General features: G+C 64.6%; 46 protein-coding genes, 3 tRNA genes, 1 rRNA gene and 2 riboswitches. Of the genes, 17 read left to right on the top strand and 33 right to left on the bottom strand.

The genetic code is table 11. The features are described from left to right. Together ACFWB0_RS05655 and ACFWB0_RS05650 are read right to left on the bottom strand one after the other, a co-directional pair. Nucleotides 1-89 (bottom strand): 16S ribosomal RNA (locus ACFWB0_RS05655); the annotation flags it as partial. A gap of 475 nt (nucleotides 90-564) precedes the next feature. Beyond that, nucleotides 565-1,131: a hypothetical protein gene (locus ACFWB0_RS05650; RefSeq protein ID WP_378489450.1), complete on the bottom strand. Its 567-nt coding sequence runs from the start codon at nucleotides 1,129-1,131 to the stop codon at nucleotides 565-567. A gap of 153 nt (nucleotides 1,132-1,284) precedes the next feature. On the opposite strand from ACFWB0_RS05650, the gene ACFWB0_RS05645 reads away from it, so the two are divergent. Both ACFWB0_RS05645 and ACFWB0_RS05640 read left to right on the top strand, forming a co-directional pair. After that, nucleotides 1,285-2,430 carry a DNA cytosine methyltransferase gene (locus tag ACFWB0_RS05645; protein ID WP_378489462.1) on the top strand — a complete coding sequence of 382 codons (1,146 nt, stop codon included), beginning with the start codon at nucleotides 1,285-1,287 and terminating at the stop codon, nucleotides 2,428-2,430. A gap of 22 nt (nucleotides 2,431-2,452) precedes the next feature. Then, the gene (locus tag ACFWB0_RS05640; protein WP_378489449.1) at nucleotides 2,453-2,866 is read left to right on the top strand and encodes a very short patch repair endonuclease; all 414 of its coding nucleotides are present in this window, start codon (nucleotides 2,453-2,455) and stop codon (nucleotides 2,864-2,866) included. Nucleotides 2,867-2,900: 34 nt separating this feature from the next. Here ACFWB0_RS05640 and ACFWB0_RS05635 read toward each other — a convergent pair whose 3' ends face one another. Together ACFWB0_RS05635 and ACFWB0_RS05630 are read right to left on the bottom strand one after the other, a co-directional pair. Then, on the bottom strand, nucleotides 2,901-4,049 hold the full coding sequence (locus tag ACFWB0_RS05635; protein WP_378489448.1) for an acyl-CoA dehydrogenase family protein: 1,149 nt from the start codon (nucleotides 4,047-4,049) through the stop codon (nucleotides 2,901-2,903). Next, entirely contained in the window at nucleotides 4,049-5,281 is a 1,233-nt protein-coding gene (locus tag ACFWB0_RS05630) for an acyl-CoA dehydrogenase family protein (RefSeq protein ID WP_378489447.1), read from the bottom strand. The genes ACFWB0_RS05635 and ACFWB0_RS05630 overlap by 1 nt, the downstream gene beginning before the upstream one ends. 284 nt (nucleotides 5,282-5,565) lie before the next feature. Here ACFWB0_RS05630 and ACFWB0_RS05625 point away from each other — a divergent pair, with 284 nt between their 5' ends. Then, the gene (locus ACFWB0_RS05625; RefSeq protein WP_378489446.1) at nucleotides 5,566-6,462 is read left to right on the top strand and encodes a TIGR03619 family F420-dependent LLM class oxidoreductase; all 897 of its coding nucleotides are present in this window, start codon (nucleotides 5,566-5,568) and stop codon (nucleotides 6,460-6,462) included. A gap of 61 nt (nucleotides 6,463-6,523) precedes the next feature. On the opposite strand, the gene ACFWB0_RS05620 is transcribed toward ACFWB0_RS05625, so the two are convergent. The 3 genes from ACFWB0_RS05620 to ACFWB0_RS05610 form a co-directional block, all read right to left on the bottom strand. Then, nucleotides 6,524-6,596, bottom strand: a tRNA-Arg gene (locus tag ACFWB0_RS05620). 42 nt (nucleotides 6,597-6,638) lie between these two features. Beyond that, nucleotides 6,639-6,730, bottom strand: a tRNA-Ser gene (locus ACFWB0_RS05615). Nucleotides 6,731-6,806: 76 nt separating this feature from the next. Then, nucleotides 6,807-7,553 (bottom strand): dienelactone hydrolase family protein, encoded by a 747-nt coding sequence (locus ACFWB0_RS05610; protein WP_378489445.1) that lies wholly within the window; start codon nucleotides 7,551-7,553, stop codon nucleotides 6,807-6,809. Nucleotides 7,554-7,579: 26 nt separating this feature from the next. On the opposite strand from ACFWB0_RS05610, the gene hisC reads away from it, so the two are divergent. Together hisC and ACFWB0_RS05600 are read left to right on the top strand one after the other, a co-directional pair. After that, nucleotides 7,580-8,659 carry a histidinol-phosphate transaminase gene (hisC, locus tag ACFWB0_RS05605; protein WP_378489444.1) on the top strand — a complete coding sequence of 360 codons (1,080 nt, stop codon included), beginning with the start codon at nucleotides 7,580-7,582 and terminating at the stop codon, nucleotides 8,657-8,659. Between the two features lie 99 nt (nucleotides 8,660-8,758). Next, the gene (locus ACFWB0_RS05600) at nucleotides 8,759-10,444 is read left to right on the top strand and encodes a bifunctional metallophosphatase/5'-nucleotidase (protein WP_378489443.1); all 1,686 of its coding nucleotides are present in this window, start codon (nucleotides 8,759-8,761) and stop codon (nucleotides 10,442-10,444) included. 19 nt (nucleotides 10,445-10,463) lie between these two features. Here the strand turns inward: ACFWB0_RS05600 and ACFWB0_RS05595 are convergent, their stop codons facing one another. The 3 genes from ACFWB0_RS05595 to ACFWB0_RS05585 form a co-directional block, all read right to left on the bottom strand. Continuing rightward, nucleotides 10,464-11,435 (bottom strand): alpha/beta hydrolase, encoded by a 972-nt coding sequence (locus ACFWB0_RS05595; RefSeq protein WP_378489442.1) that lies wholly within the window; start codon nucleotides 11,433-11,435, stop codon nucleotides 10,464-10,466. 146 nt (nucleotides 11,436-11,581) lie between these two features. Then, a complete protein-coding gene (locus ACFWB0_RS05590) occupies nucleotides 11,582-12,253 on the bottom strand; it encodes a response regulator (protein ID WP_378489441.1) in 672 nt (223 codons plus the stop codon). Continuing rightward, entirely contained in the window at nucleotides 12,238-13,572 is a 1,335-nt protein-coding gene (locus ACFWB0_RS05585) for a sensor histidine kinase (RefSeq protein WP_378489440.1), read from the bottom strand. The genes ACFWB0_RS05590 and ACFWB0_RS05585 overlap by 16 nt, the downstream gene beginning before the upstream one ends. 133 nt (nucleotides 13,573-13,705) lie before the next feature. Here ACFWB0_RS05585 and ACFWB0_RS05580 point away from each other — a divergent pair, with 133 nt between their 5' ends. The 3 genes from ACFWB0_RS05580 to ACFWB0_RS05570 are packed head-to-tail and all read left to right on the top strand — an operon-like array spanning nucleotide 13,706 to nucleotide 16,759. Continuing rightward, entirely contained in the window at nucleotides 13,706-14,593 is an 888-nt protein-coding gene (locus ACFWB0_RS05580; RefSeq protein ID WP_378489439.1) for an ABC transporter ATP-binding protein, read from the top strand. Next, nucleotides 14,590-16,128 carry a hypothetical protein gene (locus ACFWB0_RS05575; RefSeq protein ID WP_378489438.1) on the top strand — a complete coding sequence of 513 codons (1,539 nt, stop codon included), beginning with the start codon at nucleotides 14,590-14,592 and terminating at the stop codon, nucleotides 16,126-16,128. Before ACFWB0_RS05580 ends, ACFWB0_RS05575 begins: the two co-directional genes overlap by 4 nt. Then, complete coding sequence (locus ACFWB0_RS05570) at nucleotides 16,115-16,759, top strand: hypothetical protein (protein ID WP_378489437.1); 645 nt, start codon at nucleotides 16,115-16,117, stop codon at nucleotides 16,757-16,759. Before ACFWB0_RS05575 ends, ACFWB0_RS05570 begins: the two co-directional genes overlap by 14 nt. On the opposite strand, the gene ACFWB0_RS05565 is transcribed toward ACFWB0_RS05570, so the two are convergent. Genes ACFWB0_RS05565 through ACFWB0_RS05530 form a run of 8 tightly spaced genes read right to left on the bottom strand, consistent with a single transcriptional unit; the run spans nucleotide 16,760 to nucleotide 26,238 of the window. Next, nucleotides 16,760-17,902 carry an LLM class flavin-dependent oxidoreductase gene (locus ACFWB0_RS05565; RefSeq protein WP_378489436.1) on the bottom strand — a complete coding sequence of 381 codons (1,143 nt, stop codon included), beginning with the start codon at nucleotides 17,900-17,902 and terminating at the stop codon, nucleotides 16,760-16,762. After that, nucleotides 17,899-18,669, bottom strand: a complete 771-nt coding sequence (locus ACFWB0_RS05560; RefSeq protein WP_378489435.1) for a DUF1684 domain-containing protein — start codon at nucleotides 18,667-18,669, stop codon at nucleotides 17,899-17,901. Before ACFWB0_RS05560 ends, ACFWB0_RS05565 begins: the two co-directional genes overlap by 4 nt. Beyond that, nucleotides 18,666-20,042: an NtaA/DmoA family FMN-dependent monooxygenase gene (locus ACFWB0_RS05555; protein WP_378489434.1), complete on the bottom strand. Its 1,377-nt coding sequence runs from the start codon at nucleotides 20,040-20,042 to the stop codon at nucleotides 18,666-18,668. Before ACFWB0_RS05555 ends, ACFWB0_RS05560 begins: the two co-directional genes overlap by 4 nt. Before the next feature lie 7 nt (nucleotides 20,043-20,049). Next, entirely contained in the window at nucleotides 20,050-21,159 is a 1,110-nt protein-coding gene (locus ACFWB0_RS05550) for an LLM class flavin-dependent oxidoreductase (protein ID WP_378489433.1), read from the bottom strand. Continuing rightward, nucleotides 21,149-22,756: a dipeptide ABC transporter ATP-binding protein gene (locus ACFWB0_RS05545; RefSeq protein ID WP_378489432.1), complete on the bottom strand. Its 1,608-nt coding sequence runs from the start codon at nucleotides 22,754-22,756 to the stop codon at nucleotides 21,149-21,151. The genes ACFWB0_RS05550 and ACFWB0_RS05545 overlap by 11 nt, the downstream gene beginning before the upstream one ends. After that, nucleotides 22,753-23,649 (bottom strand): ABC transporter permease, encoded by an 897-nt coding sequence (locus ACFWB0_RS05540; RefSeq protein ID WP_378489431.1) that lies wholly within the window; start codon nucleotides 23,647-23,649, stop codon nucleotides 22,753-22,755. Before ACFWB0_RS05540 ends, ACFWB0_RS05545 begins: the two co-directional genes overlap by 4 nt. Beyond that, nucleotides 23,642-24,667 carry an ABC transporter permease gene (locus ACFWB0_RS05535; protein ID WP_378489430.1) on the bottom strand — a complete coding sequence of 342 codons (1,026 nt, stop codon included), beginning with the start codon at nucleotides 24,665-24,667 and terminating at the stop codon, nucleotides 23,642-23,644. Before ACFWB0_RS05535 ends, ACFWB0_RS05540 begins: the two co-directional genes overlap by 8 nt. Nucleotides 24,668-24,669: 2 nt before the next feature. Beyond that, nucleotides 24,670-26,238, bottom strand: coding sequence for an ABC transporter substrate-binding protein (locus ACFWB0_RS05530; RefSeq protein ID WP_378489461.1), 1,569 nt, complete (start codon nucleotides 26,236-26,238; stop codon nucleotides 24,670-24,672). A 277-nt stretch (nucleotides 26,239-26,515) separates the two neighbouring features. Beyond that, nucleotides 26,516-26,610, bottom strand: a riboswitch (SAM riboswitch). A gap of 137 nt (nucleotides 26,611-26,747) precedes the next feature. On the opposite strand from ACFWB0_RS05530, the gene ACFWB0_RS05525 reads away from it, so the two are divergent. After that, entirely contained in the window at nucleotides 26,748-27,863 is a 1,116-nt protein-coding gene (locus ACFWB0_RS05525; protein ID WP_378489429.1) for an NADH:flavin oxidoreductase/NADH oxidase, read from the top strand. Between the two features lie 35 nt (nucleotides 27,864-27,898). Here ACFWB0_RS05525 and ACFWB0_RS05520 read toward each other — a convergent pair whose 3' ends face one another. From ACFWB0_RS05520 to ACFWB0_RS05490, 7 genes are all read right to left on the bottom strand, one after another. Beyond that, entirely contained in the window at nucleotides 27,899-29,254 is a 1,356-nt protein-coding gene (locus tag ACFWB0_RS05520; protein ID WP_378489428.1) for an NtaA/DmoA family FMN-dependent monooxygenase, read from the bottom strand. Between the two features lie 10 nt (nucleotides 29,255-29,264). Further along, the gene (locus ACFWB0_RS05515) at nucleotides 29,265-30,374 is read right to left on the bottom strand and encodes an LLM class flavin-dependent oxidoreductase (RefSeq protein WP_378489427.1); all 1,110 of its coding nucleotides are present in this window, start codon (nucleotides 30,372-30,374) and stop codon (nucleotides 29,265-29,267) included. Nucleotides 30,375-30,536: 162 nt separating this feature from the next. Beyond that, nucleotides 30,537-31,586 (bottom strand): LLM class flavin-dependent oxidoreductase, encoded by a 1,050-nt coding sequence (locus ACFWB0_RS05510; protein WP_378489426.1) that lies wholly within the window; start codon nucleotides 31,584-31,586, stop codon nucleotides 30,537-30,539. Beyond that, nucleotides 31,583-32,089, bottom strand: coding sequence for a GNAT family N-acetyltransferase (locus ACFWB0_RS05505; protein ID WP_378489425.1), 507 nt, complete (start codon nucleotides 32,087-32,089; stop codon nucleotides 31,583-31,585). Before ACFWB0_RS05505 ends, ACFWB0_RS05510 begins: the two co-directional genes overlap by 4 nt. 5 nt (nucleotides 32,090-32,094) lie before the next feature. Continuing rightward, the gene (locus tag ACFWB0_RS05500) at nucleotides 32,095-33,060 is read right to left on the bottom strand and encodes an ABC transporter substrate-binding protein (RefSeq protein ID WP_378489424.1); all 966 of its coding nucleotides are present in this window, start codon (nucleotides 33,058-33,060) and stop codon (nucleotides 32,095-32,097) included. Nucleotides 33,061-33,110: 50 nt separating this feature from the next. Beyond that, nucleotides 33,111-33,893 carry an amino acid ABC transporter ATP-binding protein gene (locus ACFWB0_RS05495; RefSeq protein ID WP_378489423.1) on the bottom strand — a complete coding sequence of 261 codons (783 nt, stop codon included), beginning with the start codon at nucleotides 33,891-33,893 and terminating at the stop codon, nucleotides 33,111-33,113. Further along, the gene (locus ACFWB0_RS05490; RefSeq protein WP_378489422.1) at nucleotides 33,890-34,861 is read right to left on the bottom strand and encodes an amino acid ABC transporter permease; all 972 of its coding nucleotides are present in this window, start codon (nucleotides 34,859-34,861) and stop codon (nucleotides 33,890-33,892) included. The genes ACFWB0_RS05495 and ACFWB0_RS05490 overlap by 4 nt, the downstream gene beginning before the upstream one ends. Before the next feature lie 200 nt (nucleotides 34,862-35,061). Next, nucleotides 35,062-35,154: riboswitch (SAM riboswitch) on the bottom strand. A gap of 220 nt (nucleotides 35,155-35,374) precedes the next feature. Between ACFWB0_RS05490 and ACFWB0_RS05485 the strand changes: the two genes are divergently transcribed. Then, entirely contained in the window at nucleotides 35,375-36,607 is a 1,233-nt protein-coding gene (locus tag ACFWB0_RS05485; RefSeq protein ID WP_378489421.1) for a DUF222 domain-containing protein, read from the top strand. A 76-nt stretch (nucleotides 36,608-36,683) separates the two neighbouring features. Here the strand turns inward: ACFWB0_RS05485 and ACFWB0_RS05480 are convergent, their stop codons facing one another. From ACFWB0_RS05480 to ACFWB0_RS05470, 3 genes are all read right to left on the bottom strand, one after another. Further along, entirely contained in the window at nucleotides 36,684-37,517 is an 834-nt protein-coding gene (locus ACFWB0_RS05480) for an SDR family NAD(P)-dependent oxidoreductase (RefSeq protein ID WP_378489420.1), read from the bottom strand. Nucleotides 37,518-37,643: 126 nt separating this feature from the next. Then, nucleotides 37,644-37,731 (bottom strand) — tRNA-Ser (locus ACFWB0_RS05475). A 27-nt stretch (nucleotides 37,732-37,758) separates the two neighbouring features. Then, the gene (locus tag ACFWB0_RS05470) at nucleotides 37,759-38,229 is read right to left on the bottom strand and encodes a MarR family winged helix-turn-helix transcriptional regulator (protein ID WP_378489419.1); all 471 of its coding nucleotides are present in this window, start codon (nucleotides 38,227-38,229) and stop codon (nucleotides 37,759-37,761) included. Between the two features lie 110 nt (nucleotides 38,230-38,339). On the opposite strand from ACFWB0_RS05470, the gene ACFWB0_RS05465 reads away from it, so the two are divergent. Next, entirely contained in the window at nucleotides 38,340-39,326 is a 987-nt protein-coding gene (locus ACFWB0_RS05465; protein ID WP_378489418.1) for an NAD(P)H-quinone oxidoreductase, read from the top strand. A 13-nt stretch (nucleotides 39,327-39,339) separates the two neighbouring features. On the opposite strand, the gene ACFWB0_RS05460 is transcribed toward ACFWB0_RS05465, so the two are convergent. After that, a complete protein-coding gene (locus tag ACFWB0_RS05460) occupies nucleotides 39,340-40,539 on the bottom strand; it encodes a cysteine desulfurase-like protein (protein WP_378489417.1) in 1,200 nt (399 codons plus the stop codon). Between the two features lie 153 nt (nucleotides 40,540-40,692). Between ACFWB0_RS05460 and ACFWB0_RS05455 the strand changes: the two genes are divergently transcribed. From ACFWB0_RS05455 to ACFWB0_RS05430, 6 genes are all read left to right on the top strand, one after another. Further along, entirely contained in the window at nucleotides 40,693-41,274 is a 582-nt protein-coding gene (locus ACFWB0_RS05455; RefSeq protein WP_378489416.1) for a bacterial proteasome activator family protein, read from the top strand. 59 nt (nucleotides 41,275-41,333) lie between these two features. Continuing rightward, the gene (locus ACFWB0_RS05450; protein WP_378489460.1) at nucleotides 41,334-42,167 is read left to right on the top strand and encodes an ABC transporter ATP-binding protein; all 834 of its coding nucleotides are present in this window, start codon (nucleotides 41,334-41,336) and stop codon (nucleotides 42,165-42,167) included. Further along, nucleotides 42,160-43,050 (top strand): glycosyltransferase, encoded by an 891-nt coding sequence (locus ACFWB0_RS05445; protein WP_378489415.1) that lies wholly within the window; start codon nucleotides 42,160-42,162, stop codon nucleotides 43,048-43,050. The genes ACFWB0_RS05450 and ACFWB0_RS05445 overlap by 8 nt, the downstream gene beginning before the upstream one ends. A 303-nt stretch (nucleotides 43,051-43,353) precedes the next feature. Beyond that, nucleotides 43,354-45,138: an AMP-dependent synthetase/ligase gene (locus ACFWB0_RS05440; protein ID WP_378489414.1), complete on the top strand. Its 1,785-nt coding sequence runs from the start codon at nucleotides 43,354-43,356 to the stop codon at nucleotides 45,136-45,138. Between the two features lie 174 nt (nucleotides 45,139-45,312). Continuing rightward, on the top strand, nucleotides 45,313-46,602 hold the full coding sequence (nhaA, locus tag ACFWB0_RS05435) for a Na+/H+ antiporter NhaA (protein WP_378489413.1): 1,290 nt from the start codon (nucleotides 45,313-45,315) through the stop codon (nucleotides 46,600-46,602). A gap of 49 nt (nucleotides 46,603-46,651) precedes the next feature. Beyond that, nucleotides 46,652-47,350: a universal stress protein gene (locus tag ACFWB0_RS05430; RefSeq protein ID WP_378489412.1), complete on the top strand. Its 699-nt coding sequence runs from the start codon at nucleotides 46,652-46,654 to the stop codon at nucleotides 47,348-47,350. A gap of 112 nt (nucleotides 47,351-47,462) precedes the next feature. Here ACFWB0_RS05430 and ACFWB0_RS05425 read toward each other — a convergent pair whose 3' ends face one another. The 4 genes from ACFWB0_RS05425 to ACFWB0_RS05410 all read right to left on the bottom strand — a co-directional run bounded on the left by ACFWB0_RS05425 (nucleotide 47,463) and on the right by ACFWB0_RS05410 (nucleotide 51,887). Further along, nucleotides 47,463-47,669 carry a hypothetical protein gene (locus tag ACFWB0_RS05425; protein WP_378489411.1) on the bottom strand — a complete coding sequence of 69 codons (207 nt, stop codon included), beginning with the start codon at nucleotides 47,667-47,669 and terminating at the stop codon, nucleotides 47,463-47,465. A gap of 717 nt (nucleotides 47,670-48,386) precedes the next feature. After that, nucleotides 48,387-48,983, bottom strand: a complete 597-nt coding sequence (locus ACFWB0_RS05420) for a hypothetical protein (protein WP_378489410.1) — start codon at nucleotides 48,981-48,983, stop codon at nucleotides 48,387-48,389. A gap of 129 nt (nucleotides 48,984-49,112) precedes the next feature. Next, nucleotides 49,113-51,356, bottom strand: coding sequence for a choline BCCT transporter BetT (gene betT / locus ACFWB0_RS05415; protein WP_378489409.1), 2,244 nt, complete (start codon nucleotides 51,354-51,356; stop codon nucleotides 49,113-49,115). 102 nt (nucleotides 51,357-51,458) lie between these two features. Beyond that, nucleotides 51,459-51,887: a MarR family winged helix-turn-helix transcriptional regulator gene (locus ACFWB0_RS05410; protein ID WP_378489408.1), complete on the bottom strand. Its 429-nt coding sequence runs from the start codon at nucleotides 51,885-51,887 to the stop codon at nucleotides 51,459-51,461. Nucleotides 51,888-51,953 lie beyond the last annotated feature (66 nt).

Here is a 51,953-nt window from a genome sequence, read left to right as displayed (position 1 = left end):
ACCCAGCAAGCTGGGCATCATCGTTCGACTTGCATGTGTTAAGCACGCCGCCAGCGTTCGTCCTGAGCCAGGATCAAACTCTCCGTTGAAGACTCATAATCAAAACCCCGAAGGGCTGATCAGTCAAAGACATCGAGCCAAATCACTAGCATACAAAACTCAAACTAGCTTGAACCGATCACCACAGACGGAAGAATGTGATGATCAGCAAAATGATCATCCACCAAAAGCGGATGATCGCACCAAAATAATTGGCACTGACATTCATCGGCACACTGTTGAGTTCTCAAAGAACACGCACACACCATCACCGACCGGATTTTCACATCCGGCCCGTTCCGGGGCAACTGTTCCAGCCTAGTTCGTTTCACTCACGGACGCAAATCCGTGTGCTGTTCGGAACCAGGGGCGGTGCAAAACCTTACCAGAAGGTTTCGTACCAGTGAAATTCAGGCGCCTGCGTCCAACCTCGTTGTCCCTGACCTTGCGGTCCGGGTCGGTGTCCGTGTCGCTCTGACCTGGATTAAGTTACGCGACGGTTCGTGGGAACACCAAATCGCCAGGTCAAAGGAGTTTTCTCCCGGAAGCGCGGCCGTCATCGGCACCGAATCGGCCGATGGTGGACCGCAGGTCGTCGTAGATACGGCCCACCACCGCTTCCACAGACCAGGACACGTCGAACACGGTCTCCGCGGCGAAAGGCAGCGGCTGGTGCTCTCGATACCAGGTGCGCATGTCCTTAGGACCGAACTCGGCCGCCTCCGGACGCGTGGCATGCCGGTCGAGGGTCTGCGCGAACGACAGGTCGAAGGCATAGAAGAAGGGCTGGCCGGTCGACGTCATGAGTCGCTCGAGCATCTCGCCGTACCGGTCGGTGTCGAGAATCCCCTCGATGATGGTCAGCCGCCCCCTCTTCATGCATTCCATCGCGATCATCTCGATGAGGTCGATGTTGAAACCTCCCGGCACATCGCGCTCACGCAGAATTGTGCGACGGACGTTGTCTTGGGCGACGACCGCGCACTCCGCCTTACCGAAGCGGTGCCGTAGCGCCTTGGTCACCGTGCTCTTACCCGACCCCGAAGCACCACGGATCACCACGAGTGGGGGTTCGGCGTGTTGTGCAACCACGGAATCACCGTAAGCGAAGGACATGAGCGCCGGGAGGGACTTCATCGCTGTACAGCACCGTGTTCATGCGTCGACTCACGGATCACTACAACTCTCGAGTAACGTTCTCCGTTGAGCCGATCGAGGAAGGGTGCCGTGACGTCGACGGGGAACATGGTCGGGTTGTTCGCCGGTATCGGCGGCCTCGAACTGGGGCTGGCGGAGCACGGCTGGAACACCCAACTTTTGTGCGAGGTGGACCCCGGAGCTCAAGCCGTCCTCGGTGCCCGGTTTCCCGAGATTCCTCTACATCCCGATGTGACACGCCTCCGCTCTCTCCCTCGGAACACTGAACTGGTCGCGGCCGGATTCCCCTGCCAAGACCTGTCCCAGGCCGGGCGGACGGCGGGCATCACCGGGTCGAAGTCGAGCCTCGTCGACGAGGTCTTCCGCCTCGTGAAGAGAAAGAACGGTCCCCGCTGGCTGGTCATCGAGAATGTGCCCTTCATGCTGCAGCTCGGACGAGGCGCTGCGATGCGACACATCACGGACGCGTTGGGTGAGCTCGGCTACGCGTGGGCCTACCGGGTCGTCGATGCTCGCGCCTTCGGTCTACCCCAGCGCCGTCAGCGCGTTCTGATGGTTGCCTCCCGTACCGACGACCCCCGCACCGTGCTGTTCGGCGAGGACGCCGGCATGCCCAGCGAAGGCAATCCCGACCTCTATCCATGCGGTTTCTACTGGACCGAGGGTGTTCGCGGCCTGGGCTGGGCGGTCAATGCAGTCCCCACGTTGAAGGGCGGCTCGACCCTGGGTATCGCGAGCCCTCCGGCGGTGCGGTTGCCGTCAGGAGAGATCGTCACCCCCGGGCTGATCGACTCCGAACGACTCCAGGGCTTCGATCCCGACTGGACGGCACCGGCCGTTCAGGCCGCAGGCGTCCGGCCCGGGCACCGGTGGCGGCTCGTCGGCAACGCAGTGAGCGTGCGGATGGCGTCGTGGGTGGGCCATCGGCTCAGCCACCAGGTCGAGTACTCCGCCGATCACGAGACGCCCATGGCACCGGGCGATTCCTGGCCGAGCGCGGCCTGGGGTGTGCAGGATAAGACGTTCCGCGTCCACGAATCGCTGTGGCCGGTCAACGCTCCGTACGAGGACCTGGGCGGATTCCTCGAAGAATCACGGTTGCTGTCGGCCAGAGCCACCGCAGGGTTCCTGCGCCGGGCACGCTCTGGCACGTTGCGTTTTCCTCCCGGATTCCTCGACGACGTGGAGAACCATCTCGACCGCATGGGCGGGTTCCCGATCGTCGCGGCATAGACAACGAGCACAGGGAATCCGTATGGCGTCGTCCGACCGACCCTCCACCGATCCGCGCACCCGCGCACGGATGAGCCGGCAGCGTCGGCGCGACACGGCACCCGAAATGGCCCTGCGCCGGGAACTGCATCGACGGGGGCTGCGGTTCTTTGTCGATCGCGCTCCGATTACCGGCATGCGACGACGTGCCGATCTGGTCTTCCCCCGGCGACGCGTCGCGGTCTATGTGGACGGATGCTTCTGGCATCGGTGTCCTCTGCACGCGACCGCACCGAAGAACAACGCACAGTGGTGGGACGAGAAACTGGCAGCGAATGTTCGACGCGACCGCGATACGGACGCGCGACTGACCGACGCCGGATGGACCGTCGTGCGGGTATGGGAACACGAAGACGCGACGACGGCGGCCGACCGCGTCCAACTTTTCCTCGAGTGAGGAAGCGCCGTCGCGGTCGGCCGCCGTTCCGTACCTATGCCCTGGTCAGTTCTGCGTATCGAGCGATGTGCTGTTCTGCGCTGCCGAACTCGTACTCGATAGCCGTCAAGCGCTTGAAGTAGTGCCCGACTGCGAGTTCCTCGGTCATGCCCATACCGCCGTGCAGCTGGACGGCGTTCTGGCCGATGAACCGGGCGGCGCGACTGATCGTCGCCTTCGCTGCCGAGACGGCACGTGCCCGGTCGGCGTCGTCGGAGTCGAGGTGCAGTACCGCCAGGTACACCGCGGAAACGGCCTGCTCGAGCTCCATGTACATGTCGACCATGCGGTGCTGGAGGACCTGGAAGCTACCGATGGCCTGGCCGAACTGCTGACGTTGTTTGCAGTACTCGACGGTGTCGGCGAGCACCTTGCGCATGAGCCCGACGGATTCGGACGCGACGGCGGTGATCGCCTCGTCGACCGTCCGGGAGATCGCACTCCAGGCCCGACCCTGCTCGCCCAGCAACGAATCGGCGGGCAACCGCAGTCCGGTGAACTCGAGATCGGCGGCACGCCGGTCGTCGATTGTCCGGTACGAGTGCACCTCGACTCCGGCGGGCGGGCTCGCTGCGTCGAAGTCCATCAGGAACAGCGAGATCCCGTCGGTGTCCAGGCGCCCGCCCTCGGTGCGTGCGGTGACGAGAAGATGTGTGGCCAGCGGTGCGCTCCCGGCGACGATCTTGGCGCCGTCGAGCACCCATTCGTCGCCGTCGCGTCGCGCGGTCGTGGTGACGTCGTGCAGCACGTATCCGGATGTCGGCTCGGTGGCAGCGAACGCGGTGACGGCTCGACCTTCCGCGATGGCCTCGAGGACGGACTTCGCGCGGTCGCCCCCTGCGCGGCCGAGAAGACCGCCCCCGAGAACCACCGTGTCGACGTACGGTTCGATGACGAGCGCATGGCCGAGCGCTTCCGCGACCACCATGAGTTCGACGGGGCCGCCACCCATGCCGCCGACGTCTTCGGGGAGGGTCGCGCCGAGGATGCCGAGTTCGTCGGCGAATGCGCGCCACACTTCCGGTTGCCATCCCACACCTGTGGTCGCGGCCTTCCTGCTGCGGGCCAGGTCGTACCGGTTCGCAAGGAATTTGTCGACCGAATCACGAAGGAGCTCCTGCTCCTTGCTCAAACCGAAGTCCATCAGAGCCCCAATGCTGCTTTGGCGAGAATGTTTCGCTGAATTTCGTTGCTACCGGCGTAGATCGAGCCGGCGCGGTCGTTGAAGTAGCGCAGCGGTGCGACCGCCTGCCACTCCTCGCCGCTGAGGTAGTCGTCGCTCGGGGGCACGAAGTCTGCGACCGGACCGCCCGGCTTGGTCGCGTGCGGTTGGTAGACGCGGCCGCGGGGGCCTGCGGCTTCGAGCGTGAGCCGTGTGAGTGTCTGACTGAGCTCGGTGCCGAGCACCTTGAGCATCGACGACGCCGGCCCTGGGTCCTTGCCCGCCGCCAATGCGGCCAGCGTGCGGTATTCGAGAATCTCGAGGACTTCGGTGCGGATGCGCGCTTCGGCGAGTGCGGCGGAGAACGCCGGATCATCGATGAGTGTGCCTCCTGCCGGGCCTGGTTGTTCTGCTGCGGCGGTCGCGATCTTCTCGGCCATCACCTGCAGGGCCGGTGCCGCTGCTGCACCACCGCGTTCGAAGACGAGCAGGTACTTCGCGACGGACCACCCCCCGTCGATACTGCCGAGGACGTTGCTCTTGGGCACCCGAACCTCGTCGAAGAAGACCTGGTTCTGCACTTCTTCACCGGAGGTCATCACGAGCGGTCGGATCTCGATGCCCGGCGTCGTCATGTCGATGAGCACGAACGTGATTCCGTGCTGCTTCTTCTCGGACTTCGTCGTGCGTACGAGCGCGAACATCCAGTTCGCCTCGGTGGCGTGCGTCGTCCAGATCTTGCTGCCGGTCACGACGAGGTCGTCGCCGTCGTCGAGCGCCGCCATCGTGAGCGATGCCAGATCCGACCCGGACTCCGGTTCGGAGTAGCCCTGACAGAAGAACACCTCACCGGTGAGGATCCCGGGGAGGAAGAAGTCCTTCTGTTCCTGGGTTCCGTACGCGATGATCGCGTGCGCGACCATCCGGATGCCCATGGGCGACAGCGTCGGAGCGCCGGCGAGGACCGATTCGCGGCCGAAGATGTAGTGCTGGGTCTGCGTCCAATCACAGCCTCCGTGCTCGACGGGCCACGAGGGAGCGGCCCAACCACGTTCGTGCAGGATGCGCTGCCACTCCATGCTCGCATCGTGATCGGAGTACACGCTCGTCGCAAGCGTTCCTGCACGACGCAATTCGGGTGTCAGCCTATCGTCGAGAAACGAGCGGACCTCGTCTCTGAAGGCGGCTTCGGCCGCTGACCACGCAAGTTCCATGTTGTCTCCCAGCAGGGTCGCTCGCCGCAACCGCTTTGGTGCGAATCTCCGTTAACTTTTCAGGATGAAACGGAGGTTACTGGCGCGCGTACCCGAACGTCAACAGGAAATCTGTGAATGCAGAAACGGATGCGACCGACCGGATGGGCGCGACCCAGCGTTCACGTAACCTCCAGGCACCCCCGGGATGTAGAACTTCATTCCCAAATCCACCTATAGTGACTCTCATCACGGAGATTTCTCATCTTGCCAGGTGGACACATCCGACACAGGGAGCCGAGTACATGAAGTTCTGGAGCGGCACAGCGTTCATGAAGACCGCAGAAATGCCTGCGATCGCACGAATGCTCGACGAAGCGGGGTTCCACGGCATTCTGATCTCCGACCACCTCGTCTTCCCCAAGGAAATGAAAACGGTCTACCCGGGCCACGAGAGCGGAAAAATGTTCTGGCCTGCCGACACCGAATGGCCGGACGCCTGGGTCCTGGTCGGCGCCATGGCTGCCGTCACCGAGAACCTGCACTTCGGCAACAACGTCTACATCGCCCCCTCGCGCCCCATCATCGAGGTGGCAAAACAGATCGGCACCGCTGCGACGATCGCCGGCGGACGCGTCGCGATCGGGCTGTCCGCGGGGTGGATGCGCGAAGAATTCGAACTGCTCGGCCAGGACTTCGACAACCGGGGACCTCGACTCAACGAGATGATCCAGGCGCTACGCGAACTCTGGAAGGGCGGCTGGGTGTCGTGGAAGGGCGAGTACTACGACATTCCCGAGATGATGATCGAGCCCCATCCGCCGGAGCCGGTTCCGATCCTCTGCGGCGGCGAATCGAAGGCGGCCCTGCGACGTGCCGCGCGCTACTGCGACGGCTGGGTCGGCACCGCTTACACACTCGAAGACGCCGAGCAGTGGATCAACCGCATCAACGAACTCCGCCGCGAGTACGGCCGTGAGAACGAACCGTTCGATTTCATCATGGGGTTGCGCGACACCCCGTCCCTCGAGCTGTACAAGCAGGCCGAGAAGATCGGCGTCACGGGCGTCATGGTGTCGCCGTGGGCCAACTGGGAGCGCACGCACTCCGGCGACCAGGACCATCTACGCGGGACCGCCGAGCACTACCGTGCGTCGATCGAGGATTTCGCGGAGAAGATTGTTTCCGAGTTCACGAAGTAGGCACCACAGCTTGCAACATGAAGATCCCCTCGCCGCGAATGCGACGAGGGGATCTTCTGTGTGCGCCCGAAGGGATTCGAACCCCTAACCTTCTGATCCGTAGTCAGATGCTCTATCCGTTGAGCTACGGGCGCATATGTATTCAGTTTTCTGTCGACGGTGACGCTACACCATCGTGGCGGAGGCGAGAGGATTTGAACCTCCGGTCCCCTGTAAGGGGGACAACTCATTAGCAGTGAGTCCCATTCGGCCGCTCTGGCACGCCTCCTTGCGGGGTTTCGATTCTCTCGAACCGCCGGGGCAAAACATTACACAACCCCGCCACAGAAAAGCAAAACACCTGGTCAACGCAGGTTACTGTCGAACCAATCGAAGATTCTTCGCCTCGCGTCGACGATCGCAGCCTCCCGCGGGTCTTCATCCGGGTCGACGGCCGAGTGCGTCGCCGGCGGTTCGTCGGGACGATGTTCGAGGCCGTCGTAGGTCACGACGAGGGTCGGTGCATCCGACTTGGCCGCGGAGTCGCTCAGTTGCTCGATGTCCTGCCGGGGAGTGGTCGGGTCGTCGATGCCGTACAGACCCAACCACGGCGCGCGCAGCGACCGCACCAGATCGACGAGCGGCGGGACGACGGGCCGCAGCGACTCGATGATGCCCGGCGCCGCGACACTGACAACCGCGCCGACCGGACGCGTGGTCCCGACCCACATCGCCGCGGTACCTGCCTCGTCGAAGCCGATGAGGCCGACCACGTCCATTCCGATGCCTGCGTTCTCGATCCACGCGAACGTGGCGTCGGCGTTCACGCGGGCCGCCTCTGCGAACAGGGCTGCCTCATCCGATCCCGGACCCCGACTGTGGAGGTCGGGCGCCACGATCAACCAGCGTTCGTCGGCCAACGCCTGCATGAACTCGAGGAGCGTGGGCGAGAACACGCGTGCGCGGTGCAGCAGGACGATGCACCCGCGGGGACTGACATCCGGACGGACCACGGTAAGCGGCAGCTCACCCGCACCCCCCACCAACGGCGCAGCAACCTTGCTGATTTCCGGCATGGTCTCCACCATGGCACGACCATCGGAGTCGCGCATGCAAACTTCGGGAGCATAATCGGTTGGTGACTCCGCGTACTCGCCCCGACCTTGCATCGATCCCCGCCTACGTTCCCGGACGCACTGTTCCGAACGCGGTCAAACTCGCCAGCAACGAGACGACGCTCGGTCCCCTCCCCAGCGTTCGCGACGCGATCCTCGAGGCAGCAGCGACCGTCAACCGGTATCCCGACAACGGCTCCGCTTCGCTGATCGCCGCGCTGGCGGCACGTCTCGATGTGCCTGCCGACCGCATCGCTGCGGGATGCGGATCGGTCAGTCTGTGCCAGGAACTCGTGCAGATCACCTGCAATGCGGGCGACGAGGTCATCTATTCGTGGCGGTCGTTCGAGGCGTATCCCGTGGTCTGTGCGGTTGCGGGCGCCACGGCGGTGCCTGTGCCGAACACCGCCGATCACGGCCACGACCTGAAGGCCATGGTCGCCGCGATCACCGACCGCACCCGACTGATCTTCGTGTGCAATCCGAACAACCCGACGGGCTCGTGCCTCAGCAAGGACGAGCTCGAACAGTTCCTCGACGCCGTCCCGGAAAACATCGTCGTCGCCCTCGACGAGGCGTATTTCGAGTACATGCGCAACGTCCCCGGAGAAGAACTGCCGGACGGAATGGTGCTCGCCGCCGGTCGCAGCAACGTCGTGGTGCTCCGGACCTTCTCGAAGGCCTACGGCCTCGCAGGTCTGCGGGTCGGTTATGCCGTCGCCGACCCGGACATCATCGTCGCGATGAGCAAGGTGCACACGACGTTCTCGGTGAACGCGCTCGCGCAGAAAGCCGCCATCGCGTCACTCGAGGCCGCAGGTGAACTGCTCGCACGCACCGACGGTGTCGTCGCCGAACGTGAACGTGTGCGTGGCGCACTGATGGAAGCCGGCTACCCGGTGCCGCAGAGCGAAGCGAACTTCCTGTGGCTTCCCCTGGGCGACACATCGGCAGATTTCACGGCCGCCGCCGCCGAGGCCGGTGTGATCCTGCGCAACTTCACGAGGGAAGGAACCCGCGTCTCGATCGGCGATCCACACGAGAACGACCTGTTCCTGGCCTATGCGACCGGTGCCGGCCGGGAGATCGCGGGCGTCGCATGAACGCCGCGAGACTCAACCGTTATCGCCGGGTATCGGGCACGTTATCCGGTGCTGTCAGACTCGACCGGTTGAGCTGACCGGACGAATACGGGGGAACGGATGGGTGGATACGCGGCACTGCGTCGTGCCCTGTCCGCCATCGCGACGGTCGCCGTGGTTGCCGCTACCGGCATCGGACAGGCCGGAGCGCTACCTCCCGACACGGTCCCGCTACGTCTGATCACTTTCGGTGACCTCCACGGCAACCTACTGCCACCACAAGAGCCGCGCAGCGAGGTGGTCCGCTCCGACGGCCAGTCCGTTCCTGCAGGCGGCGCCGCTTATCTCGCGGCGTACGTCGAGCAACTCCGCGGACAGGCCGACGACTCGCTGCTGTATGCAGTGGGTGACTCGTGGGGATCGTCGCCGATCGAATCGGCGATGTTCCATGACGAACCGACCATCGAGTTCCTCGGCGATCTCGATGTGACGGCCGCAGCGCTCGGCAACCACGAGTTCGACAACGGACTCGAGGAGTTGCAACGCCTGCGCGACGGCGGATGTCACCCCGAGCACGGTTGTCGATTCACCGAGTCTTTCGAAGGTGCGAAATTCCCCTTCCTCGGGGCCAACGTCACGACCACCGACGGCGCACCCGCCGCACTGCCCTTCGACATCAGCTATGTCGACGGGATTCCCGTCGGCGCGATCGGGGTCCTGCCCCACAACACCCCCGAATACATTCGCAGCGACGCGATCGAGGATCTCCACTTCGGCGACGAAATCGAGGCGGCGAACCGCACTGCCGACGCCCTCGACGCGCTCGGGGTCCGCTCCATCATCCTGCTGTACAAGGGTGACATCGCCGCCGGAAACGGAACCGATCCGTGCAGTCTCGACAGCGGTCGCGCCAAAGAGGTCACCACCACCGTCTCCCCGCTCGTGGACCTCGTCATCACGTCCGACGGCGACGGGCAGTTCAACTGCAGCTACCCCGACCCGGCCGGAAGACAACGCACGGTCCTGCAGGGTGCCTCGCACGGCCGGATCCTCTCCGTCGCCGATATCACCATCGACCGGGCCACCCGCGACGTCGTGCGCGACCGAACGGTCGCGTTCAACCAGGTGATCACCCACGACATCACACCGGATCCGCACACCGAGAAATTCGTCGCCCAGCTCGCCGACCGGTCGTCCCACACCGCCGCCCAAGTGGTCGGACGCATCGCCGCCGACATCACCCGCATCCCCGCTGCCAGCGGCGAATCTGCGCTCGGAAACCTCGTAGCCGACGCCCAGCTCGCCGCGACCGAGCCCCTCGGAGCACAGGTCGCCTTGACCAATCCCGGTGGGCTCCGCGGCGACTTGCACTTCGACGAGGGCGGTGCCGTCACCTACGGTGAGGCCTACGGGGTGCAGCCGTTCGGCAATCTTCTCCAGATACTCGAACTGACAGGTGCACAGCTCCACGCGGCGCTCGAACAGCAGTTCCAGACGGATATCTCCGGAGCAGATCTCGAACGGATCCTCGCACCGTCGCACAACCTGAACTACACCCTCGACCGGCTCGCACCCGTCGGGCATCGGATCCGCGACATCACCCTCTCAGGTGCACCACTCGATCCCGAAACCACCTATTCCGTCGCCGTCAACGACTATCTCGCCGGCGGCAGCGACGGATTCACCGTGTTCACCGAAGCGCGATCACGCGTCGGAGCCGGCGAGGAACTCGCTGCCCTGACCACGTTCCTGTCGCGCCCGACGCCGACCCGGCCGCCGGCAACCGACCGCATACGCGTGCACTGAGATCAGTCCGCTCCGATGGTCAGAGCCCGAGCGCATCTTCCAACGTGGGCCATGCCGTCTTGATGTCGTCCTGCCAGTACCCCCACGAGTGTGTCCCCCACGGGCGATACACGACGGTCGCAGGAATATGCAGATCGCGGAGTCTGCGATCGAACGTGAGGGTGCAGACGAAGGCACCCATCTCGAGGGGGACGCCCGTCGACATCGGTTCGTCGACCGACGCGAAATCATGGGGCCCCAGCAGACCATTGCCGGTACTGATGAAGACTTCCTTGCCGCGCAGCTGATCGGCATGCACGTACGGGTCGTGCGCAGCCCAGTCAGGATCGTCCGGCGGACCCCACATGTTGTCGGGGTTGCCTCCCTTGTAGACGACCGTGGCACGGACCGAGTTGCGGGTCGAGTCCTGTTGCGTGTCGAGGCAACCGCTCAACGCGGCGACGCCCTCGTACAGCTCCGGGTTGCGGGTTATCAACATCATCGCTGCGGTCGCGCCCATCGACAGCCCGGCAACCGCATTGGTCCCGTTGCCGTTGAACCGCGCGTCGATGATCGGCGGGAGTTCCTCGGTGAGGAACGTTTCCCACTGGTTGACTCCGAGAATCGGGTCCGGATGCTGCCAGTCCGTGTAGTAGCTGGCGGTTCCGCCCACGGGAAGCACCACGTTCACGTTCTTGTCCGCAACAAAGTCGACGATGTCGGTCTCCTGCGTCCATGTGCTTTCGCGGTACTCGGATTCGGCACCCGCGCTGACGCCGTCGAGGAGGTACAGCGTCGGGCGCGGTCCGTCCCACGCGGGGTGCAACACCTGAACCTGGATGACTTTGCCCATCGAAGGCGAGAAGACGAACAGCGCCGTGCGAGTGTCGGTGATGCTCTCGACACGATCGATCACCGCAGTCTGCGGCGATGGTTGCGCATGTCCGACCGCAGGGCCGGACAGTGGTAGCAGCAACGCCGCGGCAAATGCAGCGATGGTCCTCTTGTGCATACAGCTCCTCGTCCCCCCGACGACCGGAGTTCGATCTCAACCCGTCCGGCACGCCCGGGTCAAGTCAACTGGAAGCGACCCTAGTAGTAGGCGCCGCGCACTGTGCGAATTCTTTCCATTTCGGATGATTCGGGCGTCGAAAATGCTCAGCAGGGCTCATCCCGACGCAGGTACGCGAGCACCGCCAGTACGCGACGATTCGTGTCGTCGGTCGGGGGCAGCACCAATTTGCTGAAGATGTTGCCGACGTGCTTACCGACGGCCGATTCCGTGATGAACAGCTGAGCGGCGATCGCAGCGTTCGAATGCCCTTCTGCAATCGAGGCGAGCACCTCGCGTTCACGCGGCGACAACTGCGCCAACGGATCCCGCCGACGACGGAACAATTGCTGCACGACCATGGGATCGATCACAGTGCCACCGGCCACCACCTGACGCAGCGTGGAGACGAATTCCTCGACATCGACGACGCGGTCCTTCAACAGATAACCCACCCGCCCCACGTCTGCCCCCAGAAGTTCGTCGGCGTAGCTCAATTCGACGTACTGACTCAGCGCGACCACGGCGAGTCCTGGGTAGCTGCGCCGCAATTCCACTGCCGCACGCAACCCTTCGTCGGTGAACCCTGGCGGCATCCGCACATCGGTCACGACCAACTCCGGACGGTGCTCGGCGACAGCCGATTCCAGTGCAACTGCATCAGGAACCGAGGCCACGACGTCGAAGCCGAATCGTTCGAGCATCGCGGCGAGGCTTTCGCGCAGCAGCGCACCGTCGTCTGCAAGGACCACGCGGACGGCGCTCAATTCTCGATCCACGGCAACTCCACACGGACGACGGTGGGCCCGCCGAGCGGGCTGGACAAGAGCATTCTGCCGTCGATCACGGCGACCCGGTCGGCCAGGCCGGTCAGACCGCTCCCCTGCTCCGGATCCGCACCGCCGCAGCCATCGTCCACGACCTCGACGACCAGCAGATCCCCCTCGCGTCGGGCGGTCACGTCGACTGCCGTCGCACCCGCGTGTTTGGCGATGTTGTTGAGCGCTTCGACCACCACGAAATAGGCTGCGACCTCGACGTCCGGAGACGGGCGCTGTGGAATATCCGCAGTGACTGTGACCGGCACCGCGAAGTCCTCTGTCAACTCACGTAGGGCATCGGGTAGGCCGCGGTCGGTGAGCACCCTGGGGTGGATTCCCCGGATGAGTTGCCGCAGTTCCGCCATCAAATCCTTGGCCTGGTCATGTGCCTGCGACACACTTTTCGCGGCGGCGGAATCCGGGGGGAGGTCGAGCTTGGCCATGCCCAACTGCAGAGTGAGATTGACGAGCAACGACTGCGCGCCGTCGTGCAGATCGCGCTCGATTCGGCGGCGTTCCGCCTCGAACGCATCGACCAGTCGGGCTCGGGACCGTGAGACCTCGACCAGCCGAGCGTGAATCGTGTCCGCATCGTCGCCGCACAACAACGATCGGGCGAGCGCACCGTGTAAGCCCGCGAGCAGGGCAAGGACATACGGGATCGTCGGCAGCAGAAGCACACCGACGATCGCGTAAGGGACCGCCTGATCGACAGAGGTGATCTGGCTGAAGCCGAGTGCCACTGCCTCGTCGCCGTCGCCCACCACCAGAGGGCCGACCACCATCACCACGATGAGCCCGACGAGCACCACGCCCAGGAACAGCAACCCTGGGACCAGGGTGAGCAGCAGCAATGTATAGCCGAGTTCCCTCCACGTCGCAGCCTCGGTGTAGCGGGTGTGCACCCACGGCCACAGACCCGCAGTGGGAGGACGGCGGTGAGCCGAGAGCGCCCGGTCGCTGCTCACCAGACGCAGCCGCGTTCGCTCCAGAGTCGCCAGCGGTATCGCCACCAGCGGCCCGAGCCCGAACACCAGCACCGCGCCGAGGACACCGAGGAACAGCACTCTGCCGAGCGGTTGTGGATACATGCCGTCGCCTGCCCACACGACCAGGACGAGCCACGGAACGCACAAGGCTGCGAACGGGAGCGCCACCGCTCCCACGATCGGGACGGTGGTCAGCAAGTATCCCAGCGACCGCCACACCCATCCCGTCAGAAGGAAGCGCCGCCGTGTGATGGCGGTGAGCACCGTGGTCGGTTCATCGGAGGACACCCGAGTGAGCTTATCGACGCGGCCGTGGTCCGAGGATGAGGCGAGGTGCAGCCGAAAGGTGGTGCTGGCACCACCTTCGATTCGCCGCGTGGACCCCGTGACCGCACCGCCTGCCGAATGGTCGGCTGTAGTCATGCAACTGGAGCTGAGCAATGTCACCAAGACCTATCGAGGCAAACAGGCCGTCACCGACGTCAGCATGCGGATCGGGCCCGGAGTCCTCGGCCTCCTCGGCCCCAACGGAGCCGGCAAGTCATCATTGATGCGGATCCTCTCCACGATCACCCGACCGACCGCAGGCACGGTCACGTGGAACGGTACCGACATCGTCGCTCGACCGGAGCCCCTTCGGCGCGTCCTCGGCTACCTCCCACAGGATCTCGGGGTCTATCCGAATCTCACCGCCGGCGAGTTCCTGCGATATCTCGCCGCCGTCAAAGGCCTGAGCACGCGGTCGGCCCGGGCGCGGGTCGACGAACTGCTCGAACTCGTCAACCTGACCGACACGGGCTCGCGGCCGGTGGGCAAGTTCTCCGGTGGCATGCGCCAACGCGTCGGGATCGCACAGGCGCTTCTGGGCGACCCCGAGCTTCTCGTCGTCGACGAACCCACGGTCGGGCTGGACCCCGAGGAACGCATGCGGTTCCGCAACCTGCTCGGGGATCTGGCGACCGACCGGATCGTCATCCTGTCGACCCACATCGTGTCGGACATCGAAGCGATCGCCGACGACATCGCGATCCTCACCGCCGGGGAGTTGCGTCGGCGCGGCACGCCCGAAAATCTCCTTCGTTCCGCGGACGGTCTGGTGTGGGAAGCGACCGTGCCCATCGATGCCGTGTCCGATATCCGGCAACGAGCGACGATCACCCGCACAGTCCGAACATCACACGGCGTGCGTGTCCGTGCGGTCGCGCAGACGCCCCCGGTTCCGGGGGCTCGCCCTGTCGAACCCGACCTCGAAGACGCGTACGTCAGTGCGGTCCATACTCCGATCACACCTGCCGGGGTGACCCGATGACGAGCGTCGTTGCTGCCGTCGCGATGGCAGATTTCCGGGATCGTTCTCGGCGTCCCGCGTTCTTGGTGACGGTGCTCGGCGCCGTCGCGCTCGGGTATGTTGCAGTCCCGCCCGCCTCCGCGACGTACGCGATGGTCAAGGTCGGATCGTTCCGGGGAGTGTACGACAGCGCGTACATCGGCATGATGCTCGCAATGATCGGTAGTCTGTGGCTGCCGCTGTTCGGATTCTACGTCGTCCGCAGCAGCATCGCGCGCGACATCTCCACCGGCGTAGGCGAAACGCTTTCCGCATCCCCGCTGCGTACGTCGATGTATCTGCTGGGCAAGTACCTCAGCAACCTGCTGGTGCTGGCAGCAATGGCTGCCGCACTCGCCCTGATCGCACCCGTGATGCAGCTTCTCCGCGGGGAATCCACGAGCCTCGACATGACGGCGCTCTGGCTTCCGCTCGTGCTGTTCTGTCTTCCGGTCCTGACCGTGGCCGCGGCGGCCGCCGTTGTGTTCGAGACGATCCCACTCTTGCGCGGTGGTTCGGGAAATATCCTGTGGTTCTTCGTATATCCGTCGATGTTCCTTGCCGGACTTCCGCTGATCTACGGCACGACCACCGCGGGGTTCCAGGCCGACCTGGCGGCACAGCACCCTGGTATGGACGACGAGATCTCGATCGGGCTCACCGAAGAACCCAGTGCGCTCGGCCAGTTCACCTGGTCCGGAATGGACATCGACGCGACTCTCATCGCCGCGAGCGCAGGATTGATCGTGGCCTCGATGCTCGTCGCCGTCCTACCTACCTTTTGGTTCGATCGGTTCGATCCGTCACGGCACCAACACCTTCCCTCGAATTCGTCTGTCGGATCTGCAGTCGAGCCTCCCGTTGCACCGGCGTTCTCACAGGGTCCGCGAACACTGTCCCCGGCCGAGCGTGGACACGCGTTCCTGGGGTTGCTGATCGGCGAGGTACGCATTCACCTCGGAAGCGTGTCGCGGTGGTGGTGGCTCACGCTTGCGATCGTGACGGTCGCAGCCCTCGCGGTTCCCGCTGACCGCGTCGGCACCGCACTACTCTTCGCGTGGTTGCTGCCGCTGTTGCTGTGGTCGCGTCTCGGCACGCTCACCTACGAACAGGGCGTCGACCCCCTTGTGGAGTGCGGTGTCTCGCCGCGCATCCGTCTCATCGCCGAGTGGGGCGCGGGGGTGCTCATTGCGGCCGTCGCCGGTGTGGGCCCGCTGGTGAAGATGCTCCTTGCACTGGACTCGACCGGCGTAGCCGCGTGGGTTGCGGGTGCCGCGTTGATCCCTGCCCTTGCGCTGTTGATCGGGTCGATCGGACGGGGCGCACGTGTATTCCAGGCGGTCTACCTGGTGATCTGGTACGCCGTTCTCAACGGGGTCGCGTCCGTCGACGTCATGGGCGTGCTCCGCACCGACGGGTCGCTCAGCGGCCCGTCTCCCCTGTTCTCCCTCGGCATCAGCGCTGTGTTGATCGCCGCCTCCCTACTCGTACTGGAGATTCGTCATGCCCGTCGTTGAAAACCTACCTAGGAAATCCCTTCTCTCTGCCGGTGTTGCGGCACTGACACTCTCGACTCTCGTACTCACCGGATGCACCGCCGGTTCCACGAGCCAGGAACAGCGGAGCGACAACTACAGCGGCGCGATCACCTCCGTCACACTCGATCTCGATGATGCGGGTGCGAAACAACTCGGTGTCACCACCGCGTCGCTGAGCGCACAGGTGATCGGCTCCGACCGCGGCGACATCGAGATCCGACGCACCTTGGAGTTCACCGACGGCGACAAGCCCGAGGAGAGCATCGACACCGACGCGACCGGCCTGACGATCAGCGCGCGGTGCCCCGACAGGTTCGCCGTGGGCAGCCCCACCTGCGTCGCCCGATACGAGATCTTCGTACCTTACGGCACTGTGGTCCAAGGAAATTCGAAGTTCGGAGATCTGACGGTGACCGACACCCGTGCCGCAGTCGACCTGAACTCCCGCTACGGTGACGTCGCGTTGGTCGTGGGTCCGGGCAGTTACGCGGTCGACGCCGTGTCCGCAACGGGGGCGAGCACCGTCGAGGTGCCGCAGGATCCTGCCGGGATTCCTGCGCGGCTGCGATCCGGGGACGGGTCGGTCTCTGCGACGACCTCGATCGGATAGCTACTGCGGCGTGACGATCCCCCACTCGTGTGCCAGCAGCTCGTACGAACGGATCCGATCGTCGTGCTCGTGTGTCACCGAGGTGATCACCAGTTCGTCGGCGCCGGTCACTCGTCGCAACGTCTCGAGGCGTTCCGCGACGGCGCTCGGGGACCCGACGAACTGGGTGATCAACCGATCGTCGACGAGCTCGCGTTCGCGGTCGGTCAGAGGTGGCGACGTCTTCGGATCGGGATACGGAATTGCACCGTGTCCGGACCGGATGCTGTGCGTCCAACGACCGTAGGTCGATGCGAGTTCCCGTGCGGTCGCATCGTCTTCGGCCACCACCGCATCCGCGGACACGACGACGTACGGCTCCGCCAGGATCCGAGACGGACGGAACGCCGCACGGTAGGCATCGACGGCCTCGACCGTCGTACCTGGGCTGACATGGTAGTTCGCGCCGAACGGCAGTCCGAATCTTCCTGCCAGATCCGCGGATGGCCCAGCGCTCGAACCGAACACCCACAATTCCACATCGGCGTCCTCACCGGGGCTCGCGTGAAGGGCCGTTCCGTCCGCGGATTTGTAGTTGCCGTCGAGGAGGGCGCGGATGTCTTCGACCTGGTGCGCGAAGTTCGGGGCGTCGGCACCCGGTTGCTGCAGCACCGCCAGGCTCGACGCCAGCCGCGACGACGTGAGCAGCTTCGCTGTCGGGAACGGAGCGGGGATGACGAGACCGTCCCGGATCTCGATGGCTCGTGGCGCCGGCTCGTCTCCCTGCGAGTCGGCGGCTTTCAGCGCTTCGGCCCGCCTCTGCCCCGATCGTCCCAGACCGAGGTCGATCCTCCCCGGGTACAGCGCGTCGAGAGTGCCGAACGCTTCGACGACGGCGATCGCGGTGTTGTGACCGAGCTGCACCGCCGCAGCACCGACCCGAATCGTGTCGGTGGCGGCGGCGATCGCTCCGATCAGCAAAGCGGGCGACGACGACGCGACAGCGACGAAATGATGCTCCGCGACCCAGTAGCGCTTGTACCCGAAGTGTTCGGCATGCCGTGCAATGTCCAGGGTGTTGTGCAGCGCCGCAGGCGCGTTCGACCCCTCGCTGATCGGTGACAGATCGAGAACCGACAGCGGAGTCGGATCCGACGGACTCATGCGCCCGAGTCCCTTCCGTGGGGAGTGCGCTCGCCGGCTTCCACAGCGAACGGCAGGCGATTCTCCGACGGTGCGATCGGGCAGGTCGCGGCATCGGTGAACGCGCACGGAAGGTTCGAGGCACGGTTTAAATCGAGGGTGACCACCCCGCGCTCGACCGCGCCGACCTGCAGGATTCGTGCGGCGGAATACGTCGTGACACCACTCGTGGCATCCGTGAACAGGATGCGCAGCGATGCCTCCGAATCGCCGAACGCAACGAGTTCGTATTCGTCGTCGTCGTGCACGAAGCGGATCAGACCGAGCGCACGGTGGTGGTGTTCGAGTCCGTCCACCACGGCGCCCGTGGTGACGGTGCGCGGCGGGTCGAACGGCGTGAACTGCCCGGGGATCACCCATGCGGGGTCGGGTTCGTATGTCGGAATCTCCGTGAAGGCCGTGAGTGCCTGCGCAGTCCGGTCGTGGATCCGAAGCGCGAAACGTCCTGTTCGCTGGATGATCTCGATATGTCCGCGATCGAACTCCACGTCGACCCCGGGCGCTCCCTCGACCGGATGGTATTCGGTGCTCTCACCGCCGAGTTCCCGAACCGCTGCGTCACCGTCGACCCGCCAGAGACCGGGAACGTCTCCGTATTCGGCGGCGGTGTCGTCGAGCCAGTACAGCGCGGTCAGGCTCAGCCAGCCGAGCGGCTGCCGCAACGACTCGTCGCGCTCGGAGTTCCACTGCTGCCACTCCGCGATGAACCGATCGAGTGTGGTGGTCATGATGCGCGGACTCCTTCGATCGTGCTGTGCGGGTGACGCAGCCCGAGATGGCTGCGCAGGGTTGTACCCTCGTATTCGGTGCGGAAGCTGCCGCGTTCCTGCAGCAGCGGCACCACCTTGTCGACGAACTCGTCGAGACCACCGGGGGTCAGGTGGGGAACCAGGATGAAGCCGTCGCTGGCGTCGGTCTGCACGTACTCGTCGATCTCGGCGGCAACGTCCGCGGGAGTACCGATGAACTGCTGCCTGGCGGTGACCTCGATGATCAGTTCACGAATGCTCAGGTTCTCTGCCACCGCTTTCGCGCGCCACTCCTTCGCGACAGCAAGTGGATCCTTCGCGTGCCGGACCCGCCCGCGAGTGATGTTCACATTGTCCTCGGGTTCGATGTCCGGTAGCGGACCGTCGGGGTCGTACGTAGACAGATCCTTGCCCCACACCTGTTCGAGGAACGCGATCGCCGTCCGAGGACCGACCTGCTGCAGGCGGATACGCCGTGCGTTCTCGTGGGCTTCCTCGCGAGTGTCGCCGAGCACGAACGTGGCGGCGGGAAGGATCTTCAGGTCGTTGTAGGTGCGTCCGTATTTCGCGAGTCGGCTCTTCACGTCGGTGTAGAAGGCACGCCCTTCCTTGAGGGTGCCGTGCCTGCTGAAGATGGCGTCCGCCTTCGCGGCTCCGAATTCCCGGCCCTCGTCCGAGTCGCCGGCCTGGAGTAACACAGGGTGCCCTTGCGGGCTCCGCGGCACTTCGAAGCGGCCGTCGATGTCGAACTGGGTGGTGTGGATATCGAACGGCGCAATGTCGGTGTCTGTGGCGAAGGTTCCCTTCTGTCGGTCGATTGCCGGTGCTCCCGCACGCCAGCTGTCCCAGAGTTGCCGGACGACGTCGACGACCTCCTCGGCCCGCACGTACCGCTGCGAATGCTCGAGGAATCCCCCGCGCCGGAAGTTCTCACCGGTGAACGCGTCCGACGAGGTCACCAGGTTCCAGGCTGCCCGGCCGTCGGAGAGGTGGTCGAGCGTCGCGAACTGTTTGGCCAGTTCGTACGGTTCGTTGAATGTGGTGTTGATCGTGCCGGCCAGCCCGAGGTGGGTGGTGGCTCCGGCGAGAGCCTCGAGCACAGTGAGGGTGTCGGGACGACCGACGACGTCGAGATCATGTATACGGCCGCGGTGTTCACGCAGACGCAATCCCTCGGCCAGGAAGAAGAAGTCGAACTTGCCGCGCTCCGCCGTCTCGGCGAGGTGCACGAACGACGAGAAATCGACCTGACTCCTGGATTCGGGGTCGGCCCAGACGGTGGTGTTGTTGACCCCCGGGAAATGGGCGGCCAGATGGATCTGCTTGCGGATTTCGTTTCCGGACAAGGTCATCGTTCCTTCAGTTCGACGTGACATAGCGGTTGGCGGGCAGGCCCAGGCCCAGGCGCTCGCGCAGCGTTCCCCGCGTCGGCGCCGCGGTGGGGCGAAGGGCGGGCAGTACATCGTCGACCAGCCGGTGCACGGTCGATGCGAGCGCAAGGGGCCGGAGGGTCACGCCGTCGACACCCTGCAGGCTCTCGATCAGTTCGCGAAGCCCGTCCGGGCCGCCACGGTAGAACACCGTGTCCGGCGTGTATGTCTGGCCGGTCCAACCGTCGAGCGTTGCGAGAGCCGCCACTGCGGCGTCCTCGTCGGCGGCGAGGAGAACATCCACATCGAGCAATACCCGGATCGGACGACTACCTGCCGCATCGCGAAGACGTACGGCCAGCGCGGCGGCTTCCTCAGCGCTCTTCACGCGGATGCGTACGAGATCTGCTCGCGCCACGGCGAATTCGAAGGACTCCTCGCCGTCGACGGTCGCGGCGACGAGCGGTTGCCCCTGCGGCGACCGCGGGGTGATGGACGGGCCCTTGACGGAGAAGTACTCGCCTGTGAAGTCGATGTAGTGCAGCTTGTCGCGGTCGATGAAGCGGCCGGTCGCCACGTCGCGGATCTCGGCGTCGTCCTCCCAGCTGTCCCACAGCCGAGCCGTGACCTCGGCGGCTTCGTGCGCCTCCGCCCACAGCGAGGCGGTGTCCTGCTGCGTCTCCTTGCGACCGAACAACCGTGTGGCCTCCGAATTCTCGGTGACCGCGACCTCCCACCCTGCGCGCCCCGCGGTGGTGTGATTGATCGTCTGGATCGCCTTGGCAAGATGGAACGGTTCGGTATGAGTGACGGTCGCGGTGGGAACCAGACCGATCCGCGAGGTGGCGGCACTCAGCCGTGCCGCGATGCCGACCGCTTCGAGGCGGCCACGTACTTCGCTTCCTGTCGACGCCACGCCGAAGTCGTCCGGAAGGAAAGCGAGATCGACGCCTGCACGATCGGCACTTCCGACGAGGTCGACCCAGTAGCGGGCGACGAAGAGGTCTTCGGCACGGGAGTCGTCGCGGCGCCAGGAACTCGGATGAGCACCGGTGCCCGCGAACTCGATGGCCAACAAGAACTGTGAACTATCGGACATGCCGAACCTTCCCGGGGATAGCATCGAGCAGCACTCGGGTGTACTCGTGCTGTGGGTTGTCGAAAATATCTGTGGTGGTGCCGAATTCCACGACCTCACCGGATCGCATCACCGCGACGGTGTCGCTGATCTGCCGAACCACTGCCAGGTCGTGCGAGATGAACAGGTAACTGAGCCCGAGCTCGTTCTGCAGGTCGGTGAGCAGGTCGAGGATCTGCGCTTGGACGGACACATCGAGCGCCGAAACAGGCTCGTCGAGCACCAGCAGCTCCGGGTGCAGTGCGATGGCACGCGCGATCGCCACTCGCTGCCGTTGCCCACCGGGCAGTTCTGCCGGTGTGCGATCGAGGTGCGCAGTCGACAGGGCGACCTGGTCGAGGAGTTCGGCGACGCGCATCGCCCGCTCGGCTTTCGAGCCGATGCCGAACGCGCCGAGCGGTTCGGCGACGATGTCGCGGATCTTCAGCTTCGGCTTGAGCGAGGCGTACGGATTCTGGTGCACGATCTGGACCCGCCTGCGCAATGCCCGCAAGTTCCGTCCCCGAAGCCCTGTGATGTCGTTGCCGTCGAACCGGATCCGGCCCGAGGTGGGGGTCTCGAGCCGGATCGCTATGCGCGCGACGGTGGACTTGCCCGACCCCGACTCGCCGACCAGCGACAATGTACGTCCACGCGGAACCTCGAAGGAGACGCTCCGCACCGCGTCGAGCGAAGTCCGTCGATCGATCCGGAAGGTCTTCGACACATCGGTCACGGTGAGCAGCGGTTCAGCCGGCACGCGGTCGGGCCGTACGGTATCCGTGAGGCTCGGGGCCGCTGCGAGCAGCGCTCGCGTGTACTCGTGTCGCGGGTTGTCGAGCACGTCCAGTGCGGGTCCGGACTCCACCACCTGACCGCTCTGCATGACGACGATGCGATCGGCGCGGTCGGCCGCCACACCCAGATCGTGGGTGATGAGCAGCACTGCGGTGCCGGTCTCGGCAATGCGTGCTTCGAGGTGATCGAGGATGCGTCGCTGCACGGTGACGTCGAGTGCGCTCGTCGGTTCGTCGGCGATGACCAGGTCGGGGCCGCAGGCCAGGGCAATCCCGATGAGTACCCGCTGACGCTGCCCCCCGGACAGGGCTTGGGGGTACTGCTTCGCTCGCAATTCCGGGTTGTCGAGTCCGGCCTCCTCGAGGATGCGCAGCGCCTCGAGTTTCGCGGTCCGGCGGTCCGCGAGCCCGTGGATACGCAATGTCTCCGCAATCTGGTCGCCGATCCGGATCACCGGGTTGAGCGAAGTCGTCGGATCCTGCGGGACCAAGCCGATTCTCGCACCTCGTACCTTCTCGAAGGCGCGTTCCGGCAGTGTGTCGAGGCGCTGCCCGTCGAACGTGACGGTGCCGCCCACCACGCGTCCACTACCGGAGAGCAGACCGATGATGGCGTGCGCGGTCGTCGACTTACCCGAACCGGATTCTCCGACCACAGCGACCACTTCGCCGCGGGCGACCGTGAATCCGACACCGTCGACTGCCACGACCGGGTCGTCGTCGCTGCCATAGGCGACGCGCAGATCGTCGACTTCGAGAAGCGGTGCGGTAAGTGTGCTCATCGGCCACTCCGATCGTCGACGGCATGACCGATGCGGTGTGCAGCCAGAACGACGGCGACGATGACGAGACCGGGCAAGGTCGTCATCCACCACGCGGTGGCCAGATAGTTGCGACCCTCGGAGATCAGGAAACCCCATTCGGGGGTGGGTGGAACTGCACCGAACCCGAGGAAACTCAGGGACGACACGGCCAGGACCGCCATTCCGAATTCCACCGCTGCCAGCGCGATCACCGGAGCGTACGCGTTGCGCAGCACATGGCGGATCAGCACGGTATGCCAGCGGACACCGGAGGCGAAAGCTGCTTCGACATACAAGGCGTGACGCACCCGCAGGACCTCCGAACGCATGACGCGGGCGAAGTTCGCGACAAGCCCGATACCCACGGCGATCGCAACATTGAGAGTGCCGAAGCCGAGAGCCGTGACCAAGGCGAGCGAAAGCAGCAAAGCGGGGATGGACAGCAGCACATCGACGATCCGCATGAGAACCGCATCGACGAGGCCGCCGGCTGCACCGGAGAGCAGGCCGATGAGCGAGCCGATCACGATGGCGATGCCCACTGCAACCAGTGTCGCGGTCAACGACAGTGCCGCGCCGTGCACGACTCGGGTGTAGACGTCTCGGCCGATGTTGTCGGTGCCGAACCAATGCGCGAGACTCGGTCCCTGCAGTTTGTCGGCGGGCACGCCCTGCAGGGGGTCGCCGGACGCGAAGAACGACGGGAACACTGCGAACCCGATGGCGATCAGCAGCACGGCGGCGGAGATCACCACGACCCAGTTGCGCCGCACGGTTCTCACCGCGCTGCGGAGGGCGGATGGTTTCGCGGGTGTCGCTACCCGGACCGGGGAACCGGCTCGAACCGGCTCTCGAATCAATGTGTCAGACATGGGCACTCACTTTCGGATCCTTGTCGATCGCCGGGTCCGTTTCTGCCCCACCACGTACCGATTCGCCACGCTCCGAGGCACCGCGTCTTCCATCGACGATCCGCGGATCGATCAGAGGGTAGAACAGGTCCACAACGAGGTTGACGATCACGAACACGACCGAACCGAACACCACGATGCCCAGTACCACCGGAATGTCCTGGGCCATCACGGACATCTGCGTCAGGCGCCCGAGACCCGCACGGGAGAAGACCGTCTCCACGACAACCGATCCTGCGATCAGATTGCCGACGATCACGCCGGCGATCGTGAAGGCCGGGATGCTGGACAGCCGCAGAGCGTGTCGCGTCTGGACGCGCCACCTCGATGCCCCCTTCGCTCTGGCAGCCTCGATGTACGGCTGACGCGCCGTGGTCTGCAGGCTCACCGCAAGCACCTGCGCGATGACTGCACCGGTCGGCAGCGCAAGTGTGATCGCGGGAAGTAACAGATGCTCGATGCCACCTTCACCGAACGCCGGGAACAGCTTTACACGGAACGAGAACAATTGGAGCAGAACGAGTCCCATCCAGAATGTGGGCACAGCTACACCCAATGGAGGCAGCGAGAACAAGACGTTCCGCAACCAGCCGATACGCGTGTAGGTGGCGAAGAAGGCGACCACAGTACCGAATGTCACCGCCAACACCAGCGCGAACGACGCGAGGGCGAGGGTGCTCGGCAACGCGTCGGCGATCGCCTCCGTCACCGGCCTGCCGGTGGAGATGGAGATACCGAAATCACCCCGGACTGCATTGCTCAGAGCATTCCAGTACTGAACCCACACCGGCTGATCCAGGCCGTAACGCGCCTGCAGCTGCTCGATTGCGGCAGCGTCGACCGGTGTTCCGTTGTCGGAGCCGGCCATCACACTCACCGGGTCGGACGGTAGAAGGAACAGCACGCCGAACGAAACGGTGAATGCAGCCCACAGCACGCCGACGGCCTGGAGGAAGCGGGAAGCGAGGTAGCCGAACATGATTACTCGCTGAGCCAGGTGTCGAAGAACTGCAGGCGTGCCGACGCTTCGAACTTCAGATCTTGCACCTTCGGTCCGGCACCGATCGCCTGCGACAACTCGACCGTCGGAATGAACAGGGCGTTGTCGATCACGAGCTGCTGAGCCTCCTCGATGTAGCCGTTACGGGTCGCCGGATCGGTCGCGGTGAGCTGTACTGCGAGGACGTCGTCGAGTTCCGGGATCGGACCACGCTGGTTGAGGTTCCGGCCCTCGGTACCGAACGCTGTGCGCAGGATGTCGCCATCGGCGCGTGTGCTGTTGTAGTACGTCGTGTCGTAGTCTCCGGTGTTCTGTCGGGCGGTGGTCTCTGGCGTCGACACCAGATCGAGTTGCAGGTCTACACCCACCTCCCGCAGTTGCTGCTGGACGAGTTCGAGAATCGCCTGGTTCCCGGCGAACACCGAGCTGAACAGCACCGAGAAACTCAACCTCTCCCCGTCCTTGACGCGGATACCGTCTTCGCCCGGAATCCATCCGGCGTCGTCGAGGATCCTCGCCGCCGCATCGGGGTCGTAGGTGACCGCGTCCACCGCGAGGTACCCGGGTGTCACCGAGGCGAGGGCGCTTGTCGCGGGCTCGAAGTCGGGGCCGAGAACCGTGTCGACGAGTTCGGTGCGGTTGATCGCAGGGATCAGTGCGCTACGGACGGCGGGATCGGAGAGCACGCCGCTGCTCACATTGGGCTGGAAACCGAACGGGAGACCGGGATTCGGCGTGGTGAGAATGCGGCCACCGACACCTTCGATCTGCGGGGCATCCTGAGGAAGAGCATCGGAGACCGCGTCGAGCTGACCGGACGCAAGAGAACCTGTGCGAACACCGGACTCGGGAACGATGGTGAATTCGATCCGGTCGAGGTAGGCCTCACCGTCGTGCGCGAAGACCTCCGATCCCCAGGCATATCCGGCGCGCTTGACGAGCGTTGCCGACCGGTCCTGCTGGTAGTCCTCATACGTGAACGGTCCCGTGCCGGACAACTCGCCTGCACACCGTTCCTCAGCGCTCTTCGCGACGTCCTCGGCAGAGAGGAACCCGAGTTGATGAGTCGAGGTGGCCTGGAGGAACGGCGCGTTGGGCGCCGAGAAATCGACCCTGGCCGTGTGCTCGTCGATCACGGTGGTGCCGGTGTAACCGGCGAGGTACCCGGTGGCCTGCGGAGCCTTGACCCCGCCGAGAGTATTCACGATGGAATCGAAGTTGCCCCGCACCGATTCAGCGGTGAAAGAGGTTCCGTCGCTGAAGGTCACCCCCTTCTTCAAGTGGAAGGTGAATTGTGTGGAGTCCTCGTTGACGTCCCAACTCTCGGCGAGCCACGGCGTGATCTGCCCGGTCTCGGGGTCTTGATCTGTGAGTGAGTCGACGACCTGACGAGCGGCGTAGATGGTCTGGTTGCTGCCGGCCTGCGCGGGATCGGCGCACGTGGGAGCCTGCGACAGGCCGTACCTGAGCGTGCCCCCTGCCTGCGGGGTACCACCACCCTGCGTGACGGCCGACTCTGATCCGCACGCGGACAACCCGACGACCAGCATCGCAGCGACACCCACTACCGGAATCACACGACGGGATGCATGAATGAACGAGAAGGACACCTGAACTCCGTGGTCTCTACATGACAGCGGTCTCTACATGACAGCGGTCTCTACATGACAGCGATCTCTACATGACAGCGGCAGCATCGAACCGGAGCGATGCCGACGGATGAGGGTTGGACGGGTCGACCGTCAACAGATGTCGGCACTGTGCCGGCACAGGTCGACGTGCAGGCACGACCACGTCACCACGACATCTTCGTGCGTCATGAACAGTCCTCCATCGTTCCCGGCGGTAGCACCCTCACCTGCGGATGCAGGGGGTTGCTGCGACGTCGTCGAGCCAGGTCTCTCGGTCGCTCTGGATGGTCGTTGTCGATGCTAGACATTCCCGATCCCCGGATGAACCGTTCCCCTCACGGTGATCGAAAGTCTTATGAGGCTGCAGCAGTAGCCACTATCGTCACCGAATCCGCGACTGCGCACCCGACCCCCCGCGAGGCCGATTCATGACCGTTCGAACCGAATCCACACTCGACACCGCCACATCGGCCCAAATCCTGTTCGAGCCCCTGGCACTGCGCGAGGTGACCTTCGGTAACCGCATCTGGCTGTCCCCGATGTGCCAGTACTCCGCGGTCGACGGGGTGCCCGGCGACTGGCACCTCACCCACCTCGGTGCCCGCGCGGCCGGAGGGTTCGGTGCGGTGGTCGCCGAGGCCACCGCCGTCACACCGGGCGGGCGGATCAGTCCGCAGGACACCGGGCTGTGGAACGACGAACAGACTCGCGCATGGTCTCGCATCGTCGACTTCGTTCACGAGCGCGGCACCCACGCCGGCATCCAGCTCACTCACGCGGGACGCAAAGCGTCGATCCACCGCCCCTGGGACACCGAGCAGGGCAGTATCCCTCCGTCCGAGGGCGGTTGGCCCGGCGTCGGCCCCGACTCGTCGGCGTTTCCGGGACTCACGGGGCCGCACGAACTGACGTCCGGTGAGATCGGTGACATCGTCGACGCATTCGGCGACTCCGCCTGCCGGGCCGACCGCGCAGGATTCGATCTGCTCGAACTCCAGGCCGCGCACGGCTTCCTCATCCACTCGTTCCTGTCGCCCTTGGGCAACACCCGCACCGACTCCTACGGCGGTTCCTTCGAGGGCCGGACCCGCCTGCTCGTCGAGATCGTCGACGCCGTGCGGGCCCACTGGCCGCAGCACAAGCCTCTGTCGGTCCGGTTCTCGGCGACAGATTGGCTCGACGGCGGTCTCACGCCGGACGACATCGTCGCCACCGCCGAACTCATCGCCCCGCGCGGCGTCGACCTGATCGACGTGTCCAGCGGTGGCCTGCTTCCCGCAGCGATCCCTCTCGAACCCGGTTATCAGGTCCCGCTGGCACGCGAGGTTCGCCGCGGCACCGATCTCGCGGTCGGTGCGGTCGGGCTGATCGACGACACCCGGCACGCCGCGCAGATCCTGCAGGACGGTAGTGCCGACGTGATCTTCCTCGGTCGCGCGGCACTCCGGGATCCGAACTGGCCGCTGCGTGCCGCGAAGGACCTGGGCCTCGAAACCCGCGCGCGACTGTGGCAGCCCCAGAGCGTGCGTGGCGATTGGTCCTGATCTGGTGGACTTCGGTGGCCGGAAGGGAAGGTGACCTATACCGCGAGTGTTCGATCTCGGACCTCGCGCCGCGCGACGTTCGGAGACAGTCCGAGGTTCTCGCGCAGGGTGGCGCCCGCATACTCGCTCGGATAGACGCCGCGGTCCTGTAGTTCCGGGATGAGCCGGTCGACGATCTCGTCGAGTCCGTCGGGGAAAGCCGTGGGTGTCAGGTTGAGTCCGTCGATCGCCCCGGCCCTGACGTATTCGGTGAGCCGGTCGGCCACACTCGCCGGTGTTCCGATGAAGCCCGCGCTGGGAGCGAGATGCCGAACGAGTTCGCGCACCGTGAACCCGCGTTCGCGGGAGAGTTCACGCCACCTCTGCGCAATCGCCTGTGGTCGGTCGCGGCTGTTCATCACGCCGTGGCTACGACTCTGTTTGACGATTGTCGGTGGCTCGTCCGGAAGTGGTCCGTCGAGGTCCAGGTCGGACAGGTCGCGGCCCCAGATCTTCTCGATCACTGCGCGTGTGCGCCGGTCCGTCCACACCCGGTCGCGGAACCACTCGTGCCGGTCTCGTGCGTCGGCGTCCGTGTCGCCGAGAACGATGGAGGTGCCGGGGAAGATCCTCAGGTCGTCGGCGGGTCGACCCGCAGCGACAAGTCTCCTGCCGAGATCGCGCGAGAATTCGAGGGCAGCATCGAACTCCAGGTACCTGGAGAAGATCCCCTCGGCGTACCGGGCGGCGAAGTCGCGGCCTTGCTCGGATTCACCCGCCTGGAAGAAGACGGGTTGCCCCTGCGGACTCCGTGGCCATTCGGGACGTGCCGTGATCCGGTAGTAGGTGTCTGCCCACTCGACCGGGTCGAGTGGGGCGACCGGTGCCGATTCCGGCCACGCGTCCCACAACGCCTGCACGACGTCGACGTGTTCGGCGGCGTGGGTGTAGCGGTCGGTGTGCGGAAGGTAGCCACCCTTGCGGAAATTCGCTCCGGTCCAGGCACTGTCGGTGGTGACGATGTTCCACCCCGCGCGTCCGCCGGAGAGATTGTCGACGGTGGCGATACGGCGAGCGAGATCGTAGGGTTCGAAATACGTGGTGTTCAAGGTCGCCACCAGTCCGATGCGTTCGGTGCGTGCCGCAAGATGCGCGAACAGCACCAATGCGTCTGGGCGACCCGTGATTGCGTCGGTGTTCAGCGTGCCGAGGTGTTCCCGCAGTCGCAGACTCTCTCCGTAGAACACCGCGCTGAACAGTCCGTGTTCCGCGCTGCGGACAAGTGCGGTGAGGGCGTCGAAATCGTAGTAGATGTCGGTGCGAGGCTGCTGCGACCACACGTAATCGGGCGCGAAGGGGAAGAACAGGTTGAAATGCAGGCGATGTCCGCGCTGCTGATGTCCGCTGGTCATACTGCTCCGATCATGAGATTTCAGTGGCTGCGGTGCGCGCGAATATGCTGCTGGGCCGCGTCAGCCCGAGAGCCCGCCGTAGTGAGGAGTCGGGATGTGGAACGACGAGGCTCCGCCTCCGAGACAGTTCGGGCAGCACGTGATGCTCGAGGATCGGCAGATCCGTCGCGAGCACAGCGGGATGCAGTCGTACTCCGTCGACGCGGCCGATGAGGTCGGCGAGTAACCCGATCAACCCGTCCGCGGATCCGACGTACCGCAGACGGTCGCCCAGCGGCCATGGAGTGTGCCCGTCGAGTTCCGCGAGCCTTTGTGTTGCGCTGCCGTTTTCGGAGTCGAGCACGACCTCGACCTCGGCGAACACCCGATGCTCACGTCCTACGCTCGCGTGACGTGCGGCATCTGCACGGGCAACGATCTCGACTACCGTCGGGGCGTCGACGAGGTGCACGTCGGCGAGATGTGGGGAGATACTTCCGAACGGCGCGAAGACGACGAGTTGCCCCTGAGGGGGTCGCGGTGTGATCGATGGGCCCTTCACGGAGACGAATTCTCCGTCGATATCGGCGTAGTGCAGTCGATTCGGGTCGAGAAAGCGGCCGGTCGCATCATCTGCGATGGTCACGCCGTCCTCCCAGGTATCCCAGAGTCGCCGCACCGCACCGATCACCTCGTCGGCTTCGCGGTGAAGCGCGTCGGGGTCGGTCACCTGGGTAGCGCCGTATGTGCCTGCCCGAGTCGGGCTATCGGTGGCCTCCGCAACCCATCCTGCACGACCATGCGACGCAAAATCTGCGCTGGCGAGCTGGTTCGCCAGGTGGAACGGCTCGGCATGGATCACGCCCACGGCGGCGACCAGTCCGATCGCCTCGGTGAAAGCTGCTGCGAATGCCGCGACCTCCACGGGGGCGAGACGACCTGTGATCGTGGGGTGATCACCTCGAGTTGCCGGGTCGGCGAATGTCGCGATCGCGAATCCGGCACGCTCGACGCGACGAACTAGATCGATTACCGACGGGCCGTCGCTCGGAGTGAGTTCAGCGACTTGCCACGACGCGGGATGCGCGCCGGCGCCGTCCAGTTCGACCGCGAGCGCAAGTGATGTGGAGGTAACAGGCACGATATTCACCACTTCAGGATTGGCTCCGGTGGCACCGCGTATTCGCGGTGCCACCGGGCAGGAAGAAAGCCTCTGGTCGGTTCTTTCAGAATAGGAACCACGTCGACCCAGGAAAACCCTTCCTCTCACAGTGATTCGAACCGAGATGTGATGCGACCTGCATCAGTGCACCGACGCGGGCTCACGGTGCGGAATCGCCTTCCGCAACACGGGAGCCACCTCCGCCTGGAAGAGCTCGAGACTCGCGCGCTGCTCCGCTGCAGTCAGCCCACCTCGGTCGGCTGTCACGTGCATGACTTCATGTCCGAGACGCTCGTGATAACGGAGCACCTTGTCGATCACTTGCTGCGGGCTGCCGATGAGCGCGGAACTGCGTTCGACGAAGTCCTCGACGCTCTCGAAGACCACCGGCAGTCCGGAATTCCGCGCAAACTGCAGCCGCTGCTCGAACAACGGCCGGAACCGCTCGACTGCTTCCTGTGACGTCGGCGCGACATACAGCCCCGCCGTTCCCGCTCCCACCCGTGCGTCCGACGGGTCGTGCCCGTATGCCGCCCATCTGTCGCGGTAGTACTCGATCAGTTCGGCGTAGGGCTCGATCGGGTTCGTGACGTTGGCCGAGAACACCGGATCGCCATATTGTGCTGCGGTATCCACGGATTCGTGGCTCGTTGCGCTGCCATGCCACATCGTCAGACGTGGTTGCAGCGGACGAGGAACCGTGACCGCGTCGGTGAGCGAGGGGCGGAAGGATCCTTCCCATGTGACCCGCTCGTTCTCCCACAAGAGCCGGAAGAGTTCGTAGCCCTCACGGTTACGATCCCACTGGTCGTCGGGCGTGACATGGAACAGGTCGGCCTGTGCTGTGCCGTTACCCTTGCCGATTATCAGCTGCAGCCGACCCTCGGAGAGATTGTCGAGAGTCGCATAGTCTTCGTAGGCGCGGACCGGATCGAGCAGGCTCAGTGTCGTTACACCGGTCCACAGTTCGATGGTCGATGTGCGCGCCGCGATGTTGCTCAAGACCACCGGAGGCGACGACGACAGGAACGGTTGCTCGTGACGCTCGCCGACCGCGAATCCTTCGAAGCCGAGTTCCTCGGCCAGTACTGCGGTGTTCACGACCTCACGGAGTCGGTCGGAGGGACTGAGCAATTCTCCGGTCACAGGGTCCGGGTGGTGAGTGATCAGGCTCAGGAGCAGAAATTTCACGCAGACTCCACCTTTCGGGTCAGGCGTTTTTCGAATGGGTGCGGGCCGATTTCCTCGGCCGGGCGCGTCGGGTCGAACAGTGCGGTGTAACCGGCCGAGAGGTAGAGGCCGACGGCCTCCGGTTGCCGCCACCCGGTCGTGAGATAGATACGGGTGTAGCCGCGCAGCACCGCCTCGGCTTCGAGTTCTGCGAGGACGATGCGCCCGAGCCCGCGGCGCCGGTGTTCACTGGATGTCCAGATTCGCTTGAGCTCGGCCGTGCTCTCGTCGTACCGGCGGAAGGCGCCGCCTGCGACGGGCCGACCGTCTTCGGTGACCACGAGCAGGGCACCGTCCGGCGGTGCGAACTCTTCTCCCGGGTACGTGGTCAAGGACTCGACCTGCTCCTGGAGTGGACGCTCGTAGCGAGTGCTGTACTCCACCGCCAGCTCATCGAGCAGTGGAGCGGCCAGCGGATCGCCCTGTTTCACGGCCTGAATCTGCAGGCGTCGGGTTCTGCTCATCGCGGTTACGCGGTCTTGGGCAGACCCGGCGGGTTGATCCGCGAGCTTTCGACGGCCTCGGTGCCGATCCCCCATCGCTCGAGCACCTCCGCATAGGTTCCGTTGTCGATGACGTGGTTGAGCGCCTCGTTGATGGCCTCGATCAGTCCGTTGTCCTTCTTCGTCAGGACCGCGATCTCGCCCTGCAGCTCATCGCCTGCGCCCGAGAATGTTCCGGCGATTTCACTCTCACCCGCCTGCAGGACGTGGAACGCTGACGTCGGGTTTGGTCCGACGTACGCGTCGATACGTCCCGAGCCGAGCGCCAGAAAGTAGTCGACGGCGTTCTGGTAGTAGAGAATTTCTGCAGGCTCGAGCCCGGCTGCGATGTTCTGCTCGTTCCATTCGACGAGCAACGCTTCCTGATTGGTGCCCGAGCCGACACCGATCGTCAGGCCCGCGATGTCCTCCGAGCCCTCGAAGGTGATTCCACTGTCCTTCTTCACCTCGACCGCGACACTGTCGAGACGGTAGGTGGCAAAGTCGTACTTCTCCTTGCGCTCTTCCGTGACGGTGACGTTGGAGATGAACACGTCGGCCTCACCGGAGTCGACGCGCACGAAGTTCTGCGCCCAGTCGGCGGCCGTGAGTTCGATATCGAGGTCGAGGACATCGCCGATGAGGTACGCGAAGTCGGTTTCCGAACCGATGATCGTCGTGTCGTCGTCGGCGTAGAAACGCAGCGGTGGGGCGGTACCTGCGCTGCCTGTGACGATGAGGGTGCCGCGGTCACGAATCGCCTGCGGAACCTTTGCGGCGATCTCGTCTACCGTGTCCGTGGTGATGCGATTCTGCTCGGCGGTGAGGTTGTAGCCGGCGTCGGTGGCTGCGTCGGTGGCCGCGTCGGACGAACTGCAGGCTGCGCTGCCCAACAGGGCGACCGCAGTCAGAGCCGAAACCAGCAACTTCGATCGACGGGGTGAAGCGAACATCGTTACCTTCCAGGGGGTGTGGTCGAATCTTCCGGTTGGAGTACCGGAAATCAGAGAACTCGGGACAGAAATGTGCGGGTACGTTCGTGCTGTGGATGGTCGAGAACGGCTGCCGGTGAGCCTTGCTCGACGATGACGCCACCGTCCATGAAGACGACATTGTCGGCGACTTGACGCGCAAAGCCGATCTCGTGGGTCACGACCACCAGGGTCGATCCTCCGCTCGCGAGATCTTCGATCACTTCGAGAACCTCCCCGACCAGTTCGGGGTCGAGAGCAGAGGTCGGTTCGTCGAACAGGATGACGCTGGGCTGCAAGGCAAGCGCCCGGGCAATGGCAACACGTTGCTGTTGACCACCGGACAACTGCCGCGGGTAGGCGTGAATCTTGTCGCCCACACCGACGCGCTCGAGCAACTCCCGGGCTTCCACCTCGACCTCGGCGCGTGTGCGCTTCTGCGCGGAAAGCGGTGCCTCGATGACGTTCTCGAGTGCAGTCAGGTGCGGGAAGAGATTGAAGTTCTGGAACACGAACCCGATCCGGGCCCGCTGACGGAGAATGTCGCGGGTGCGCAGTTCATGCAGTTTGTCGCCGCGACGACGGTAGCCGACGAGTTCACCGTCGATGCGGATGGTGCCGCGGTCGACCTTCTCGAGGTGATTGAGAGTGCGCAGCAGCGTGGACTTCCCCGATCCCGACGGGCCGAGAATGACTGTCACCTCACCCTTGCGGACCTTCAGATCCACGCCCTCGAGCACCTTCAGCGATCCGAAGGATTTATGGACTCCCCGCACGTCGACGGCGTAGTCGGTCCGCTGTTCGGCGGCGGTCATCGGGTTGCTCCTCGGGGTGCACCGACACCGGTGTCGCGGATCTCGCGGTATTTCGTGACGACTTTCTGCCACGGAGTGAGAGGCAACTCGCGGGCCGAGCCGCGCGCATAGTGCCGCTCGATGTAGTACTGCACGATGGACAACACCGTGGTGAGGATGATGTACCACACGGTCGCGACCATGAGCAGCGGCACTACGCGCCCGCTGCGACCGAAAATGACCTGTACCTGGTAGAACAGCTCGGCGATCGCCATCGTCGAGACGATGGATGTGCCCTTGAACAGGCTGATGACCTCGTTGGCTGCATTCGGCAGGATCGAGCGCATCGCTTGCGGCAACACGATCCGGAAGAACTGACGCAGCCGCGGGATACCGAGCGCGTTGGCCGCTTCGATCTGCCCGTGGTCGACGGAGATGATGCCGGCGCGGATGATCTCCGCCGAGTACGCAGCCTGGTGGAGTGCAAGGCCGATCACCGCGGCCGTGAAGCCCGAGATCACTCCTGAGACCTCGAATTCGAAGAATCCGGGCCCGAACGGTATTCCGACCGACATGGTTTGGTAGAGATACGCGATGTTGAACCAGAAGAGGAGCTGCACGATCAGCGGGATGGATCGGAACGCCCAGATGTAGGTCCACGCAATTACCTGCAGTACTGGATTGTTCGACAACCTACCGACCGCGAGGAGCACGCCGAGCGCGAATCCGAGGAGGGTTCCCCACAGGGTGAGCTTGATCGTCATCCACAGGGCAGAGAGAACCGATTCCGCCGTGAAGTATCGAGCGAAGGTCGGCCAGTCCCAGCCGGGGTTGGTGGCGAGGCCGTGAATGAACTGCGCAACGACGATCAGTACCGCGGCGCTGGTCACCCATCGCCACGGGTGCCAGGTCCGGGCCACCACCAGGTCTGCGTCGTCCGTGCGCTCAGGGGCCGGGTCGGTGGTACGGATATCGGTCGGCGCGCTCACGCCGACCTCCTGCGGACAGGAGACATCGAAACATGCGTTTCACGGAGAATGGAAGTAGTTATTCCGCAACCGGTTTCGATGCGGCACACGCGCAACGGCGTTGTTGGTGACGTTCAGCAACAACGCGACGACGCGCCGCGACGCAGATCGATGTGCCTGCGGCGCCACGAAGCGCGCTCGATACTGCTAGTCATCTCCGACCTCCATCGGTCCGGGCGGTAGCACCCGCACCCGAAAGCGGGGGGTTGCTGCGACGTCATCGAGCCAGGTCTCTCGGTCGCTCTGGATGGCGCCTCGAACTGTAAGGCCATTCGGACATATGGTCAATAGCTGACCACTGTTGCAGTCCGTTGAATTACGTTGGTACGCAATTAGAATCGCACTGATCCGAATTCTCCGCCGGTCGGAAGCCTCTACCGCACCCCCGAGTTGGAGCTGAGGCCATCGCGGTCGATATCGAATACATGTGCCAATTCCCTTGCGAATCGAATGTCAGTTCGATATAGTTCGATCATGGGTGGGGACCTCTGGAAACTCGACAACACACAACTCATGGCCGAGACACTCGCTGTCTCCGCCGAAATCCATACCTGGCAGGTACACCGCGTCGATCTGATGATCGCGATGATCGAACGCGACACCGTCAAAGAACACGGCCACCGCAGCCCCGCCCACTGGTTGTGTGCCGCCACCAACCTCGAACTCGGTGAATGCCACCGCATCGAAACACTGGCACGGCTACTGCGACTGGAACCGGAAGTACGCGAAGCCTATTCCTCCGGCCTACTGGACGCGGAGAAAGCGCGGCAGATCGCCTACTTCTGCCAGCACTACCCCCGCACCATGAACCCCTGCGACTTCGAGAAAGCCCGCGACATCCTGATCGAGCACGCCTCCGACAAGGTCGCCACGAAAGCGACCGTGCGGGCCCTGATCCGCCGACTCGAACACCTCTACAACACCGGCGACGGACCGCCACCGGGCGAAGACTCCTCACGCAACGAACTGTTCGTCTCCACCACCTGGCACGGCCGAGTCGTCATCACAGGCGAGTTCGACGCCGTCACCGGTGCCCGCCTGCGTCATCTACTCTCCCCACTTTCCGCGCCGAGGCCCGAGATAAACGGCATCAAAGATGATCGGCCGGCGTCGAAGCGCAACGCCGACGCGTTCGATCAACTCCTGCAGTTCGTCGAAGCCGCCGGCCTCGTCCCCGTCGAGGGCGGCGTGAAACCGCACGTCACGGTCACCGCGTCGATCAAAGATCTGACGACGAACACTGCGGTGAAGGAACTGTTCGCGAACTCCCCCGAGCATGGGTATGCGACCGAGCCCTGGGCCGGGCCGTTGTCGATCGACGCCGCCCGGATGCTCGCGTGCGATTGCCAGGTCACCCGGATCCTGCTCGACGAACACGGCGTGCCGCTGGCACACGGGCGGACGCACCGGACTGCGACGACGGCGCAACGTCGAGCGCTGGCCGTCAGAGATGGCGGATGTGCCTTCCCCGGGTGTTCAACGCCCCCGGCGTGGGCCGATGCGCACCACATTCATCATTGGGTCGACGGCGGCGACACCGACCTCGACAATCTGGTGTTGCTGTGCGGACATCACCACAGGTTGATGCATCACACCGACTGGGAAGTCGAGATGACCGAACACCGTCGGCCGCAATTCATCCCTCCCTCGAGTGTGGATGTGTTCCGCACGCCGATCCCGGGGAGCAGGCCGGATCTGGTCGCCTGACCTACAGATCAACGAATACAGCCACCGTCACCAGGGCACCCGTGTGCCCTGGCAGCGGTGGCTGCGTTTCGTTTGCCTACTCGGCCGCGGTGTTGAGCGATCGCGTGGCTTCGGCCATGACACGAACACCTTCGTTCCGCGTCATCGTGGAGAAATACTGCTCCGACTGCGCAAGCTTCTCCCCCACCAGATACGTCGGCCCCTTGTCCAAATTCTCGAGAGCGCGAGCAACAGTCTCTTCGGGGCTCGTCGCACCCGGAACCGGTGTGTCGAGGCTGTCTATCTGCCCCATCGCAAGCATCAACCGACGCAATGCCGGAGTATCGGTCCGGCTGAGTACCAGCGACAACACGTCCACACCTTCCGGATTGAACTCGGCCCACAGGCTCTCACCCATCACGAGGTCGAATGCCTTCGACGCGGAGTAGGCCACCATGTTCGAGCAGCCACGCAAACCGGATCCGGACGTCACGAGAATGATGCCTCCCCGCCCTCGCTCGACCATGGCCGCTCCGAAGTGATGTGCCACCGCCATCGAGGTGACGCAATTGCGCTGAACCATCGCGAGCGCGGACTCGACAGGACGCGAGAGGAACGGGGCCGGCGAAGAATCCGCTCCAGCGCCGTACAACACGATTCCGACCTCCAACCCGACCGTCCCGTCGACGATGCGCGACACCGCATCGGATTCGGAAAGATCGACCGCGAGCACCCTGGTCTCCACACCGTGGCGCTCGCGGAGGGTCGCAGCGAGGGCGTCGAGGTTCGGTTTGCGTCGCGAGAGCAGGACGACATTGACCCCGCGTTCGGCGAGGGTGTGCGCGAAGGCCTCTCCGACACCTTCGGAGGCCCCGACCACCAGCCCCCACGGTCCGTACTGCCGGGCGAATTCGTCATTGGTCAAAGCCATCGAATCTCCTTGCGCCGAGTGTCAGAAGTGCAATTCTCCCACCAAAGAATGGCATTTCAAGGGGCTCTACACAACCATTCGAGCGCACAGAAAAACCCCTCACCTGCGTGAACAGGTGAGGGGCTCTGGCGGAAGCGGAGGGATTTGAACCCCCGGTCGCTCTCACGACGCTCGCTTTCAAGGCGAGTGCATTCGGCCGCTCTGCCACGCTTCCGTGCCAAATCCTAACCTCATCACTGAGCTACTTGTCGGCGAGGGCTCCGTCGACGCGCGCAAAGATGCGAGCGAGCGTGGCCAACTCGCTCTTGCTGAGCAGGTCGATGAGGTTGGTGCGCACGTCGTCGACGTGGGTGGGAGCAGCCTCCGCGAGGCGACGGCGGCCCTCATCGGTAATCGTGGCGAGCACGCCACGACCGTCGTCGGGGCACGAACTCCGGACGACCATTCCGTCCGACTCCATCCGCCGGATCTGGTGAGTGAGGCGACTGCGGGACGACAACACGCCGTCGGCCAGTTCACTCATTCGCACCGAGCCCTCTTCGGCTTCGGTCAGCATGACCAGGATCCGGTATTCGGCGAGAGACAGCCCATGCTGATCGTGCAGATTTCGATTGAGCACTTCCATGAGCCGGCTGTTGCCGTCCATATACCGCCGCCACGCGTTCTGTTCCTCCGCGGTCAGCCAGTTCGGTGTGTCATGTTCGCCGGTCACGCGGGAAGTGTAATCACGGACATGAGCGAAAAGTTACCGCCAGGTATTCCGGGAGCAGCGGTGCGCGAGTCATTGCCATATCGCGAGCCGGTCACGATAGCGTCGACGTCATGCACGCAATCGTCGCCACCGAACCCGGTGGGCCCGAAGTTCTCCAGTGGATCGAGCAGCCGGACCCCGAGCTCGGTCCCGGCCAGGTTCTCGTCGATGTCGCCGCTACCGCGGTCAATCGAGCCGACCTTCTGCAGCGCCGGGGTCTGTATCCGCCGCCCCCTGGCGCGAGCGAGATCCTCGGGCTCGAGTGTTCCGGTGTGATCGCCGAGCTCGGTGAGGGAGTGTCGGGCTGGAAGATCGGCGATCGGGTCTGCGCGCTGCTCACCGGCGGCGGATACGCGGAACAGGTCGTGGTTCCCGCTTCGCAGTTGCTTCCGGTACCCGAAGGCATGGACCTCGCGGCGGCAGCGTCGCTGCCCGAGGTCGCGTGCACGGTGTGGTCGAACGTCGTGATGGGCGCAGGTCTGGGCCGCGGAGATGTCCTGCTCGTGCACGGTGGCGGCGGTGGCATCGGTACACACGCCATCCAGGTCGGCAAGGCGCTGGGCGCCACGGTGGTGGTCACGGCGTCCGCCGGCAAGCTCGACCGCTGCCGCGAGCTGGGCGCCGATCTGGCGATCGACTATCGCAACCAAGATTTCGTCGTCGAGGTGAAGAAAGCCTACGGCGGCGCAAATGTGGTCCTCGACAACATGGGTGCGGCATACCTGTCGCGGAACATCGACGTCCTCGCACCCGACGGCACGCTGGTGGTGATCGGGATGCAGGGCGGCGCCAAGGGCGAGTTGAATCTCGGCAAGCTGCTCGCCAAGCGCGGCCACGTCACCGCAACAGGTCTGCGCGGCCGACCCGACACCGGCAAGTCGGGTAAGAGCACCATCGTTGCTGCCGTCCAAGAACACCTCTGGCCGCTGGTCGCCGAGGGCAAGGTTCAGCCCATCGTGCACGCCGAACTTCCGATCACGGAAGCAGCCAAGGCCCACGAACTGCTCGACTCCCCCGAGACGGTGGGCAAGGTGGTACTGAAGATCGACCGCAGGTAGACGAGCTGCCCGCTCAGAAGTTGCGGAGTTCGCGGACGAGCTGGTCGATCTCGAATGCTGTGGTGTAGGGCGCGAGGCCGACGCTGACAGCGCCGCCCTCGTCGCTCACTCCCAGCGAGTCGAGCAATCGGCTCGTTCCGCGCGCACTCGCGACGGTCGCGATGCGGCGATCTGCGAGGTGCGCGGCGATCTTGTCTGCGGGCACACCGTCGATCGTGAAGCTGATCGTGGGCACCCGGCTCGACGCCCGCCCGAACACCATGACGCCGCTGAGGCTGTCGAGTTGGCGAAGGAGCCGGTCGAAGAGCTTGTCCTGATAATGCTGCATCGAGCTGATGGACACCTCGAGCCGCTCCCGCCGGGTGCCTGTGGCCTCGTCGTCGAGGGCGGCCAGGAAGTCGATCGACGTGGTGACGCCTGCGAGCAACGCATACTGATGGCCACCCACTTCGAGGCGTTCCGGTCCGCGCGCCTGTGCGTCGAGCGACATCGCGGGAACCCGGTCGAGATGCGCGGGATCGGCGAAGACCAACGCCCCGATCTGAGGTCCACCCCAGGCGGCCGCGTCGATGGTGACGATGTCGGCGCCGAGATCGGACATGTCGAGGTGTGCGTACGGCGCGGCGCCTGCGGCGTCGACGACCATGAGACCGCCCACGTCGTGGATGAGGTCGGATACCGCACGGACGTCGGGCGCTGATCCCACGATCGACGAGGCCGCCGACAACGCGACCAGGCGCGTCGTCGGGGTGATCAGTTCCTCGTATTGCCAGGCCGGCATGTCGCACGTCTCGATCTCGACTTCGGCCCATCGCACCTGCGCGCCGTAACGGCTCGCCACCCGCAGCCATGGCGCCACGTTCGCTTCGTCGTCGAGGCGTGAGAGGACCATGCCGGTGCCGAGCCCGAGCCGCGGGCTCAGTGATTCGGCCAACCAGGCGAGCAGCACCGCGCGACTCGGTCCGAGGACGACGGCAGCTGGGTCGCCGCCTACGACGTCGGCGATAGCGGTGCGTGCATCGTCGAGAATCCCTGCGCTTCGACGGTTCGAGATATGCCGGCCGGCCGCAGATCCTGCAGCATTTCGGAACGCCGTCGACACGGTGCGCGACACCGCGTCGGGGATCTGCATGCCGGCCTGAGGATCGAGGTGGATCCAACCGTCGCCGAGCGAGGGGATCAACCCCCGAATCCGGGCAACGTCGTAAGCCATGGCAGACACTCTAAATCTTGGAGTCAATCGGCGGTTGCGCACTCCCGGGCAATGCTCGACCGGTCGGGGCCCTCGGACAGGGAAATCGCGGACATTCCGCTCATCGATCGGGTCGGCGCCGCAGCGATCGCCGGGAGAGGCCAGAATTGACCCATGACGCATCCCGAGAATGACGATGTTCTGGTGATCGGCCCGGACGGCCGGCCCGTCCGCGTTCCTCGAGGCGACGAGGGACAAGGCGGAATGCCTCGTTCCGATGAGGAGGCCCCCGCAGGCGAGGCGGGATCCGGCGAAACCCTGTCCGACATGGTCGAGCAGCCCGCGAAGGTCATGCGAATCGGCACGATGATCAAGCAACTGCTCGAAGAAGTGAAGGCCGCTCCCCTCGACGATGCGAGCCGTGCCCGGCTCAAGGAAATCCATCACTCGTCGATCCAGGAACTCGAGCAGGGCCTCGCGCCCGAATTGCGCGACGAACTCGAGCGGCTCGCACTGCCGTTCAGCGAAGACTCCGTGCCGTCCGACGCGGAACTCCGCATCGCTCAGGCCCAGCTCGTCGGCTGGTTGGAGGGCCTGTTCCACGGTATCCAGACTGCGTTGTTCGCCCAGCAGATGGCGGCCCGCGCGCAGCTGGAGCAGATGCGTCAGGGCGCGCTGCCTCCCGGATTGAACCTTCAGAGCGGGCTCGATGATCAGCAGGGTCACGGTCACACGGGCACCGGCCAGTACCTGTAGGCGTCGGCCCATGGAAGCGGACCGGTAGGCTCAAAACTCGTGTCAGCGTCTGGAGCAGCATCGTGAGCCGAGTCAGCATCGAAACCCGAGACGCATGCGTCGACTTTCCGATCTTCGACGCCAAGACCAGGTCGCTGAAGAAAGCGTTCCTGGGCAAGGCGGGCGGCGCGATCGGCCGTAACGACTCCGACGTCGTCGTCGTCGAGGCGTTGCGCGACATCACCATGTCGCTGAAGGAAGGCGACCGCGTCGGACTGGTCGGGCACAACGGTGCCGGCAAGTCGACGTTGCTGCGCCTGCTGTCCGGTATCTACGAGCCGACGCGCGGCGCGGCGCGGGTGCGTGGGCGGGTCGCGCCGGTGTTCGATCTCGGTGTGGGTATGGATCCGGAGATCTCCGGCTACGAGAACATCCTCATCCGCGGCATGTTCCTCGGCATGACCCGCAAGCAGATGCTCGCGAAGGTCGACGAGATCGCCGAGTTCACCGAGCTCGGCGACTACCTGTCGATGCCGCTGCGCACCTATTCGACGGGTATGCGCGTGCGTGTTGCGCTGGGTGTGGTCACCAGTATCGATCCGGAGATCCTCCTGCTCGACGAGGGCATCGGCGCTGTCGACGCCGAGTTCATGAAGAAGGCGCGGATCCGGCTGCAAGAGCTGGTTGCGCGCTCGGGCATCCTCGTCTTCGCGAGCCACTCCAACGAGTTCCTCGCGCAGCTGTGTGATCGGGCCATGTGGATCGATCACGGCCGGATCCGCAAGGAGGGCGGCATCGAGGACGTGGTGCGGGCCTACGAAGGCGACGACGCAGGCGACCATGTGCACACCGTCCTCGAAGAACTCGAACGTGAACGCGCCGCCAACTCCGGGCCGGGCGGTAGCGGTGCCTGACGAACGCATCATCGGCGTCGTCGTCACCCATCGCCGACGGGAACTTCTGGCCGAATCGCTGAAGGTGCTGGCGGCACAGACGCGGCCGCTCGATCACCTCGTCGTGGTGGACAACGCGGACGAAGACGAGGTGCGTGCGCTCGTCGATGGGGTCGGGATGCCCACGACCTATCTCGGGTCGAAGCACAACCTGGGCGGTGCGGGCGGTTTCGCGCTCGGCATCCTGTACGCGCTGTCGCTGGGCGCCGACCGGGTGTGGCTCGCCGACGACGACGGTCGCCCCGACGGCGACGAGGTTTTGGCGACACTGCTCGACTGCGCGCAGCGCAACGGCCTGGCCGAGGTGTCCCCGGTGGTGTGCGATATCGCCGAGCCGGACCGGTTGGCGTTCCCGCTTCGGCGCGGTGTGGTGTGGCGGCGGTGGCGTCACGAACTCGGCGACGAGGACCTGCTGCCGGGTATTGCGTCGCTGTTCAACGGTGCTCTGTTCACGGCGGCGGCGATCGAGGCGGTCGGCGTGCCCGACCTGCGACTGTTCGTGCGCGGCGACGAGGTGGAGGTCCACCGTCGGCTCGTGCGCTCAGGTCTCCCGTTCGGGACGTGCTTGCAGACCGCGTATCTCCATCCCGACGGCGCCGACGAGTTCAAGCCGATCCTCGGCGGCCGGATGCACACCCAGTTCCCCGACAACGACGTCAAGCGGTACTTCACCTACCGCAACCGCGGATATCTGCTGTCGCAGCCCGGGCTGCGGCGTCTGCTGCCTCAGGAGTGGGTGCGGTTCGGCTGGTACTTCCTGGTCACCCGACGCGACCCGGCGGGTCTGCGCGAGTGGGTGCGGCTGCGCAAGCTCGGTCGCCAGGAGCATTTCGAGCGCCCCTGACGACCCGTCCGACAACCAGCTGCCACCGCCGCTGATTCTCAGTTCTTCACAGCGACGATGACGGCGTGGATGATCCACACCGGCAACCATGCGCCATACGTTGCTGCTGCTCGGCAATTCTCCGCTGCTGCTCCTCCAGTTCCCACTGCTGATGATGCATCCGCAGTCGTACCTGCGTGCAGGAGCCGGTTTCGTCGCGGTAGGTCGCGCGGATCCGCTGCACCCCAAGATTTCACACCAATCCGACCACGAACGTGCGCAGTCCGCTTTACGCTTTTCGCACCATTCCTCCCGGGAGCGAACATGACACCTCGAGACAGTGCACCGTCCACCCTCTGTGATGCCTTCCAGACCACCGCCTCGGCGTATCCCGACAGCATCGCGCTGCGCACACCGGACGACTCCGTCCGATACACCTGGCGTCAGTACGCCGACCGCGTCGAGAAACTCGCTGCCGGACTCGCCGGGCTCGGGGTCCGGCACGGCGACACCGTCGGACTGATGCTCACCAATCGGCCGGAGTTCCACCTCGTCGACACGGCAGCATTCCACCTGGGCGCGACACCTTTTTCGATCTACAACTCGCTTACGTCCGAACAGATCTCGTACGTCCTCGGCAATGCCGGAAACCGGGTCATGATCTGCGAGGAGCAGTTCGTTCCTGTACTGCAGCAGGCGCTCGGCGCCACGAAGGTCGAGCATCTGATCTGCATCGACGCACACCCCGAGGGCACGCTGTCGCTCGACGATCTGGATGCCGCCGCAGATGCAGAGTTCGACTTCGAGGCCGCACGGAAAGCCGTGCAGCCGTCCGACCTGCTCACCCTCATCTACACGTCCGGCACCACCGGACCGCCGAAGGGCGTCGAGCTCACCCATGCGAATCTTCTCGCCGAGCTGAAGGCGACCACGACGTTCCTGCCCACCGGCACCGACGACCGGATCGTGTCGTATCTGCCCGATGCGCACATCGCGAACCGGTGGGGCTCGCACTACTCGAGCATCTACGGCGGCATGCAGATCACCACGCTCGACGATCTCAAACAGGCAATCGCGGTGCTGCCGAGTGTCCGTCCGACACTGTTCGGTGCCGTGCCTCAGGTCTGGTACAAGCTCAAGGCTGCGATCGACAAGACCCTCGCCGAGGAATCCAGCCCGGTGAAGAAGAAGCTCGCATTGTGGGCGATCGACGTCGGTCGCACACGCGCGCGGCTGCAGTCCGACGGCAAGCCCGTCCCCAAGACACTCGAAATGCAGCATGGCCTCGCCGACAAGCTGGTGCTGTCGAAGATCCGTCAGAAGCTCGGACTCGACCAGGTTCGCGCCGCCGTCACCGGCGCCGCCGCGATCTCACCCGAAGTTCTCGAATTCGTTCTGGCACTGGGCATCCCATGCTCCGAGGTGTGGGGCATGTCAGAGACATCATGCGTGGTGACCATGAACCGTCCCGGCGCGATTCGCATCGGAACCGTCGGTCAAGCGGTCCCCGGCGTGGAGATCAAGACGGCCGACGACGGTGAACTTCTCGTCAGGGGCCCTCTGATCATGAAGGGATACCGCAACGATCCGGAGAAGACGGCCGACGCGATCGACTCCGACGGGTGGCTGCACACCGGCGACATCGCCGAGATCGACGCCGACGGCTACGTGCGACTCATCGACCGCAAGAAGGAACTGATCGTCAACGCCGCGGGAAAGAACATGTCGCCCGCCAACATCGAGGGTGTACTCCGCGCGGCGTGCCCGATGCTCGGCGGGGCCGTCGCCATCGGCAACGACCGGCCGTTCAACGTCGCGTTGCTCGCTCTCGACCCCGACGCCCTCACAGCCTTCGCCCAGGAGCACGGTCTGTCCGGTTCGCACGAGGAACTCGCCGAGAATCCCGTCGTGCTCGACGCGATCGAGAAGTCGGTGCAGGTGGCGAACTCGAAGTTGTCCCGGGTGGAGCAGATCAAGAAGTACACGGTGCTCCCGACCATCTGGGAACCGTCCGGCGACGAGCTGACACCCACGATGAAGCTCAAGCGCAAGCCGATCGACGCGAAGTACGCCGTGCAGATCACGGACCTCTACGGGTCCACCTCGTAGGTTCTCCGCACCGTCGACCCCTCTCGTACCGCACCGGTAGCCCGCCGGTGCGGTACGGTTACGAGCGGTGTGCCGGGAAGTCTGGTCGGCGAGTGTTTTCTGCTGTCGAACCGGAGGTCTCATGATTCCGTCGTGCCATCGCAACGATTCCTTTTCCGTATCCGGAGGCGTGTGATGCCCGGAATCTTCTCGTCACTTCCTTTGCTGTCACGCGGTTCCCGGGAAGAATCACGCCGTGTCTCGGACATTCTCCGCAAGGAAACAGTCGGCGGAGCCCTCTTGCTGCTTGCTGCACTCGCGGCGCTGATCTGGGCGAATTCCCCGTGGTCGGACTCGTATCACGCGCTACGCGACACCACGTTCGGCCCGGAGTCGTTACATCTGCATCTGTCGCTGGGAACGTGGGCGGCCGACGGATTGCTGGCAATCTTCTTCTTCATCGTCGGTGTCGAACTCAAACGCGAATTCGTCGAAGGCGACCTGCGCGATCTCCGGCGCGCAGCGATGCCCATCGTCGCCGCAGTCGGCGGGATGACGGCCCCGGCACTGATTTTTGTCGCAATCAACCTGCAGGGCGGCGCCGAGGCGCTGAACGGGTGGGCGGTACCGACCGCCACCGACATCGCGTTCGCGGTGGCTGTTCTCGCGGTGATCGGGTCGCATCTGCCGACGGCACTGCGGACCTTCCTGCTCACCCTGGCAGTCGTCGATGACCTGCTCGCGGTGACCGTGATCGCCGTGTTCTACACGGATGATCTGAACCTGCTGTATCTGGGCGCCGCGCTGCTTCCCCTGGCCGCATTCGGCTTCGCGTTGCAACGCGGTGTGACCGCATGGTGGGTATTGGTGCCCTTGGGCTTCATCACGTGGTGGCTCGTCCACCAGTCCGGGGTACACGCCACCATCGCCGGTGTATTGCTCGGCTTCCTCGTCCCCGTGGCTCGGCATGTGAACGGAAAGAAGATCGCCGTCGCCGAACATGTCGAACACCGGATCCGCCCCCTGTCCGCCGGCGTCGCGGTGCCGATCTTCGCGTTCTTCGCCGCCGGCGTCACGGTGGGAGGACTCTCCGGCCTCACGTCCACGCTCACCGACCCTGTTTCCGTGGGTGTGACGACGGGGCTCGTCGTCGGCAAGGTCGTCGGGATCTTCGGCACCACCTACTTGATGGCGAAATTCACGCGAGCCCGACTCGACGACGACGTGCGCTGGATCGACGTATTCGGTGTCTCGCTGCTCGGCGGTATCGGATTCACCGTTTCCCTGTTGATCGGTGATCTCGCGTTCGGTGCCGGATCGATCGAGGCAGACCATGCGAAGGTAGCTGTGCTCTTCGGATCGGTGCTCAGCGCTGTTCTCGCATCGATCGTCCTCACCATCCGTAACCGTGAGTACCGACGCGTCGCCGAACGCGATCAGATCGACGACGGCGACGGAACCCCCGACATCTATCAGGGACGATGAGCACCATGATCCGGCTCGACTTCGCCCCTTCATGCATCAGGAGGACACCGTGAACTGGACGGCACTGTGGGTTTTCCTCGGCGTGTGGGTGATCACCGGTCTGGCCACCGGATTGTGGATGGCCCGCAAGGGACACGATCCACGCTGGACGCTCATCGCGGTGATCCTCGGCCCCCTGTTCGTTCCCATCGCGTTCGAGCGTATCGAGCGGAATCCTCGGTCCGTGGCATCGGAGCCGGTCGCGACGTGGGGGTCGGGCAGCACGGAACCCGGCGGTCTGCGAGTGATGGTGGGATTCGACGGCTCGAAGGAGGCAGAGCAGGCACTGCGCACCGCGCGGCAACTGTTCGCCCCGGGCGGCGGAGCGCTCGAACTCGTCGCGGTGGTGTCGTACGACGACGGAGCCGACGGCGACTCGGAGGTACTCGGCAGGGCAAAGGAACGCCTGGAGGCCGCGGCCGCGGACACCGAAGAGATACCGGTCGGTTACGCCGTCATCGCCGGGCCCGCGGGGCAGAGTCTGAGCTGGTTCGCAACCGATCAGCATGCCGACGTGCTGGTGATCGGCAAACGCGGACGTGGCATGTCGAACCGGATGCTGGGAAGCGTGGCCGCGTATCTCACCGAGCACTGCCCGGTTCCGGTCCTCGTCGTCGACCCGACACAGCACGCGCCTGCCGGACAGAATCCGTCTGCGCCGGTGGCACTGCGTGTTTCCGCCGAGGATGTCGAAGGATCGGCTCGGTAGTCATTTCACGAATCACGTAGGCATCAAGGTTTATGGGTCCAACCTTCAGTAGATGGCGAGATCATGAAATGTTGGGGATCCGTGGCACAACTCCGACGTAGCCTCCGTGCTGCTACGCGCTCAGAGCGTCGGCGGACTCGTTGACCGCGCGGATGGCCTGCACGAGGCGCAGAGCCTGGTCGGGCGCAAATACCTGGTCCGGCCCCTGCGGCGCGTAGTCGGTGAACGGCGGCTCGTACAGCAGACCGGGGTCCATGGCGCCGTGCTTGGTCAGGTGCGCGACGTTCGGGTTGACGGCCATCGCCGCACGTGCGATCATCCCTCCACCGGCCTGAATACAGGTCGACCCCGGCAGGTGCGGGAACACCGAACCGGGGTCTGGGCACACGACAGAAGGAACCCTGTCATGCACCGTACGGTGGATTCTATCCACACGCCTTTCGGAGGCGTAAATCAGCAACGAGCCACGAGCGCATTCTTCGGCGCCGGCCGACACATCACCTGGCCACCAGGGTTCTCACCGGCGTCCTGACCTTCCAGCCCCTCGATCCTGCCACCACGGCAGTGCTGATCGAGGGGCTCGAGGTGTTTTCTTTGCCTCGACGTGTGCGCGGGCCGTTCCGGTAGCCGCGACACGTCGGGCATTCGTCGCTCATCTCCCACAGTCCGACGTCAGCGCATCGACGCTGCGTGCCAGGGTTTCATTCCCGGGCACGAAACCGACTGGGCGCCAGTATCCTTCGTCTCCGCAGCTGGCGGTGGAGCACCCGATCGCGCGGGTCGACACAACCGACCGGGTCCAGCACAAGCCACACGTCATCTCCGACGTGGGGCCAAAAGTGTTGGCCGAGAAGGTCTATCGGGGCATGGCGACCGGGCAGCGTTGGGGAAGGGGCCGAAGGCAAGCTCAGGGACCCGTAGGGTCTCCGTACGGTCAGGCGCAGCCGCCCGCAGGGCGCCCGCTCCTCGAGTGAGCTACCTCGACGGCACCGGCTCGGCGCCTACCGAAGCTCATCCACCGGACACCCAGCAGCAACTATCCGACACCTTCCGCAGCAGCATTCCGCTCGATCCACTCCAGCGCAGCGGCCGCGAACCACTTGTTGTGGTACTGCTCGTACGGTCCCTTACCTTTGGCCGAGAGATCGTCGGCCAGCTTCTTCACCGGAACGGTGCTTTCGGGGACCCGATCGAAACGAGCGGTCGCGGTGTCGTCGAGAAGGTCGACAACGATGACGACGGCGTCACCGTCACCGGAAGCGAGTGCGCTCGGCACGAACCGCCATCCTGGAAACTCCTCTGTGAGCGAGGCGATCGGTCGCCCCATCTCCTGCTCGAACGCCGATCGCGACACGTATATCGAGAGACGCCACGTCCGCGTATCGTCGGCCCATAGTGTGGGCCGCTCGAGGTGGAGAACCTCCATCGGGCCGATATTGAGCGTGAAGAGGCGGGCGCTTCCGTTGGTCGCGGGCAGACAACTCAACGTCCATCGGCTGACTTCCTCGGCCGCTGGATTCTCGAATGCCATCCCGAGATAGGCCGCAATCCAATCGAGTGACGCTTCGTACCAGTCCTCGTTCTGCTGCAGTCTCAGGAAGTTCGCTTCCGATGCTGACGGGTTCAGTGCCATTGATTTCCTTGCTATTCGAAGTAATCTTCGTCGCCAGCGACGACAGTGAAGGTACGGACACGAAGGAGACCAACAGAACTGTATAGACCACCCGCCCGACATCCACCGGACGGGAACCCACGACCGCTGTTATCGGTCCGGTTTGTCGTCGTCGATGCGCTCGACGTCGTCGGCGGTGACCGGGATCGATGGTGTCTCTTCGAGAGCGGGCGGCGTCGGCGGGGTCAGCTTCGACGCGTAGTCACGCTCGGCCGAATAGCTGAGGAAACCGAGGTGGGCCTCGTAGCGGTCGAGGACGTCGTTGATGACCTGCTGTTTGGTCAGGCCCATCAGGTCGTAGCCCTCCGAACCGGTCTGGGTGAACACCTCGAGCCGGTAGTAGACGTCGATCTGCCTGGCCATGCTGCGCCCGCCGAATGTGGGTACGGGCGCCTCGACCCCGGCCACCTGGTAGTGGAAATCGCGATGTTCGTCCATGTTGACGACGAGTGTGTGGGCGTCGATCCCGGTGTCCGCGTTCGGTGTGGTGGTGAGGTCGGCTTCGTATCCGAGTTTGCCGAACTCGTCGGCGACCTCATGCAGAGCCGGCTCGATCACGCGGGTCGAGAACTGGGCCACCGCCTTGTTCGACGGGTACGACCGCAGGCTGCCCAGTCGCTGCCGCCAGGTCTTCTCCGGTGTCTGTCCACCGTGCACGGCCATCGACCTGCGGCGCAACATGTGGCCTTCGCGTTCGGCCCGTTCCATTCTCAGCACCTTCGAGAAGGACGCCATGACGAGGTAGGCGATGATCGTCACCGGTAGGGCGAAGATCAGGGTCGCGTACTCCATCGTCGTCACGCCGCCTGCGATGAGCATGGCGATCGTGAGGATCGCAGTGACCAGGGCCCAGAAGATCCGCAGCCACTTCGCGCCGTCGACAGCAGGGTCGGGAATCGACGAGGAGAAGTTCGACATCACCATGGCACCGGAGTTGGCGCTGGTGAGGTAGAACAACAGACCGGACAGCGTGGCCAGACCGATCAGGAACGTCGCTCCCGGGAACATTTCCAGCAGGGCGTACCAGCCGTGTTCCGGACTCTCGACTGCGAGCTCCGCGAATTCGTCGTTGCCGCCGAGAACCTCGCTCATGGCGCTGTTGCCGAAGATCGACACGATGAAGAAGTCGCAGAGCACCGGCGCGGTAATGGCGGCAATGACGAATTCACGCAGGGTGCGGCCACGGGAGATCCGGGCAAGGAACAGTCCGACGAACGGTCCCCACGCGAGCCAGAATGCCCAGAAGAACAGGGTCCAGCTCGCCATCCACGCGGAGCCGTCGCTCTCGTAGGCGAATGTCTGGAGGGTCCGTTCGGGGAGGGTGAACACGAAGCGACCGATGTTCTCGACCATGGCGTTGAGCAGGAACGCGGTCTTGCCGGTAACGAGGATGTACAGCATCATCGCGCCCGCCGACCACAGGTTGAGCTCGGAGATCAGGCGGATGCCCTTGTCCACACCCGAGGTGCATGCGGCGACGGTCATGAGCACCGCGACCAGCACCAGCGCGATCTGCAGTGCAAGGCCTTCCGGTAGGCCGAACAGGGTCGCGAACCCCACGTTGAGCAGGACGACACCGATCCCCATCGAGGTCGCAACCCCGAAGACGGTACCGACGAGGGCGAAGATATCGATGACGTCGCCGGTCACTCCGCGGACCCGCTTGCCCAGCAGCGGGTACAGCGCGGCGCGGATGGACAACGGCATACCCCAGCGGTAGGCGAAGTAGCCCATGGCCATGCCGAGGAGCGAATACATGGCCCAGCCGGCGATGCCGTAGTGGAACATCGTCCAGACCACGGCGTCCTGAATCGCTTCCGTCGACTCCGGGGTGGCCGAGGGCGGGGTGATGAACTGGGTGATCGGGCCGGTGACCGAGTAGAAGAGCATGTCGATGCCCACGCCGGCGGCGAAGAGCATTGCGACCCAGGTGAACAGGTTGTACTGGGGGCGCGAGTGATCAGGCCCGAGCCTCACGCTGCCTTCCTTCGAGAACGCAACCCAGAGCACGAAGAGGATGACCAGCGTGACGGTGACGACGTAGAACCAGCCGAGGTTGGTGGCGATCCAGGTGACGACCGTATGCATGGCTGCTTCGGCCTGGTCGGGCATCGTCATGGCCCAGATCGAGAACGCCAGAACGACTGTGGCTGCGATGAGGAAGACCCGCCAGTTGACGCGGGGCTCCCTGTGCTCGGCGAGCTCGGTCGGCCCTTTGCTCAACTCCGTGCTGGAGATCGGGGGCCTGTCCTCGATGTCGGGTTCTCTGCGTCGTTCGGGTACTCCGAACTGACTGCGTTCGATTCGCGGCTGCGGTGGTTCTGCGTCGGTCAACTGGTACTCCTTGCCTGCAAAGCTCGCCTCCACCGCTGGTCGAAGTCTTACTATCCCCCGCTACGTGGGTGTGTGCAGTTGTTGTCGTGAATGTCGGATCGCTCAGGTGTGAGGCCCGAGCGGATGCGCGCGCAGCAGCTCCATGACGGCCCGCCACGACGCTTCCGCCCCGTCGCCTGCCTGACGAAACGTGTCGTCGAGGAGGCGCATCTGAGCGGCGGTCAGTTCGGCTTCGAGCGTCCGCCCGTCGTCGGTGATGGTGAGCCGGCGAACTCGCCGATCGGTTGCGTCGGGTGCGATGGTGATCAGCCCCTGCGACTCGAGGTCTTTGATGGGCCGGTGCAACGCCTGCTTGGTGATGCCGAGGACGTCGAGAAGTGCGCCGATGGACAGTCCTTCGTCGCGGCGGACGAAATGGAGGATGCGGTGGTGTGTCCGGCCGAGTCCGCGTTCGGCGAGTAGCCGATCGGGTAGCGCTGTGAAGGCGCGATATCCGAAGAAGAAGCCTTCGATGGCCTCTCGCAGCTCCATCTCACGATTTGGGTCAAACATATTGACCTTATTCTCACTCATGCCATACAGTACGTCAACATAGTT

This window comes from Rhodococcus sp. NPDC060086 (assembly GCF_042730275.1).
GTDB lineage: Bacteria > Actinomycetota > Actinomycetes > Mycobacteriales > Mycobacteriaceae > Rhodococcus.
This window is presented reverse-complemented; position numbering and strand designations above follow the sequence as displayed.

Coding starts and splice junctions, on each gene's coding strand:
- ACFWB0_RS05570 (WP_378489437.1), top strand. CDS start 16,115: ATGCCCGTCGTTGAAAACCTACCTAGGAAATCCCTTCTCTCTGCCGGT.
- ACFWB0_RS05525 (WP_378489429.1), top strand. CDS start 26,748: ATGACCGTTCGAACCGAATCCACACTCGACACCGCCACATCGGCCCAA.
- ACFWB0_RS05610 (WP_378489445.1), bottom strand. CDS start 7,553: ATGCGCGACTCCGATGGTCGTGCCATGGTGGAGACCATGCCGGAAATC.
- ACFWB0_RS05420 (WP_378489410.1), bottom strand. CDS start 48,983: ATGGCACTGAACCCGTCAGCATCGGAAGCGAACTTCCTGAGACTGCAG.
- ACFWB0_RS05410 (WP_378489408.1), bottom strand. CDS start 51,887: ATGGAGCTGCGAGAGGCCATCGAAGGCTTCTTCTTCGGATATCGCGCC.
- ACFWB0_RS05485 (WP_378489421.1), top strand. CDS start 35,375: ATGGGTGGGGACCTCTGGAAACTCGACAACACACAACTCATGGCCGAG.
- ACFWB0_RS05500 (WP_378489424.1), bottom strand. CDS start 33,060: ATGTTCGCTTCACCCCGTCGATCGAAGTTGCTGGTTTCGGCTCTGACT.
- ACFWB0_RS05425 (WP_378489411.1), bottom strand. CDS start 47,669: ATGATCGCACGTGCGGCGATGGCCGTCAACCCGAACGTCGCGCACCTG.
- ACFWB0_RS05520 (WP_378489428.1), bottom strand. CDS start 29,254: ATGACCAGCGGACATCAGCAGCGCGGACATCGCCTGCATTTCAACCTG.
- ACFWB0_RS05645 (WP_378489462.1), top strand. CDS start 1,285: ATGGTCGGGTTGTTCGCCGGTATCGGCGGCCTCGAACTGGGGCTGGCG.
- ACFWB0_RS05640 (WP_378489449.1), top strand. CDS start 2,453: ATGGCGTCGTCCGACCGACCCTCCACCGATCCGCGCACCCGCGCACGG.
- ACFWB0_RS05545 (WP_378489432.1), bottom strand. CDS start 22,756: ATGAGCACACTTACCGCACCGCTTCTCGAAGTCGACGATCTGCGCGTC.
- ACFWB0_RS05550 (WP_378489433.1), bottom strand. CDS start 21,159: ATGTCCGATAGTTCACAGTTCTTGTTGGCCATCGAGTTCGCGGGCACC.
- ACFWB0_RS05560 (WP_378489435.1), bottom strand. CDS start 18,669: ATGACCACCACACTCGATCGGTTCATCGCGGAGTGGCAGCAGTGGAAC.
- ACFWB0_RS05530 (WP_378489461.1), bottom strand. CDS start 26,238: ATGCTGGTCGTCGGGTTGTCCGCGTGCGGATCAGAGTCGGCCGTCACG.
- ACFWB0_RS05580 (WP_378489439.1), top strand. CDS start 13,706: ATGCAACTGGAGCTGAGCAATGTCACCAAGACCTATCGAGGCAAACAG.
- ACFWB0_RS05505 (WP_378489425.1), bottom strand. CDS start 32,089: ATGAGCAGAACCCGACGCCTGCAGATTCAGGCCGTGAAACAGGGCGAT.
- nhaA (WP_378489413.1), top strand. CDS start 45,313: ATGCCCGGAATCTTCTCGTCACTTCCTTTGCTGTCACGCGGTTCCCGG.
- ACFWB0_RS05555 (WP_378489434.1), bottom strand. CDS start 20,042: ATGACCTTGTCCGGAAACGAAATCCGCAAGCAGATCCATCTGGCCGCC.
- ACFWB0_RS05460 (WP_378489417.1), bottom strand. CDS start 40,539: ATGGCTTACGACGTTGCCCGGATTCGGGGGTTGATCCCCTCGCTCGGC.
- ACFWB0_RS05540 (WP_378489431.1), bottom strand. CDS start 23,649: ATGTCTGACACATTGATTCGAGAGCCGGTTCGAGCCGGTTCCCCGGTC.
- ACFWB0_RS05595 (WP_378489442.1), bottom strand. CDS start 11,435: ATGCACAAGAGGACCATCGCTGCATTTGCCGCGGCGTTGCTGCTACCA.
- ACFWB0_RS05565 (WP_378489436.1), bottom strand. CDS start 17,902: ATGAGTCCGTCGGATCCGACTCCGCTGTCGGTTCTCGATCTGTCACCG.
- ACFWB0_RS05480 (WP_378489420.1), bottom strand. CDS start 37,517: ATGGCTTTGACCAATGACGAATTCGCCCGGCAGTACGGACCGTGGGGG.
- ACFWB0_RS05625 (WP_378489446.1), top strand. CDS start 5,566: ATGAAGTTCTGGAGCGGCACAGCGTTCATGAAGACCGCAGAAATGCCT.
- ACFWB0_RS05495 (WP_378489423.1), bottom strand. CDS start 33,893: ATGACCGCCGCCGAACAGCGGACCGACTACGCCGTCGACGTGCGGGGA.
- ACFWB0_RS05465 (WP_378489418.1), top strand. CDS start 38,340: ATGCACGCAATCGTCGCCACCGAACCCGGTGGGCCCGAAGTTCTCCAG.
- ACFWB0_RS05575 (WP_378489438.1), top strand. CDS start 14,590: ATGACGAGCGTCGTTGCTGCCGTCGCGATGGCAGATTTCCGGGATCGT.
- ACFWB0_RS05535 (WP_378489430.1), bottom strand. CDS start 24,667: ATGTTCGGCTACCTCGCTTCCCGCTTCCTCCAGGCCGTCGGCGTGCTG.
- ACFWB0_RS05630 (WP_378489447.1), bottom strand. CDS start 5,281: ATGGAACTTGCGTGGTCAGCGGCCGAAGCCGCCTTCAGAGACGAGGTC.
- ACFWB0_RS05455 (WP_378489416.1), top strand. CDS start 40,693: ATGACGCATCCCGAGAATGACGATGTTCTGGTGATCGGCCCGGACGGC.
- ACFWB0_RS05600 (WP_378489443.1), top strand. CDS start 8,759: ATGGGTGGATACGCGGCACTGCGTCGTGCCCTGTCCGCCATCGCGACG.
- ACFWB0_RS05440 (WP_378489414.1), top strand. CDS start 43,354: ATGACACCTCGAGACAGTGCACCGTCCACCCTCTGTGATGCCTTCCAG.
- ACFWB0_RS05635 (WP_378489448.1), bottom strand. CDS start 4,049: ATGGACTTCGGTTTGAGCAAGGAGCAGGAGCTCCTTCGTGATTCGGTC.